This window comes from Burkholderia sp. BC1 (assembly GCF_052683555.1).
Map to the genome: position 1 here is coordinate 1 of NZ_JBQYLP010000030.1, position 56,926 is coordinate 56,926.

50 protein-coding genes (1 of these 50 cut by a window edge) are annotated in these 56,926 nt (G+C 66.6%); 26 read left to right on the plus strand and 24 right to left on the minus strand.

The window, feature by feature from the left end:
• On the minus strand, positions 1-1,373 hold a 1,373-nt coding region (locus ACSHSS_RS16455), incomplete at its 3' end, for an MFS transporter (RefSeq protein ID WP_445545240.1).
• Positions 1,370-2,107, minus strand: coding sequence for a flavin reductase family protein (locus tag ACSHSS_RS16460; RefSeq protein WP_261532407.1), 738 nt, complete (start codon positions 2,105-2,107; stop codon positions 1,370-1,372). The genes ACSHSS_RS16455 and ACSHSS_RS16460, both read right to left, overlap by 4 nt.
• 194 nt (positions 2,108-2,301) lie before the next feature.
• Here ACSHSS_RS16460 and ACSHSS_RS16465 point away from each other — a divergent pair, with 194 nt between their 5' ends.
• Positions 2,302-2,628, plus strand: coding sequence for a thioredoxin family protein (locus ACSHSS_RS16465; RefSeq protein ID WP_006397679.1), 327 nt, complete (start codon positions 2,302-2,304; stop codon positions 2,626-2,628).
• A 20-nt stretch (positions 2,629-2,648) separates the two neighbouring features.
• Positions 2,649-3,068, plus strand: a complete 420-nt coding sequence (locus ACSHSS_RS16470; RefSeq protein ID WP_006414922.1) for a secondary thiamine-phosphate synthase enzyme YjbQ — start codon at positions 2,649-2,651, stop codon at positions 3,066-3,068.
• Between the two features lie 24 nt (positions 3,069-3,092).
• On the opposite strand, the gene atsR is transcribed toward ACSHSS_RS16470, so the two are convergent.
• Genes atsR through ACSHSS_RS16485 form a run of 3 tightly spaced genes read right to left on the minus strand, consistent with a single transcriptional unit; the run spans position 3,093 to position 6,306 of the window.
• Complete coding sequence (atsR, locus tag ACSHSS_RS16475; protein WP_261532408.1) at positions 3,093-4,898, minus strand: hybrid sensor histidine kinase/response regulator AtsR; 1,806 nt, start codon at positions 4,896-4,898, stop codon at positions 3,093-3,095.
• Complete coding sequence (locus tag ACSHSS_RS16480; RefSeq protein WP_164676420.1) at positions 4,895-5,395, minus strand: molybdopterin-dependent oxidoreductase; 501 nt, start codon at positions 5,393-5,395, stop codon at positions 4,895-4,897. Before ACSHSS_RS16480 ends, atsR begins: the two co-directional genes overlap by 4 nt.
• 38 nt (positions 5,396-5,433) lie before the next feature.
• Positions 5,434-6,306 (minus strand): response regulator, encoded by an 873-nt coding sequence (locus ACSHSS_RS16485; RefSeq protein WP_261532409.1) that lies wholly within the window; start codon positions 6,304-6,306, stop codon positions 5,434-5,436.
• A gap of 695 nt (positions 6,307-7,001) precedes the next feature.
• On the opposite strand from ACSHSS_RS16485, the gene ACSHSS_RS16490 reads away from it, so the two are divergent.
• The 4 genes from ACSHSS_RS16490 to ACSHSS_RS16505 all read left to right on the plus strand — a co-directional run bounded on the left by ACSHSS_RS16490 (position 7,002) and on the right by ACSHSS_RS16505 (position 14,447).
• Positions 7,002-10,052, plus strand: a complete 3,051-nt coding sequence (locus ACSHSS_RS16490) for an ATP-binding protein (protein ID WP_261532410.1) — start codon at positions 7,002-7,004, stop codon at positions 10,050-10,052.
• 27 nt (positions 10,053-10,079) lie between these two features.
• Positions 10,080-10,361: a hypothetical protein gene (locus tag ACSHSS_RS16495; protein ID WP_372587681.1), complete on the plus strand. Its 282-nt coding sequence runs from the start codon at positions 10,080-10,082 to the stop codon at positions 10,359-10,361.
• A 302-nt stretch (positions 10,362-10,663) separates the two neighbouring features.
• Positions 10,664-11,338: a response regulator gene (locus ACSHSS_RS16500; protein WP_105843493.1), complete on the plus strand. Its 675-nt coding sequence runs from the start codon at positions 10,664-10,666 to the stop codon at positions 11,336-11,338.
• Positions 11,339-11,441: 103 nt separating this feature from the next.
• Positions 11,442-14,447: an ATP-binding protein gene (locus tag ACSHSS_RS16505; RefSeq protein ID WP_261532411.1), complete on the plus strand. Its 3,006-nt coding sequence runs from the start codon at positions 11,442-11,444 to the stop codon at positions 14,445-14,447.
• A 77-nt stretch (positions 14,448-14,524) separates the two neighbouring features.
• Here ACSHSS_RS16505 and ACSHSS_RS16510 read toward each other — a convergent pair whose 3' ends face one another.
• The gene (locus ACSHSS_RS16510) at positions 14,525-15,541 is read right to left on the minus strand and encodes a 1-aminocyclopropane-1-carboxylate deaminase (protein ID WP_261532412.1); all 1,017 of its coding nucleotides are present in this window, start codon (positions 15,539-15,541) and stop codon (positions 14,525-14,527) included.
• A 190-nt stretch (positions 15,542-15,731) separates the two neighbouring features.
• Here ACSHSS_RS16510 and ACSHSS_RS16515 point away from each other — a divergent pair, with 190 nt between their 5' ends.
• From ACSHSS_RS16515 to poxB, 9 genes are all read left to right on the plus strand, one after another.
• Positions 15,732-16,232, plus strand: coding sequence for an Lrp/AsnC family transcriptional regulator (locus tag ACSHSS_RS16515; RefSeq protein ID WP_088927382.1), 501 nt, complete (start codon positions 15,732-15,734; stop codon positions 16,230-16,232).
• A 307-nt stretch (positions 16,233-16,539) separates the two neighbouring features.
• Positions 16,540-17,100: a CS1 type fimbrial major subunit gene (locus tag ACSHSS_RS16520; RefSeq protein WP_445545241.1), complete on the plus strand. Its 561-nt coding sequence runs from the start codon at positions 16,540-16,542 to the stop codon at positions 17,098-17,100.
• Positions 17,101-17,331: 231 nt separating this feature from the next.
• Complete coding sequence (locus ACSHSS_RS16525) at positions 17,332-19,485, plus strand: TcfC E-set like domain-containing protein (RefSeq protein ID WP_445545242.1); 2,154 nt, start codon at positions 17,332-17,334, stop codon at positions 19,483-19,485.
• Between the two features lie 17 nt (positions 19,486-19,502).
• Positions 19,503-20,189, plus strand: a complete 687-nt coding sequence (locus ACSHSS_RS16530; protein WP_261532414.1) for a pilus assembly protein — start codon at positions 19,503-19,505, stop codon at positions 20,187-20,189.
• An 8-nt stretch (positions 20,190-20,197) separates the two neighbouring features.
• Positions 20,198-20,689 (plus strand): hypothetical protein, encoded by a 492-nt coding sequence (locus tag ACSHSS_RS16535; RefSeq protein WP_261532453.1) that lies wholly within the window; start codon positions 20,198-20,200, stop codon positions 20,687-20,689.
• Between the two features lie 68 nt (positions 20,690-20,757).
• Complete coding sequence (locus ACSHSS_RS16540) at positions 20,758-21,834, plus strand: hypothetical protein (protein ID WP_261532415.1); 1,077 nt, start codon at positions 20,758-20,760, stop codon at positions 21,832-21,834.
• 47 nt (positions 21,835-21,881) lie between these two features.
• Positions 21,882-22,430: a hypothetical protein gene (locus ACSHSS_RS16545; RefSeq protein WP_105843488.1), complete on the plus strand. Its 549-nt coding sequence runs from the start codon at positions 21,882-21,884 to the stop codon at positions 22,428-22,430.
• A 146-nt stretch (positions 22,431-22,576) separates the two neighbouring features.
• Positions 22,577-23,254: a hypothetical protein gene (locus ACSHSS_RS16550; protein WP_105846532.1), complete on the plus strand. Its 678-nt coding sequence runs from the start codon at positions 22,577-22,579 to the stop codon at positions 23,252-23,254.
• Between the two features lie 381 nt (positions 23,255-23,635).
• Complete coding sequence (poxB, locus tag ACSHSS_RS16555; RefSeq protein ID WP_261532416.1) at positions 23,636-25,357, plus strand: ubiquinone-dependent pyruvate dehydrogenase; 1,722 nt, start codon at positions 23,636-23,638, stop codon at positions 25,355-25,357.
• Positions 25,358-25,673: 316 nt separating this feature from the next.
• On the opposite strand, the gene ACSHSS_RS16560 is transcribed toward poxB, so the two are convergent.
• From ACSHSS_RS16560 to ACSHSS_RS16570, 3 genes are all read right to left on the minus strand, one after another.
• On the minus strand, positions 25,674-26,840 hold the full coding sequence (locus ACSHSS_RS16560; protein WP_261532417.1) for an acyltransferase family protein: 1,167 nt from the start codon (positions 26,838-26,840) through the stop codon (positions 25,674-25,676).
• Positions 26,837-27,646, minus strand: a complete 810-nt coding sequence (gene blaOXA, locus ACSHSS_RS16565; RefSeq protein ID WP_217116786.1) for an OXA-1043 family class D beta-lactamase — start codon at positions 27,644-27,646, stop codon at positions 26,837-26,839. Before blaOXA ends, ACSHSS_RS16560 begins: the two co-directional genes overlap by 4 nt.
• 352 nt (positions 27,647-27,998) lie before the next feature.
• A complete protein-coding gene (locus tag ACSHSS_RS16570) occupies positions 27,999-29,150 on the minus strand; it encodes a porin (protein ID WP_006397707.1) in 1,152 nt (383 codons plus the stop codon).
• A gap of 602 nt (positions 29,151-29,752) precedes the next feature.
• On the opposite strand from ACSHSS_RS16570, the gene ACSHSS_RS16575 reads away from it, so the two are divergent.
• The 3 genes from ACSHSS_RS16575 (at position 29,753) to ACSHSS_RS16585 (ending at position 32,671) form a co-directional block, all read left to right on the plus strand.
• Entirely contained in the window at positions 29,753-30,787 is a 1,035-nt protein-coding gene (locus ACSHSS_RS16575; protein WP_043279016.1) for an ABC transporter substrate-binding protein, read from the plus strand.
• Between the two features lie 82 nt (positions 30,788-30,869).
• Entirely contained in the window at positions 30,870-31,835 is a 966-nt protein-coding gene (locus ACSHSS_RS16580; protein ID WP_006397710.1) for an ABC transporter permease, read from the plus strand.
• Between the two features lie 14 nt (positions 31,836-31,849).
• Complete coding sequence (locus ACSHSS_RS16585; RefSeq protein ID WP_006397711.1) at positions 31,850-32,671, plus strand: quaternary amine ABC transporter ATP-binding protein; 822 nt, start codon at positions 31,850-31,852, stop codon at positions 32,669-32,671.
• A gap of 107 nt (positions 32,672-32,778) precedes the next feature.
• Here the strand turns inward: ACSHSS_RS16585 and ACSHSS_RS16590 are convergent, their stop codons facing one another.
• From ACSHSS_RS16590 to ACSHSS_RS16615, 6 genes are all read right to left on the minus strand, one after another.
• Complete coding sequence (locus tag ACSHSS_RS16590) at positions 32,779-33,366, minus strand: class I SAM-dependent methyltransferase (protein WP_105825116.1); 588 nt, start codon at positions 33,364-33,366, stop codon at positions 32,779-32,781.
• A gap of 188 nt (positions 33,367-33,554) precedes the next feature.
• Positions 33,555-35,222, minus strand: coding sequence for a GMC family oxidoreductase (locus ACSHSS_RS16595; RefSeq protein WP_111310163.1), 1,668 nt, complete (start codon positions 35,220-35,222; stop codon positions 33,555-33,557).
• 16 nt (positions 35,223-35,238) lie between these two features.
• The gene (locus ACSHSS_RS16600) at positions 35,239-36,456 is read right to left on the minus strand and encodes a mandelate racemase/muconate lactonizing enzyme family protein (protein ID WP_261532418.1); all 1,218 of its coding nucleotides are present in this window, start codon (positions 36,454-36,456) and stop codon (positions 35,239-35,241) included.
• Positions 36,453-37,775 (minus strand): MFS transporter, encoded by a 1,323-nt coding sequence (locus ACSHSS_RS16605; protein ID WP_261532419.1) that lies wholly within the window; start codon positions 37,773-37,775, stop codon positions 36,453-36,455. The genes ACSHSS_RS16600 and ACSHSS_RS16605 overlap by 4 nt, the downstream gene beginning before the upstream one ends.
• 104 nt (positions 37,776-37,879) lie before the next feature.
• Complete coding sequence (gene aldA / locus ACSHSS_RS16610) at positions 37,880-39,304, minus strand: aldehyde dehydrogenase (protein WP_177321996.1); 1,425 nt, start codon at positions 39,302-39,304, stop codon at positions 37,880-37,882.
• A gap of 301 nt (positions 39,305-39,605) precedes the next feature.
• Positions 39,606-40,544, minus strand: coding sequence for a LysR substrate-binding domain-containing protein (locus ACSHSS_RS16615; RefSeq protein ID WP_039222907.1), 939 nt, complete (start codon positions 40,542-40,544; stop codon positions 39,606-39,608).
• 226 nt (positions 40,545-40,770) lie between these two features.
• Here ACSHSS_RS16615 and ACSHSS_RS16620 point away from each other — a divergent pair, with 226 nt between their 5' ends.
• The 3 genes from ACSHSS_RS16620 to ACSHSS_RS16630 all read left to right on the plus strand — a co-directional run bounded on the left by ACSHSS_RS16620 (position 40,771) and on the right by ACSHSS_RS16630 (position 42,527).
• Positions 40,771-41,646 carry a LysR substrate-binding domain-containing protein gene (locus tag ACSHSS_RS16620; RefSeq protein ID WP_006397718.1) on the plus strand — a complete coding sequence of 292 codons (876 nt, stop codon included), beginning with the start codon at positions 40,771-40,773 and terminating at the stop codon, positions 41,644-41,646.
• A 327-nt stretch (positions 41,647-41,973) separates the two neighbouring features.
• Complete coding sequence (locus ACSHSS_RS16625; protein WP_006397719.1) at positions 41,974-42,231, plus strand: type II toxin-antitoxin system ParD family antitoxin; 258 nt, start codon at positions 41,974-41,976, stop codon at positions 42,229-42,231.
• A gap of 2 nt (positions 42,232-42,233) precedes the next feature.
• Entirely contained in the window at positions 42,234-42,527 is a 294-nt protein-coding gene (locus tag ACSHSS_RS16630; protein ID WP_310678121.1) for a type II toxin-antitoxin system RelE/ParE family toxin, read from the plus strand.
• Positions 42,528-42,803: 276 nt separating this feature from the next.
• Here the strand turns inward: ACSHSS_RS16630 and ACSHSS_RS16635 are convergent, their stop codons facing one another.
• The 7 genes from ACSHSS_RS16635 to fae all read right to left on the minus strand — a co-directional run bounded on the left by ACSHSS_RS16635 (position 42,804) and on the right by fae (position 49,035).
• Entirely contained in the window at positions 42,804-43,154 is a 351-nt protein-coding gene (locus tag ACSHSS_RS16635; protein ID WP_261532421.1) for a hypothetical protein, read from the minus strand.
• A gap of 47 nt (positions 43,155-43,201) precedes the next feature.
• Positions 43,202-43,558, minus strand: a complete 357-nt coding sequence (locus ACSHSS_RS16640) for a hypothetical protein (protein WP_006397722.1) — start codon at positions 43,556-43,558, stop codon at positions 43,202-43,204.
• A complete protein-coding gene (locus ACSHSS_RS16645) occupies positions 43,555-44,280 on the minus strand; it encodes a hypothetical protein (RefSeq protein WP_261532422.1) in 726 nt (241 codons plus the stop codon). The genes ACSHSS_RS16640 and ACSHSS_RS16645 overlap by 4 nt, the downstream gene beginning before the upstream one ends.
• Before the next feature lie 200 nt (positions 44,281-44,480).
• On the minus strand, positions 44,481-45,815 hold the full coding sequence (locus ACSHSS_RS16650) for an MFS transporter (RefSeq protein WP_261532423.1): 1,335 nt from the start codon (positions 45,813-45,815) through the stop codon (positions 44,481-44,483).
• 166 nt (positions 45,816-45,981) lie between these two features.
• Positions 45,982-47,433, minus strand: a complete 1,452-nt coding sequence (locus ACSHSS_RS16655; RefSeq protein ID WP_060040188.1) for an NAD-dependent succinate-semialdehyde dehydrogenase — start codon at positions 47,431-47,433, stop codon at positions 45,982-45,984.
• A 14-nt stretch (positions 47,434-47,447) separates the two neighbouring features.
• Positions 47,448-48,470 (minus strand): aldo/keto reductase, encoded by a 1,023-nt coding sequence (locus ACSHSS_RS16660; protein ID WP_035953704.1) that lies wholly within the window; start codon positions 48,468-48,470, stop codon positions 47,448-47,450.
• A gap of 40 nt (positions 48,471-48,510) precedes the next feature.
• Complete coding sequence (gene fae, locus ACSHSS_RS16665) at positions 48,511-49,035, minus strand: formaldehyde-activating enzyme (RefSeq protein WP_006397727.1); 525 nt, start codon at positions 49,033-49,035, stop codon at positions 48,511-48,513.
• A gap of 332 nt (positions 49,036-49,367) precedes the next feature.
• Here fae and ACSHSS_RS16670 point away from each other — a divergent pair, with 332 nt between their 5' ends.
• On the plus strand, positions 49,368-50,285 hold the full coding sequence (locus ACSHSS_RS16670) for a LysR family transcriptional regulator (protein WP_035953708.1): 918 nt from the start codon (positions 49,368-49,370) through the stop codon (positions 50,283-50,285).
• A gap of 496 nt (positions 50,286-50,781) precedes the next feature.
• The gene (locus ACSHSS_RS16675) at positions 50,782-51,342 is read left to right on the plus strand and encodes a hypothetical protein (RefSeq protein ID WP_059843801.1); all 561 of its coding nucleotides are present in this window, start codon (positions 50,782-50,784) and stop codon (positions 51,340-51,342) included.
• Positions 51,343-51,439: 97 nt separating this feature from the next.
• On the opposite strand, the gene ACSHSS_RS16680 is transcribed toward ACSHSS_RS16675, so the two are convergent.
• Positions 51,440-52,315 carry a LysR family transcriptional regulator gene (locus ACSHSS_RS16680; protein WP_006397730.1) on the minus strand — a complete coding sequence of 292 codons (876 nt, stop codon included), beginning with the start codon at positions 52,313-52,315 and terminating at the stop codon, positions 51,440-51,442.
• 141 nt (positions 52,316-52,456) lie between these two features.
• Between ACSHSS_RS16680 and ACSHSS_RS16685 the strand changes: the two genes are divergently transcribed.
• From ACSHSS_RS16685 to ACSHSS_RS16695, 3 genes are all read left to right on the plus strand, one after another.
• On the plus strand, positions 52,457-53,776 hold the full coding sequence (locus ACSHSS_RS16685; protein ID WP_261532424.1) for a DUF3422 family protein: 1,320 nt from the start codon (positions 52,457-52,459) through the stop codon (positions 53,774-53,776).
• Positions 53,777-53,806: 30 nt separating this feature from the next.
• Complete coding sequence (locus ACSHSS_RS16690) at positions 53,807-54,013, plus strand: hypothetical protein (protein WP_155817082.1); 207 nt, start codon at positions 53,807-53,809, stop codon at positions 54,011-54,013.
• A gap of 549 nt (positions 54,014-54,562) precedes the next feature.
• Positions 54,563-56,044, plus strand: coding sequence for a SulP family inorganic anion transporter (locus tag ACSHSS_RS16695; protein ID WP_261532425.1), 1,482 nt, complete (start codon positions 54,563-54,565; stop codon positions 56,042-56,044).
• A gap of 41 nt (positions 56,045-56,085) precedes the next feature.
• Here ACSHSS_RS16695 and ACSHSS_RS16700 read toward each other — a convergent pair whose 3' ends face one another.
• Positions 56,086-56,926, minus strand: partial view of an aldehyde dehydrogenase family protein gene (locus ACSHSS_RS16700; protein ID WP_261532426.1) — the 3' portion only. Its footprint extends 641 nt past the window's final position; only the last 841 of its 1,482 coding nucleotides appear in the window; the start codon falls outside the window, past its right edge — the gene reads right to left on this strand; the stop codon is at positions 56,086-56,088.

The window sequence follows — 56,926 nt, forward strand, 5'->3', positions numbered from 1 at the left end:
ACGCCACTGGGGCGTGGACTTGGCTGTTGGGTATTTCCGCAGCCTGTTAGGGCGGCTGCGCCGCCGCCGAACGCGTCGTACAGCGCGCCGAGCGCCGCGACGCCGAGCACGGCGCCGATCATCCGCGTGACATTCATCAGCGAGGCGGCCGTGCCGGCGCGCGCGGCATCGACCGCGCCGACGGCCGTCGCGGCGAGCGATCCGACCGCGAGCCCGAGCCCCGTGCCGGTCAGCACGAGCCCGCATGCCGCCCACGCGAGCATCGGTGCGCGTGCGTCGGTCGAGCCGGCCGCGCCGATGCCGATGACCGCGAGCCCGAGCCCCATCAGTGCGACGCCGCCGGCGCCGGCCGTGCGTGCACCGACACGCGCCGCGACGGCGCCGGAGCCGAACGAGACGAGCGCGAACGGCACCGACATCGGCAGCAGCGCGACGCCGGCGCCGGCCGCATCGAGCACGCGGTGGCTCTGCCATGCGAGCGGCAGCACGAACAGCATCCCGTAGCCGCCGAACGTCATCGCGCCGTTCGCGATCAGCATGCCGCAAAACGGGCGGTTCGCGAGCAGGTCGAGCGGCACGAGCGCGGCCGCGCCGAGCCGCCGCTCGACACGCACGAACAGCGCGACGGCGACGCCGCTCGCGGCGATCAATAGCGCGGCGTGCAGCGGAGCGTGACGCGCATCGATCGTCGCGAACACGATGCCGCCGATCGCGAGCGCGCCGAGCACCTGTGCGACGACGTCGAAGCGGCGGCCGTGCGGATCGGCCGACTCGCGCACCACGACTGCCGCGAGCACGATGGCCGCGACGCCGAACGGGATCACGATGCCGAAAATGCTTGGCCAGCCGAAGCTGCGGATCAGCACGCCGCCGAGCGTCGGCCCGACGATCATCGCGATGCCGCCGCAGGCGGCCCAGATACCGAGTGCCCGCGCGCGCTCGGCCGGATCGCGCCAGGTCACGCGCACGATCGCGAGCGACGCGGGAATCAGCAGCGCGGCACCGGCGCCCGCGAGCGCGCGGCCGGCGATCAGCACGCCGAGCGTCGGCGCGAGCGCGCAGACGACCGACGCGCCGCTCAGCAACGCCGCACCGGCGACGAAGGAGCGGCGCCGCCCGTAGAGGTCGCCGATCAGTCCGCCGGTGAGCAGCAGCACCGCATAGGCGAGGTTGTACGCATCGATCACCCATTGCAGCGCGCCGACGCGTGCGCCGAACGTCGCGCCGATCGCACCGGTCGCGAGATTGACGATCGCGGTGTCGATCTGCGCGATCAGCACCGCGATGCAGAGCGTCGGCAGCACGAGCCGGTGCCGCGCGGGCCGCGCCTCATCCGCAGCATCGCGCGACGCCGTGCGAGTCGGGCGCATCATCGCCGGTCTCCCGGCAGGCTGCCGTCGTTCACGGCGTGCACCGCGTTCGCGGCGTGTTGCGCATCGCGTGCGCGATCGATGTCGCGGCTGCGGTACGCGCGTTCCGGAATCTCGGCGAGCCGCGACGGATGGACCTGCTGCGCGTCGAGTCCGTAGAACTTCTGGAAGCTCATGATCAACGGCGACCATTTGTCGGGATCGATGCGGTCCGGTTCGCCGTCGACCAGCAGATCGGGATGCACGTGCACGCGCTGCACGCGCACTTCGAACAGGCCAATGCGGCCGCGCAGATCGGGCGCGTCGTCGCCGATCCCGTGTGTTGCGACGACGACCGCTTCCAGATGAACCGGACATTCGAGCGCACGCGGCGGCGCGACCGTATGCGATGCGATTTCTGTCAGTCCGGCCGTGCCGAACTTGTCGGCTTCGTACACGTAGCCCTTCGCGTGCTTCGATTCCGGCACGGGGTACGTGCCGGTCGTGCGCGCGATCCGGTCGACCGCATGCGCCTGCGCGGGCGACGGCAGATTCAGCACGCATTCGCGCGTGCGCAGCAGGTTGTGCGCGGTCTGCGAGCTGTTCGCGAGCCCGAGCACGCCGCGCCAGCCGAGCCAGAACGCGGATGACATCGGCGCGAGATTGGCGGTGCCGTCGGCGTTCAGCGTGCTGATTAGCACGACGGGCGTGCCGAAGTACAGGATGTTCGGTTCGGTGACGCGATGCGGCGCATGCATGGGCGGATTCCTCTCGACGATCAGCCTGCATGCTCCGCGCGCGGCGGCCGCGCGGCGCTCCGGATCTTGCCCTGTCATCCGGCCGGCCAGCGCCGACATCGGCGGGGCTTTTCCGCTACAGTAGGAAATCGCAGGTCGCGCAGGCCGGTATCCGGCGGCGCGACCAGGTTCGAGAATTGCTGACGAGGAACCCGATGCTCACTCCGCAACGCTATACCTCCAACGCGCCGACGCGCGCGGAAGTCGAAGCGCTGACCGGCGCGACCGTGATCGAATTCGGCGCCAACTGGTGCGGGATCTGCGCGGGCGCGCAGCCGTCGATCGTCGCGTCGCTCGCGGCGCATCCCGAAGTCCGCCATCTGAAGATCGAGGACGGCCCCGGCCGGCCGCTCGGCCGTTCGTTCGGCGTGAAGCTGTGGCCGACGCTCGTGTTTCTGCGCGACGGCGTCGAAGTCGCGCGCGTCGTGCGCCCGATCGACGCGCGGCAGATCGAAGCCGAAGGCTTCGCGGCGCTCGCCTGATCCGCACGGGACGACAAGCCATGCAACAGGCCATCCAGCACGTCGGCGTCGATACGCGAGGCCGCGGCCTCGTCGAGTTCACCGCGCGCGTGCGCGCGTTCGTCGATCAGCAGACGATCCGCACCGGGCTGCTGACCGTCTTCTGCCGGCACACGTCCGCGTCGCTGCTGATCCAGGAGAATGCCGATCCGTCGGTGCAGCGCGATCTCGAGCGCTACTTCGAGACGCTCGCGCCCGAGGACGCGACGCGCTACGAGCACGACACCGAAGGCGCGGACGACATGCCCGCGCATCTGCGCACGGCGCTCACGCAGGTGCAGCTGTCGATTCCGGTCGAGAACGGACGGATGGTGCTCGGCACCTGGCAGGGCATCTATCTGTTCGAGCATCGCCGCGCCGCGCATCGGCGCGACGTCGTGCTGCATCTGATCGGCGAGTGAGCCGCACGCGGGCGCGCGGCGACGTCAGCCGAGCAGCCGCTCGATCGCCGCGCCGAGTTCGCGCAGATGCACGGGCTTCGGGACGTATTCGTCGAACGCCTGCCGGTTCTCGCCGAGCGCCAGCGACTCGTACGCCGTGACGCCGAGGATCGCCGGGCGCCGCGCGCCGGGTGCACGCGCGGCGCGCAGCCGGCGCGCGATGTCCACGCCGCTGATGTCGGGCAGCTCCAGATCGAGTATCACGACGTCGTAGGCGATCTCGGCCGCGCGCGCGAGGCCTTCGCGGCCGGTGCCGCACAGATCGGCATCGATGCCGAGCGTCGCGAGCATCGCACCGAGCGTTTCGCGCGCGTTATCGTTGTCGTCGACGATCAGCGCGCGCGTGTCGCGCAGCGCGGCGGGCGCCGCACCGGCCGGCGCTTCGTGCGCGCTGTCGGCCGCGCCCGGCACGTCGACCGGCACCGTCACGACGAATTCGCTGCCCTGGCCGGCGACGCTGTGTACCTCGACGCGCCCGCGCAGCGTCGTGACGATTTCGCGCACGACTGCGAGCCCCATCCCGATGCCGTCGACGCTGAGCCCGACCGCATCGTTCGCGCGATAGAACGGCTCGAAGATCTTCGACAGATGCGCCTTCGCGATGCCGACGCCGGTGTCGCGCACGGCGATCCTCAGTTGCGGGCCGGCCGGCGCGTCGGTGCGCGTGATCGACACCGCGATCGAGCCGCGGTGCGTGTACTTGACCGCGTTCTCGACGAGATTCGCGAGCACCTGCCGCAGCAGCTTCCGGTCGGAGCGCACCGCGAGATCCGTAGGTGCGACGTGCGACGAGAGCGCGAGCCCTTTCGCGTCGATTTTCGGGCGTAGCGGATCCAGTACGTCGGCGAGCAGCGACGCGATGCGGACCGTTTCCGCATCGGCGAGCCGTTTCGTCGAGCGCAGCTTGATGTAGTCGGTCAGATCCTTGACGAGCGCTTCGAGCGACGCCGCCGAATTCTGCAGCCGCCGGATCGTCTTCAGGTTCGCGTCGGACTGCGGGCGCGCGAGGAGGATCTCGATCGACCCGCAGATCGCCTGCAACGGCGTGCGCAGTTCGTGGCTGACCATGCCGAGAAACGCGTTTTTCGCCTCGATCATCTCGAACGCGCGATCGGAGGCTTGCCGCTCGGCATCGAGTGCCGCGTTCTGCCGTTCTAGCAACGCATCGCGCGTGCGCATCGTGTAGAACAGCAGCGCGAACAACGCACACAGCAGCACGCCGAGCACACCGCCGAGCAGCAGGATCGTCCGCTGCTTCGCACGCAGCTGGTGGAACGTGAAGTCGCGCTGCGCCATTTCGATCGCGCGGAAGTCGTTCGCGAGACCGTTGACGCGCGGCCAGTATGCGTCGACGTCGGCCAGCACGCGCGGTGCTTGTTGCGGCGCCTCGCGCAGCTTCGGCACGTCGCGCTTCAGTTGCGCCATGAAGGCGCCGAGCGTCGCGATCTCGTCGCGCGCGCTCGGGATGCGCAGCCAGTATTCGGACACTTCGGACGGCCGCTCGAGAAAGCCGAACGACACGGAGAGGCTGTCGAGCTGCATCTGCAGCTTGTCGAAGTCGTCGTCCTGATGCGTTGCGTAGAGGATCAGCTGGCGGTTGAAGCGCGTATAGACGTTGCGGTATTGCGCGGCCGTCCAGAACACGCCCTCGCGCGGCCCTTCGAGCACGCCTTCGTTGACCGACGTCGCGAGCAGGTCCCACAGCAGGAACGCCCACGCGGCGAACCCGAGCAGCCAGACCGAGCCGAGAACGAGGATGACCTTCCGGTTACGCCATCGGCGGCGTGTCATTTCACCGTCAGCCCGACGACCTGCCATGCGAATTTCGCTTCGCCGAGCGGCGTCTTCAGCTCGTCCGGAAACCGGTCGCGCGGATACATGATCCACAGCGGCCCGTAGTTGTCGTTGCCGAGCACCTTGCCGTTCATCGTCCGCGCGAGGATCACGCCGTAACGATCGGCGTCGGATGCGGGAATCGTGAACGTGTATTCGTCGATGCAGCGGAATTCGATCTGCTTGCCGTGCGCGCCGACCGCCTTCAGCACGTCGGAGAGCCGCGGGCCCGTGAACGTCGAGACCGGCGTCCAGCTCGTCGAGGTGCGGATCGTGTGCTGCGGCAGCGCCATCAGCGCCGCCTCGGAAAACACGTACGCCTGCCGGCCGGACTGGTTGGTCTTCGCGATCTTGCCGTCGACGGTGAACGTAAACGGCGCGGCCCAGCATGCGGCGGCAAGGCCGAGCAGATACACGGCGAGCACGCGTTTGAGCCAGAGGGTCGTAGCTTGCATGTCGTTGGTCTCGTTGGGGTGGCGACGATGCGCGGCGCTCAGGTCCCGGCCGGCGCGACGGGCGGCACGATCTTCAGTTCGCGCGCCACCTCGGCGAACAGGATCGGCAGGCGCACCGGCTTTTCCTCGCAGCGCGCGTTGTAATGCGACACGATGTGCGCGATTTCGTCCTCGCTCGCTTCGCCGGTCGAAATCTTGCCGGTCAGCAGGAAGATCGGCGCATCGCCGTTCTCGCTCGCGCGGATCCCGCGCACCAGATCGGCGGCCGTTTCGTCGCCGAGCATCCAGTCGAGGATGTAGCCGTCGAAGTCCTCGACCGCGAGCGCTTCGCGGAACGCCTGGCCGTCATGATACGGAATCGCGTGCACGCCTTTTTCGATGAAATACTCGCATACCGTCTCGGCGACGTCCGGCGAATCGTCGACGACGGCGATCCGCGCGGCATACGCGTTCGGCCGGCTCGAGCGCAGCTCGATCAGTTCGACCGCATACGTACGGCCTTCGCGCGCGTGCCGGCGTTCGGTGACGATCCATTCGCCCTGCGACTGCACCGCGACGAATTCGGTGTCGATCTGGCTGCTCGCCTTCGTCGAGATCGCGGCCCGGCAGCGAAAGCGCCGCGATTCGATCACGAGCGTCGCGTCGATCATGTCGGCGCCGGCGGGCTGCGCGCCCTTGTCGTCGAGCAGCATCGCGGGCGGCACGCCGAAGTGCGTCGCGATGTCCTGCAATTGCGACAGGTTCCACGGGATCAGCCCCTTCATCTTGCGCGTGACGACCGAAAAGCTCAGGCCGAGCACGTTCGCGATCGTCGTGTTGTGGCTGCGCGGCGCGATGCCGTTCCGGTTCAGCAGATCGCGCACCTTGTTCGCGGTGATCAGATCGACGTTGGCCTGCTCGCTGTTGGGCATTGTGGTTGAGTTTTCCGGTAGTTGGCGACGGAGAGCATAGCAAAAGTGACGCGTCATGCAAGCTTGGGATGAGCGCTCGCCTTGACATGTGCTGTATCTCGATTATTATTGCGCATCACGTCACGATTGTATGTCGCGTCATGTTTGCGCACGACGGCGACGACGATCGACACCGCACCTACCGTGGCGCGGTGCCGTGACGGAACGTTTCCGGCAGAGAACCTGAGAGAGCCCTGGACTGCGTGCCGGCGCCGGCGGATTGCGATTCGCCGCGCCGCGCGCAAACCGGCCGGGCGGCCGGCCGCGGCCGGCATGCCGCGTGCGATTCGCGTTCCGTCTTCCCTATCCCGCCTTCCCCCGATCATCGCGAGACTACGCGAAGCACGCTCGATTACCGCTCCCCGAACCGCCGTGCGCTGCCGTTTGCATGCCATCTGCATCGACCTGCGTTCGACCGACTCCGCGATCGCGATCGGCGTGCGCGCCGTACGCCCTCCCTACGCGCGATACATCGTTCAAGTCCGAACTCGTCTGTCCAGCCAATCAGACGAGTACTAAACCGTTGATTCAGAACTGTTTTTCTCGTCGCCGTTTGGCATGATCGACCCGTTTTCGTTTTTGTACGGTTTCGTTCATGCGATGCACGGCGGCCCGGAATGCGCGCATTCCGGGCGGCGTGCCGCCCGCGCTGTGTCATGCCCGACAGTTCGCTCCAATCGATCCGACGCTATCAGAACATTTCGATGTTCGGCGGCGGCATCGTCGTCACGGTCCTGATCCTGATCGCCTGTGCGCTCGGGATGGCATCGATCGTCTACGGCTATCTCGACGGCGAGCGGCGCAACTTCCTCGCGGGCTTCGTGCAGACGCTCAACGAAATCAAGGTCAGCGAGACCTCGTTTCGCAATGGCGTATCGAACGCGCAACTGATCTGGCGGGACATCGACCGTGCGCCGGACGACGTCGTCGACGCCTTCTACGCGAGCGATCAGCAGATCGCGATCACGCCGTATCCGTCGGTCGTGTTCGGCGTGCCGGGGCAGACCGTCGACCGGCGCGAAGTCGCGCGCTACCTGTCGCTGTCGGTGCTGCTCGCGCGGATCTGCGCGGCGAGTTCGATCAATCGCGGCTATGCGCTGATCGGCTATCACTACAGCACGCGCACCGCGATGTTCGGGCTCGTGCCGAACTCGCGCGGCGACGGCGCCGGCCTCGCGACGCCCGACGAACGCGCGCGCACGCTGGACGCGCTGCGCATCGATTTCGGCGACGCACCGCCGAGCGCCGGCCACGGCCGTCCGCACGTGCGCTGGCTGCCGCCGTTCATCGATCCGGTGTCCGGCGAACGGCGCATCCGGATCGCCGCGCAGGCGCAGGTCGACGGCGAGCCGTTCGCCGTGCTCGTGACCGAATACGCGCCCGATTATCTGCTCTCGTGGGTGCCGTCGAATGCGGCCGACGGCACGTTCTTCGTGACCACGGCCGACAACCGGCTCGTCACGGCCGGCCCCGGCGTCGCGCAGGACGACGCACGTATCGCACGGCTGCTCGATCTCGACGTCGCGCGCGAGCCGGGCGATGCCGACGAGCCGGTGTTCCGCGGCGGCCATGTCGTGTTCCGCGGCACGCTCGACAAGACCGGATGGACGCTCGCGTATGCGCTGTCGTGGACGCACATCGTCGCCACCGTCGCGTTGCGCGCGGGCCTGCTGCTCGGCGCGTCGCTGCTGACGATCGCGATCATGTGGGTGCTGCTCGTGCGCTTCCATCATCGTGTGCTGACGGGCGTCTATGCACGCTCGCAGCGCGTGTTCGACAGCGAATCGCTGTGCCGCAGCGTGATCGAGATGTCGCCGATCGGCCTCGGCCTCATCTCGCGCGCGGACGGGCGTTTCATGCTCGTCAGTCCCGTGCTCGCCGAACGTGTCGCGCGACTCGGCTGCGATTGCGGCACGCTGTCCGCGCAGATCCTCGCGCAGTATCGCGCCGGCGCATCGAACGCGCCGTTTCAGATCGAACTCGTGCTGTCCGACGCGCAGGCGGCGGCCGGCGCCGATGCGCCGCCGCTGCATCTGGAAGTGATTGCACGCGATGCGCGCTATCAGGCGAGCGACGTGCTGATCGTCGCGGTCGTCGACGTGACAGCGAAGCGGCAGCTGGTGCAGAAGCTCGAGGAAGCGGTGCGCGCGGCCGACTCCGCGAATGCGGCGAAATCGTCGTTCCTCGCCGCGATGAGCCACGAGATCCGCACGCCGCTGAACGTGATCCTCGGCAATCTCGAACTGCTCGAGCGCTCGGTGCTCGACCTGCCGCAGCGCAGCCGCGTGCAGACGCTGCGCAATGCCGCGTCGGGGCTGCTCGAGCTCGTCAGCGGCATTCTCGATTTCACGAAGGTCGAGGCCGGCGCGATGCCGGTCGAGTCGATCGAATTCGATGCGATCGGCGTGATCGCGCGCGAGTTGGGCGCGTACGCACCCGTCGCGAAGGCGAAGGGCTTGCCGCTGTTCTGCGAGATCGCGGCGAGCGCGTCGCAGCGGATGCGCGGCGATCCGACGCGGCTTGCGCAGGTGTTCGGCAATCTGCTCAGCAACGCGATCAAGTTCACCGCGCACGGACACGTGACCGCGCGCGTGCGCGCCGTGCGCGGCGAATGCGGCACGGCGGAACTCGCGATCGCGATCGAGGATACGGGGATCGGCATCGGCAGCGCGGATCTGCACAAGCTGTTCCGTGCGTTCTCGCAGGTCGACGCGACGATCGCGCGCCGCTACGGCGGCACGGGCCTCGGGCTCGCGCTGTGCGATCGCCTCGTCACCGCGATGGGCGGCCGGATCGCCGTGACGAGCGCGCCGGGCGCCGGCAGCTGCTTCACGGTGCGGCTGCCGCTCGGCCTCGACGTCGAGCCGATCGCGGCGCCCGTCGCGTGCGACGCGGGCACGCTGCTGCTGGTCGCGCGTCAGGCGGAATGGCGGCAGTTCGCGCTGCCGCATCTGGCCGCGTGGGGATTCGACGTGCGCGTCTACGCGTGTCCGGCGCAGATACCGGCCGCGCGCTGCTCGAGCGCGAGCGCGATCGTGCTGTTCGGCGACGCCGACGAGTGGCCGCGCGACGCACTCGATCGGCTCGCCGGCAGCGCGCCGGTCGTGCTCGCGACGCCGGACGGCCCGCTCGAGCCGGGCCGCGTCGGCCGCATGATGCGCGTGTCGAGCTACGCGCTCGGCGCGCTGCGCGCGGCACTCATGCCGGCGCGCGACGGCACGGCGGCGATCGCGCCGTTCGATCGCACGGCCGAGCCGGCCGTCGACGGTCGCACGACGATGCGCGTCCTGCTCGCCGACGACGCATCGGTGAACGGCACGATATTGCGCGAGCAGCTCGACGTGCTCGGCTGTGCCGTGCACGTCGTCGGCCTCGCGGGTGCAGCGCTCGACCTGCTGTACCGCAGCGACTGGGATCTGCTGCTGATCGGCACCGATCTGCCCGACATGGCCGCATGCGCGCTCGCCGAAGCCGTGCACGCGCGCGGCATGCCGTGCAGCGTCGCGATCGTCACGACGCATCTCGCGCCGGACGACGCACGCCGCTGCGCGGCCGCGAACGTGCAGAGCGTATTGACGAAGCCGGTGACGCTCGTGCGTCTGCGCGGCGTGCTCGCAGGTGTGGCGCGACGTCGCGGCAAGCATGTCGACGACGTGGAACGACAAGAACAGGACATGGCGCAGCTATCGCATGACGGCATCGCATGACGTGCCGCCGCGTGCGCGCTGCCGCCAATGTCCGACGTATCGAAGGCAGACCGTCGCCGCCGTCCGGGCGCGGCGCGGATTATTTTGAGGCGGAGAGAGACCGTGCACCATATGGAGAAAGTCATCGCGCTGCTGCTCGACTTCGCGATGCTTCCGGAGAAGTCTCGGCGAGAATTTCTCGCGAGCATCAACGAGTTTCTGATCATGTCGCCGTTGCAGCGGCGGCATGCGATCAAGGCGTGGAAGCAGGCCGCCAAAAACGCGCGACGCGAGGCCGGGATGGCCGGCGAGGGCGCGAACGGCCGTTGAAGGTGCGTACGCAACGAATTGCACCGGCGCACCTGCGCGGCGCGGCACGCGGTCCGCCCGCGATGCCGCGCACGCGTACGCTGCGGGCGCACGGCGTTCGCATGATCGCGGCGATCTGCGCCGGTCGGCCCGTTGCGCGTGGCGCGCAAGCGGTTCACCGATGCTATTGTCTGGATATTTGATGCTGCTTGCCTGTCCGATCCGTCGAACCGGCGGAGCCGCCGAACGGGTCAGGCCGCACGGCGCGCGGCCGATGACGGCCATGAGCGAGCACATCGCCGAAGCCGGGGAGAACAGAGACCATGGATGAATTCTGCGTGCGGGTGATGGTGGCGGACGACCACCCGTCGTCCGCGATCGGCATGTCGAAGGTGTTGGCCGAAAGCAGCACGATCGAGCTCGTCGGGACCGTATCGAACTCGACCGATCTCGTCGCGGCGCTGGAAGAGAAGCCGAGCGACGTGCTGGTGCTCGACTACGTGATGCCGGGCGGCAAGTTCGGCGACGGGCTCGTGCTGCTCTCGTTCCTGCAACGCCGCTATCCGGCGCTGCGGATCGTGACGATCACGATGATCGACAACCCGAGCGTGCTGCACGCGATTCGCCGGCAAGGCGTCGGCTGCATTCTGAGCAAGTCCGACGCGATCTCGCATCTGGTCGGTGCCGTCCACGCCGCGTTCGTGTGTGCCGATTATCAGTCGCCGCACATCCGGCATCTGCTCGACAGTGCGGGCTCGTCGGTCACCGAGCGGCGGCTCACGACGCGCGAAATCGAAGTCGTACGCCTGTACGCCGCGGGCATGACCGTCGGCGAGATCGCCTCGCAGCTGCATCGCAGCAAGCAGACGATCAGTTCGCAGAAAGCGAGTGCGATGAAGAAGCTCGGCATCGTCCGCGACGCGGATCTGATCCGTTTCGCCGACGAGGGCATGCTGCCCGATCCGGCGGCCAATATGCGGCGGAAGGCCCGGCCGTGATCGCGCCGCACCGCCGCCTGGCGCACGCTGCGGCAGCAGGCGCGTGCGCGACGATCGTTTCCACCGCCCCGGCGCCTATGCGCCTTCCGCAGCAGCCGAGCGTATGCCCACGGAACTGAAAAAGCTCGCCGCGCGCAGCGCGTCCGCCACCGTCAAACGATTCGAGCCGGCCCGCGTGCGCCGTCAGCAGCGCGCGCTGCTGTACGGCGGCGGGGCCGCCGTCACCGTGTTCATTCTCGCGTGCGCGGTGCTGATCGTCTTGCTCGACGTGTCGGACTTCCTCGCGCGGGCGCGCTCGGCCTTTCTCGGGCGCGAAGCCGAACTGCATGCCGAGCTGCAGGTCGCGAACGCGCTGCTCACGCATCATGCGGACAGCATCGAGATGTTCGAGCGCACCGACCCGCGCGCGACGCCCGCGCAGCTGCGCCGGCTCGACGACGCGCACGGCCGGCTGATCGTCAGCGGCCGCGCGGGCTTGCCGTCGACGGCCGTGCTCGCGGACCTCACGCGCGATCGCGGCGCCGCCGCGTATTCGCGGTACGTCGCGCTGCTGTTTCAGCAGACCGACATGATCGCGGTGTCGATGCCGCACACGATCAACGCGGGGCTCAGCGCCTATCTGATCGGTACGCACGGCGACTTCATCGGCATCGTCGGCGTCCAGCCGGTCGGCCGGCTGGCGGGCCGGCTCGATGCGATCGACATGCATGCGCTGATTCGCAGCGTCGAGCCGCGCCGCGGTATCGGCGTGCCGCTGCGCACGATCGACGGCCGCGACGACGCGCTGCTCGACACGCGCGACGATACGCTGCTCGGCCGCCCCGTATGGCGACTGTCGCGGCCCGTGCGCGATGCGTCCGGGCAGCCGGTCGCGTGGCTCGTGATCAACACGCGCGCGCAGGTCGGCACCATCATGAAGCCCGACTATGCGGACGACGCGCATGCGCTCGTCGACGCACGCGGAATGGTCGCGGTCGGCGCGCCGGTCGAGGCGGCGCTCGTCGAGCGCGCGCTCGCATTCGCGCGTGCGCCGGGCGACGTGCGTGCGGCCGTGCACCGCGTCGGCACACGCTTCGTGATTGGCGATCGTCTGCCCGAATCCGATCTCGTGTTCGTCACGACGTTCTCGTGGCGCAGCATCGTCGAAGCGCTGGCGGTGTCGCTCGGCGTGACGGCCGGCGCGGCGCTGTTCGCGATCGCCGCGCTGTGGCTCGCGATCGTCGCGTTCGATCGGCGCGCGCTGCGTCCGGCATATCGTCGCGCGATCCGGCTGATCGAAAGCGACGCGCTGAACCGCGCGCTGATCCGCACCGCGCCGGCGGGGCTCGCGCTGCTGTCGCTCGCGGACGGCGACGCCATCGTCAGCAACGAAACGATGGCGCGCTACGAGCGGCTCGCGTCGGGTGTGCCGCTCGGCAAGCGGCTGTGGCGGGCCTATCGCGAGCAGCGCGACGCAGGCGGCTACGCGAAGGTCGTCACGTGCGAGCTGCCGATCGATCCGGACCGGGCCGATACGCCGCACATCGTCGCGAACATCATGCGCACGCGCTATCGCGGCGTCGACGCGCTGCTGTGCACGCTGACCGACATCACCGCGCGCAAGCAGATGGAGCAGAAGCTGCACGAGGCGCGCGTCGCCGCGGAGTCGGCGAACAAGGCGAAGTCGACGTTCCTCGCGACGATGAGCCACGAGATCCGCACGCCGCTGAACGCGATCGTCGGCAACCTCGAGCTGATGGCGCGCGCGCCGCTCGCGCCGACCGAACGGCGGCGGCTCGACACGATCGCGTCGTCGTCGGATGCGCTGCTGCGGATCATCGACGACGTGCTCGACTTGTCGAAGGCCGAGTCGAACCAGATGACGATCGAGCGCATCCCGTTCGACGTGCGCGACGTGCTGGACGACATCGCCGCGTTCTATCGCCCGCTCGCGAGCGCGAAAGGGCTCGAGCTGACGTGTCGCATGGCGCCGGAGCTGGCCGACGGGTATGTCGGCGACCCGGTGCGGCTGCGTCAGATCGTGTCGAATCTCGTCGACAACGCGATCAAGTTCACCGAGCGCGGCAGCGTGTCGATCGATGCGCAACGCGTGGTGCGCGGCGCGGGCGGCGCGCGCGTCGAGATCCGCGTTGCGGACACCGGGATCGGGATACCGGCCGACAGCCTGCCGACGCTGTTCGACGTGTACATCCAGGCCGACGCGTCGATTTATCGCCGCTTCGGCGGCACGGGGCTCGGGCTGCCGCTGTGCCGGCGCATCGCGATGCTGATGCACGGCGATCTGACCGTCGACAGCCGCGAAGGCGAAGGCACGACGATGTGCGTGACGCTGCCGCTACCGGAAGCGCCGCCGAACTGGCGCGCCGCGCAGCCGGGCACGACGACGCAAGACGCGCCGGGCAGCGCCGATGTCGCGCGCGACGCAGCGCCGATTCGCGTGCTGGTCGCCGAAGACCATCCCGCGAGCCGCGCGCTGCTGCGCGATCAACTGGAAGCGCTGCATCACAGCGCGACGATCGTCGAGAACGGCATCGAAGCGATGCGCGCGTTCTTCGAAGCGCCGTTCGACGTCGTACTGACCGATCTCGGAATGCCGGAACTCGACGGCTATGCGCTCGCGAATTTCCTGCGCGAGCAGCGTGCGGGCGTGCCCGTGATCGCGATGACCGCGCACGCGACGGAGGACGACTATCGTCGCTGCGAGCAGGTCGGTATCGCGGAGCTCGTGCTGAAGCCGCTGTCGATCGCGGTGCTCGATGCGGCGCTGACGCGACACGCAGGCCGGCGCGCCGCATCGGCGCGCGATACGGCGGAAACCGCGCACGACGCCCCGCCCGTGCTGTCGGACGACGTACGCGACACGCTGCGCGCGGCGACGCGCCGCTCGATGGCATTGCTCGACGACGCGGCGGCACGCGGCGATGTCGCGACGCTGCGGCTCGAACTGCATTCGATGCGCGGCGGTTTCGCGCTTGCCGGCGATGCCGACGCGTGTGATGCCTGCGCGGCGATGGAGCGCGCGGTCGAGGCGGGCACCGTCGACGCGAACTGGCCGGACTTCGAGCAAGCGATCGCGCGTGCGCTTGCCCGGCTCGACGCCGACGTGTAACGCGTCGCACATACCAGGCAGCGTGCGACGCGCGACACACGGCGCCCATCGCACATCGCGCCCGCGGCCGGATCGCATCAACCGTCCGCGACGATCGCGCTGTATGCGCTCAACGCGGGCACCCCGCCGAGATGCGCATACAGCACCTTCGATCCCGGCTCGAATTCCCCACGCCGCACCTTGTCGATCATCCCGTGCATCGATTTCCCTTCGTAGACGGGATCGGTCAGCACGCCTTCGAGCCGCGCGCAGAGCCGGATCGCTTCCAGCGTGCCTTCGTTCGGCAACCCGTACTCGGGGCCGGCATAACGCGTGTCGAGCACGACGTCGGCGTCCGTGATATTGCTGCCGAGGTCGACGAGCTCGGCCGTATGACGCGCGATGCGCGTGATCTGCTCGCGCGTGCGCGCGGGCGTCGCCGATGCGTCGATGCCGATCACGCGATCGGCGCGTCCGTCGGCCGCGAAGCCGACGATCATCCCGGCCTGCGTGCTGCCCGTGACCGAGCAGACGACGATGTAGTCGAAGCGTATGCCGAGCTGCGCCTCCTGCGCGCGCACTTCTTCCGCAAAGCCGACGAAGCCGAGGCCGCCGAGCGGATGCTCGGAGCAGCCGGCCGGGATCGGATACGGCCGCCCGCCCGCCTGTCGCACGCTTTCGAGCGCTTCCTCCCAGCTGCGGCGAATGCCGATGTCGAAGCCGTCGGGCACGAGCCGCACGTCGGCGCCCATCATCCGCGATAGCTGAATGTTGCCGACGCGGTCATAGACGGGATCGTCATAGTTGACCCAGTGCTCCTGCACGAGCACGCACTTCATGCCGAGATGGGCGGCGACCGCCGCGACTTGCCGCGTCTGATTCGACTGCACGCCGCCGATCGAGACGAGCGTGTCCGCATGCTGCTCGAGCGCGTCGGGAATCAGGTATTCGAGCTTGCGCGTCTTGTTGCCGCCGAACGCGAGACCGCTGTTGCAGTCCTCGCGTTTCGCGTAGAGCTCGACCTTGCCGCCGAGGTGGTCGCTCAGGCGCTTGAGCGGCTGGATCGGCGTCGGGCCGAACGTCAGCGGATAACGGGGGAAGCGTTGCAGGTTCATCGGCGTGCTCCGGAGACGGTGAGGGGAAGACGGTATCGCTCGCGCATGGCCGATGACCGCGCATCGCGTCAGAAAATGATAGGAATATCGACACGAAATGAGCTTGCGAAATAAATCGCGCCGGCCTACGTTGTCGAATGCAATCACGTCGATCCAGCAATTTCAGTTCGTTGAAACGGAGACAGACGCAATGAAATTAGAAAGGACAGCGGCTTCGCCTGGCGACGTCGCGCCGGCGCTCGATCGCATCGACCGCGCGATTCTTCGCCAGCTGCAGCGGGATGCGTCCATCTCGAACGTCAGCCTCGCCGCGAAGGTGAAGCTCAGCGCGCCCGCCTGCCTGCGGCGCGTCGAGCGGCTGAAGGAAATGGGGCTGATCCGCGGGATCGTCGCGCTGCTCGATCCGAAGCCGCTCGGGGCCGGCATGCTGGTCGTGATCGGCTTCGTGCTCGACCGCTCGACGCCCGAAGCGTTCGCCGCGTTCGAGACGGCCGCGCAGAAAGTGTCGGGCTGCGTCGAATGCCATGTCGTGACCGGCGAATTCGACTACTTCATGCTCGTGCGCACGCGCGACAACGAGAGCTTCAATCGGCTGCACGCGGAGCAACTGCTGTATCTGCCGGGCGTGCGGCAGGTGAGGTCGTTCATGGTGCTCAAGGAGATTCTTTCGACGCATGCGTTGCCGGTTTAGCAGGCGTCGTTCGGTGCGTCGGCTGCGTCCGCCCGTTCGTGACGAACGGTGCGGCTTCGCTGTATCGCAGTCGATCGGTCTGTGGTTGGAAATGTGAAAAAAGCGTGACGTTTCATTGTTGAGAACGAATCTGGCAAAAAAAGAAATAAAAATTCGTGCCAGACCTACCTTTTATCGACGAAGTTTCGAAATCATCCTATTCAGAATTATTTCTGGTTAATTGACTATTTCGTCCGTGGATATCCATTCCACATGTCGGGCGAAAATGCCTTGATTTCGGAAAACCATTTTTCTAGAGAATAACGATATGAAAATTAAGCAACTCATAGTAGCTCTGGGTCTGAGCGGTGCGCTGATCGGTCTCGCTCACGCTGCGCCGGCGAACGACAATCAAGTGTCGAAGAAGATCACGCTCACCGCGCAGATCAACGACGGCATTTTCGTCTCGAAGCCGGATGGTTCGTCGTGGTACTCGACGGAAGAGCTGGAAGCCGTGGACTACAAGCAGGCGAAGTTCCAGAAGACGCTGCCGATCCGCGTGTGGACCAAGGGCGCGGACTTCAACGTGTCGCTGGCGCAGGAACTGAAGCTGTCGTCGGGCAACGGCTATTCGATGGTGAACCCGGTCGTGACGCTGGCGAGCGCCGCCGGCAACAAGACCCTTGCTTTCGGCAAGCAGGAAAAGATCACGCAGGTCGTCGCGGGCAATGGCGGCTATGACGAGCTGCACGATCTGACGATCGCCGTCGACGCACCGACGGCCGTCGGCAACCGCAGCACGAACGGCAGCTACAGCGGCGATCTCGTGATGGTGTTCGAGCCGGTCGCAGCAGCAGGCGGCGGTGGCGCGGGCGGCGCGGGCGAGTAAGCCATCTTTCGGCCCCGGGCTCACCGGGGCCGTTTTCCCCTCATCGAATCATTCCGATTTCCATAGCCGATTCGAATTCAGATCCAATTCAATAAAAAAAGCGTGTCTGCCTTTCAAGCTCCGTTTCAACTCAATAAGCTGTGGCTGAGTGCATTCCTGTTCGTTTATTCGCACTCGTACGCAGAAGTCAAGGTATCGTATGGCGTACCTGAAGGGTTCAGTGCGGCTGAAATGGACGATAGCGCAAACTATGTCGCGACGTTCAAGGGCAGAACGCTTCCGGGATTCATTCGCTATTCGGCAACCGCCGCATCACTCGAATTCGATGCGCAGAAATATGCAGCGAACGGCATCTCGCCGGACGAGGTCGACACGATCCGCAGCGTCGTGTCGCAGCTCGACTACAAGCGCTGTCGCAACGGTTGCGACGTCGAAATCGCCGGCTACTACGTCACGATCGACAAGCTGAGGCGGTCGATCTCGATCCGCGATACGCGCGAAGACTATTACGTGCCGGAAACCGCGTTCGGGCTCGTCAACAACCAGTCGGTCGACGTGCGCGCAGCGACGGACAGCTATCGCGCGTTCAACGTGAACGGCACGACGTGGGTCGGCTTGCCCTCGCAGAGCTTCGGCTATCTGAGCTGGTATGTGAACCATACCGAGACGCGCGGCAACAGCATCGGCACGCAAGGCGTCTCGTCGTACTACCTGCAGAAGAATTTCGCCAGCACGTATGTGCGTGCAGGCAAGCAGAACAGCATCGACTATGCATCGGGGGCGGTCAGTACGCTGCTGTCGCCGGGCTTCGACCAGTTCGTGACGGTCGGCAGCCAGCGCAATCTCGAGGTCAATCGCAGCGTAGGCTCGCTGATCCTGTATGCGACGGGCGAAGGGAACTACGAGTTCTATCGCGGCGGGCGCCTGATCCTGAAGCGGCCCGCCGCGCTCGGCCGCAACGAGATCAGCTTCGCGGATCTGCCCGGCGGCTACTACGCGGTGGAGGTGCGCCTCGTCGATCGCAGCGGCCACGTGGTCAGCCAGGAAGTCCGCGAGATCAACAACGTCAACTTCGGCAGGGCCGCCGGCAATGCGTGGCGCTTCACGGTCGGCAAGGAGATGCGCGAGCAGGGTGGCTTCCTGATGGAAGCCGCGATGAGCCGCAATTTCCGCCAGTTCTACATGAACGCGTCGACGCTGGCCGGTCATGCCGGAGACTGGGCGGCCGAAATCAACGTCACGCGGCCGACGATGCTCGCCGGCATCGATCTTTCGCCGACGCTCGGCGTGCTGGGCGGCGAGCGCGGCGCGGGCGGCTACGTGACGCTGGCCGCGACCCACGAAGTGCTCGGCAACGTGATGGTCAGCCGGTATCTGAACAACGACGTGTCGCGGTTCTACACGGGCACGTCGAGCACGAGCGTGTCGTACAGCCGGAACATTCGGCGCGCGACGGCCAGCTACAACTATCAGCGCTCACCGTTCAACGAGACGCAGCAGGCCGAAGTGCGCTGGAACTATCGGCCGAACGGCCTGTGGGCGACCTTTGCGCTCGGCGTGCAGAAGGGCAGCTTCGTGCGCGGCTCCGGCAGTGGCGGCTACGGCGTCTATTTCAACATGACGATGCAGCTCGACAGGGCGCAGGCGAGCTTCAACGCGGCGCATTCGGGCGGCCAGACGCAGTTGAGCGGCGACTACCGGAAGGATTTCCGGGACGGTTTCGGCACGACCACGCTGGGCGTGACGGGCAGCCGGGTTGGCAGCGACTACGGGATGAACGTGTATGGCACCCGTTCGGGCACGCGCGGCGATGCATCGCTGAACCTCGGCTACAACGGCGACGCCGCGAACCTCGACTTCAACTATCGCGGCATGTTCGCAGCGAGCCGGGAAGGCATTGCGTTCGGTCGCTACAGCAGCAGCGGCAGTGCCATGCTGCTGCGCACGCCGAACATCGACGGGATGGAATACGGCTTCAACGTCGAAGGCAATCCGGTCGGCGGCAACAGCACCTATGCGGTGCCGCTCAACCCATACAGCGACGTGCCGTTCGCCCGCGTGCTGAGCAACAGCAACAAACTCGACATGAACATCGAGGTGCCGGCGAACATCCTGCGCGCACATCCGGGCCAGGTGTATTCGGCCAGCGCGAAGGTCGACATCAACATGATTTACAGCGGGTTCCTGATCGATCAGGAAGGCAAGCCGATCAGCGGGAAGATCGCCGAGACCGGCGACACCGTCTACCGCAACGGGTTGTTCTCGATCGTCAGCAAGAAGATGTTGTCGGACCTCACGGTCGCCGGCGACGGTTATCAGTACACGTGCAGCCTGAAGGATGCGAGCGGGTCGTACTACCGCTGCAGCGCGGGCGTCGCGCAGTAACACGAAGGATGAAAAATATGACGTTCAAACCGACAGGCATGTTGTCACTGGTGGCAGGACTGTTATCCGCCGTGGCGATTCCGGCGTTGGCAGCCGGCGAATTGATGGTGACGCCCGCGACGACGCGGGTCGTCAGCGAGCACGACCAGCGCGTGACGGTCAAGAACATGGGCGACGAGCCGATGTATCTGTCCATTTCGGTCCAGAAGGTGATGAACCCCGGCATCACGCCGGAACAGAAGGTCGATCTCGGCGAGCTCGAGCGGCCCGGCCTGATCGCAAGCCCCGACAAGCTGACGCTCGGCCCGAACCAGTCGCGGCAGATCACGCTGCAGTCGCTGACGGAAGTACCGCAGGAAGAGCTCTATCGGCTTTACATCATCCCGGTCAAGTCGCTGAAGGTCGACGAGGCACCGAAGGACAAGATCACCGCACCGCTGTCGGTGTCGATCGGTTATGGCGTGCTGGTTCGGCATTTGCCGAAGCCGTTGAAGCAGCATGCTGCATGGACGCATCGCTGCGAGAACGGCGGGATCACGCTGGAAAGCAGGGGCACCGTCCGCTCGGTATTCCACGACGTTAGCGTCGGCGATGGCCGGCCGGCGCAGACCGTCGCCGTATTCCCCGGCATGCCGCAGCACTTCGCGACGAAGCAGATCAAGCTGGATGCCGGCGAGAAGCCCGTGACGCTGATATGCGAGTGACGGTGCGCATGCCGGCAGCACGCGCGTTCGCCGCCGGTGCGCGGTGTTGTGCCACCGGCGTGCTGATCGCCGCGTACTGCACGAGCAGCGTCGCGGCCGGCATGCTGAAGCTGTCGCGCCCGGAGTTGACGCTCGAGGCTGGCAAGCCGCCGGGCGAATTGTGGGTCGAGAACGTTGGCGACACGCCGCTTTACCTGACGGTGTCGCAGGAGCTGGTGACGAATCCGGGGCGCATGCCGGAACAGCGTGCGCCGATCGACGAGGTGCCGCATCCCGGCCTGCTCGTTACGCCGAACCGGCTGTCGCTCGCGCCGGGGCAGAAATACCGGATGACGTTGAAAGTGTTCGCCGTACCGGAGGAGACGCAAGTGTGGCGCGTGACGTTCCGGCCAAACGAACTGATCAGAGTCGAGGGCCGCGATGCCGAGCGCGGTCCCGCACCGCTTTTTGTCAGTGTGGGATACGGTGCGGTGATTTATCACCTGGGCCGCGACAAGTGATAACGGTGTCGCGGCGGTGGCGACGTACGGGAACGCGAGGGCGCGTCGGCGAGAGAGGCGAGGAGCTTATGTTGAGCATTATTTCAGCGGTAATCAGGCGTGCGACGGAAAGCAAGCGGTGGATCGCGTTCACGGTTCCGATGCTTGCATGTTTCGTTGCCGATCACGCGTATGCCACCGGATTCTGGCTTGCGGAATTGGATATCAGCGACCGATATCACTCGTGCTCGTGGACCGATAACGGAGACGGAACCAGCTCGCTGCGCGTATCGATCGATTACAAGCCCAGTGAGGGCCGAACCTTGGGGCAGCCATTCCTTTCACGCGGGATACTGGTTTACGCATACGACAAGAATGGCAGGATGTTTCAAAGCAGCGACATTGCACGGGCGGTTTACATGGGTGGCAATCGGCAGACTATCGTAGCCCCCGGGCGCGGCTACGTCATGTACAACGGATACAAAATCGGCGACGGCCTGAATCCGCCGGCCTATACCTGGTGGGGGGTGACCAGGGCGTTTACGGCACAGGTCACGGTGATCGTCGACAATGCCAAAATAGAACACTGGCCCGCGTTGTCCATTCAAGCCGGAAACTACGCCAGCAAGCTCGCTGAGGGTGTCAACCCCGGTAGCTACTTCGGCTACGATATCGCTGAAATCAAAGGGGCGGCATATCTCGCGCGTTATGGTGGATCGGGCAGCTGCAAGCTCGTGAATCCGATCACGCCACCGGAACCGCCGCAGCCGGTCGCGATCGACGTCACCGCGCCGAACTGGGATCTTGGCGAATTGCCGCGCGGCGAGGGAAAGAAGTCCTTTCCCAATATCGACGACGCTCTCTGCTTCAAATATTCGGGTAGCGCGGTCAACGGCAAGCGCTTCGTGATCGATGCGACCAGCGCGGCAGGTACGATCAACGGACGCTATCGGCTCAAGAATGGAACGGACACCATTCCGTACACCGTGGAGTTGTCCAACGGCGCGGTGAATATACCGTTGCCGAATACGGGCGGCATGACCGTTCCGCTGGATTCGGGCGGGCGATCGTGCTGGATGCCGACATTCACGACGAACGTGCCGGCCGATGCGAAAGTCGGGCAATACCACGACGTTCTGACATTTACGGTCGTCACTAAAACCTGACGGCGGGCCAGTGTGCCGGTTCGGAACACCAGAGCATGGGAGTCGATATGACAAAACGCATCGCCGCATACGGGCTGGTTGCCGCGTGTATGCTGCCGGCTTTCGCGATGGCGCAGCAGGTCCCGCTGAGCGGCAAGACGAGCAGCACGATCACGGCCACCGTCGTGCCGCGGGACAACTTCGACGTCACCGACGAAAAGGGCGGCTGGTTCGACAGCGGCCTCGAAATGAAGCAGTTGGGTGGCTGGGATACGCCCTACGAAGTGGAAGCGCGGCTGCGCGTGCTGTCGACGAGCGGCACATTTCAGGTTCGCCTCGACACGCCGCTCGAGATCCGCAATCAGGCCGACCCGCAGAAGCTGTTCCAGCGGCCGTCCGTCACGCTGGCACCGGATGGCGGCCAGCCGAAGCCGATCGTGACGGGGCAGGGCACGACGTTCAGCAATCCCGTGCCGCCGGTCGCAGGCGAGGATTCGGTCGGTTACTACACGCTGGCGGTTGCCGCGTATCCGCCAGCTGGCGACTTCAAGGCGACCGCCGGCACATACAGCGGTGTGCTGTCGCTCACATTCGAGCCCACCATCAAGACGCGCTGACGCGCTCGTAGCGGCGGTCGTGTGCACGCCTCGGCCGCAGTCTTTTGACCTTCCTCTACGGCAGCGTGACGCGTTGCCGTCCGTGTGCCGTTTCGGGGCTGCGATGGCTGCCGCTTGCAGCGCGAACCTCCGTCGAATCGTTCACGATGAATCTATCCCTGCTTGCCCGCTTCTCCGCAACGTTCACCGCGTGCCTGATGATGCCGGCATCGGTGCCGGCCGCGATCGATCTGATACCGAAGGAGATTGTCATCGATGGTCAGGAAACTGCCGTTCAGGTCATCAACAACGGCGATCGCCCGGAATACGTCAGCATTTCGCTGTCGCGCCTGCTGAATCCCGGCGTGCCGCTGGCCGACGAAAAGGTCGAACCGGTTGGCGAGAGCGAGCAGCCGGCGCTGTACGCGTTCCCGTTCAAGATCAGCCTGGCGCCCGGGCAGAGCAAGACGATCACGCTGAAGCCGTTGCGCGCGGTGGAAACCGAGACGGTGTATCGCCTCGACGTGAAACCCGTGTTGAACGTCTCCTCCGGAGAAAAGGCGCGCGCGACCGGGACCGTGCTCGTCAGCCTGGCGTTCAGCGGGCTGGTGCGCCAGTTGCCGGACCGCACGCGCGAAGGGCTGTCGATGACCTGCGATGCGACGGGCGCACGCCTGACCGCGACCGGCAACGTTCGATATACGGTCAAGGGCGCGAAAGTGGACGGGCACGTGCTCGACGATTTCAACGTCTATCCGGGCGTGCCGTTGCCGTTGAAAGGGCGTGTCGTGTCGGTGCCGGGGCAGACGGCTTGCTCGGAGCAGGCCGGTGCCGGCACGTCGTGACATCGTCGCGTAGTGCATGTCGCGATTTCGGCGAAGGCCGGATCGACCCTTCACATGGAGAGCACTGGCGCGGAGGCGATTCGCGCATATCCGTCGCGTCATTGCCGATAGTCATGGCGCTCAAGAGATTCTTCCGACGCATGCGTTGCCGGTTTAGCATCGACGCGCCGGCCCGTTTCGTTTGCCTGTCGCGCGTCTGACGAACCGATGACGGCCGCCGCGCATTCACGCGCGGCGGAACGATGCGCATGGATGCGCGTTCAGAACGCCGATTCCCGCGTTTGTCTATCATGCGCAGAGGTGCCGCGCCGGCACGCGGGACGAACCGGCGCCCACGCACACTGGCATGTCGCGACAACCCAACCTGCGAGCGAGGGCATCATGGCAAGACAGACGATGGCGGAATATCTGGCAAAGACACTCGCGGCAGCGGGCGTCGAGCGTATCTGGGGCGTGACCGGCGACAGCCTGAACGGCCTGTCGTTCAGCCTGAGCCAGATCGGCTCGATCCGGTGGATGCATACGCGCCACGAGGAAAGCGCGGCGTTCGCGGCCGGCGCCGATGCCGCGTCGACCGGGCGGCTCGCCGTGTGTGCGGGCAGTTGCGGCCCCGGCAACCTGCACCTGATCAACGGGCTCTACGACTGCCATCGCAATCATCAGCCGGTGCTCGCGATTGCCGCGCACATCCCGTCGACCGAGATCGGCCTCGGCTATTTCCAGGAAACCCATCCGCAGGAACTGTTCCGCGAATGCAGCCACTTTGCGGAACTGGTAACCAACGCGTCGCAGTTCCCGCGCCTGCTTGCGCGCGCGATGCGCACCGCGATCGAAGAGCGCGGCGTCGCCGTGATCGTGCTGCCGGGCGACATCGCGCTCGGCGACGGTCCCGACGAAGCGCCGCGCTGGAACGACGCGGCGCCGCCGTCGATCGTGCCGGCCGACGCCGATCTCGATCGACTCGCGGCGCTGCTGAACGCGTCCGACGCGGTCACGCTGCTCTGCGGCAGCGGCACGCAAGGCGCGCACGACGAAGTCGTCGCGCTGGCCGACACGCTCGGCGCGCCCGTCGTGCATGCGTTGCGCGGCAAGCAGTTCGTCGAATGGGACAACCCGTTCGACGTCGGGATGACGGGGCTGATCGGTTTCAGTTCCGGCTATCACGCGATGGAATCGTGCGACACGCTGCTGATGCTCGGCACGGATTTTCCGTACCGGCCGTTCTATCCGTCGAATGCGAAGATCGCGCAGATCGACTGGAAGGGTTCGCAGCTCGGCCATCGCGCGCCGCTTGCGCTCGGGTTGGTCGGCACCGTGAAGGAAACGCTCGCGGCGCTGCTGCCGCGCCTGACGCGCAAGACGCAACGGCGCTTCCTCGAGAACGCGCTGAAGCACTATGCGGCCGCGCGCAAGGGGCTCGACGATCTCGCGGTGGCCGAGCCGCCCGGCCGCGCGATTCATCCGCAATACCTGACGAAGATCGTCGACGAAGTCGCGGCCGACGACGCGATCTTCACGGCCGATGTCGGCACGCCGACGCTATGGGCCGCGCGCTATCTGACGATGAACGGCAAGCGTCAACTGCACGGCTCGTTCAATCACGGCTCGATGGCGAACGCGATGCCGCAGGCGCTCGGCGCGCAGGGCGCGCATCCGGGGCGGCAGGTCGTGTCGCTGTCCGGCGACGGCGGGCTGTCGATGCTGCTCGGCGATCTGCTGAGCGCGCGCCAGCTCAATCTGCCGATCAAGATCGTCGTCTATAACAACAGCCTGCTCGGCTTCGTGTCGATGGAGCTGAAGGCGGCCGGGTATCTCGATACGAACGTCGATTTGAGCGCGACGGATTTTGCGGCGATCGCGAAGGGCGCGGGCATTTTCAGCGTACGCGTCGAACATTCGGAGAACGTCGAACACGCGCTGCGCACGGCGTTCGCGCACGACGGGCCGGCGCTCGTCGACGTCGTCACGTCGAAGTACGAGCTGGCCATGCCGCCGAAGATCGAACTCGCGCATGCGAAGGGGTTCAGCCTGTTCATGCTGCGGGCGATCCTGAGCGGACGGGGGGACGAGATCGTGGAATTGGCGAAGACCAATTTGCGGTGAAGTGCGGATTGCGCGGAGGGGGCGAGGCGCCGGCCCGTACGCGTATCGGCGCGATCGGGGCCGCACCGTGAAATCCGCGGATATCGTTCGCCGATGGGGCCATGTGCCGCCGCCTAATACCCGGCAATGGCGTAGTAGATCCCGAGGCCTGCATCGGCGATGAGCAGCAGCGCGCTCGCGATGAAGATGATGCGCGCGATGCCGCGCGCGCAGCACGCCGACATACAGCGAGAGGCCGCCGAAAAACAGCGTCAATGGCCAGTAGATGGCGCCAAACATCACCGGAATGCCCCAGGCTGGCAGTTCGATACCGATGTCAGTTATTGGGGGATTCCGATTTGGAGTTTAGAACCGCGCCGTCCGGCATACGAGCAGACGGATGTGGCCGGGCGCGCTTGATCGCGCGATCCAGCGGCGTCGCAATCCCGCGCGCGATCGCCGCACTCAGTGCCGCCGACAGTGCCAGATACGCGACCAGCAACAGCAGCTTGTCGTCGCCATGTGTGGCCGACGGCGGCCAGCAAGTGCGCAGCGCGCCGAGCACGATCAGGTGGAACAGATACAGCTCGTAGCTGAGCCGGCCGCCCCAGCGCAACGACGCGAGCAGGCGGCCGCGCGTCGGCGCGCTTGCCGCGTGCGAGCCGATCAGCAGCACGGACGTGCCGAGCGCCATCGCGGTCACGCCGAGGACATGGCTTTCCGCGATCGGCCACGCGAGGTAGAGCACGACCATCGCGATCGCGACGATCCACTGTACGGGCTTGGCAGCCAGCGCCTGCCAGCGCGCGCGTTCGGCCAGCAGCGCCGTGCAGCAGCCGATCGCGATGCCGTCGAAACACGCGAAATACGCGTAGAGAAAGCCGCCTTCGTCGTCGGCATGCGTGAGACGGTAGAGCGGGCCGATCGCGGCGATACATGTCCAGAACGCAAACAGGCACGCGTCGCGGCGCAGCGCGACGCACAGCAGCGGAAACGACAGGTAGAACACTTCTTCGACCGACAGCGACCACAGCACGCCCAGCGCGTAGTTGACCCACCCGTAAGCGCCGATCAGCACGTTCATCCAGAACGTCAGCGACGCGAGATTCACGAGCCACAGCGACACGGCGACACCCTGCGGCGCGTGATTCATGAAGACCGGCACGTCGGCCGCCGAGAGTCCGTCGACGATCGCGAGCAGCAGGAGCAGGCACGGCACGATGCGCGCGACGCGCGACACGTAGAACGTGCGCACGTCGATCGCGCCGAGATTGCCCCATCGGCGGCGCGCATTCGACGTGATCAGATAGCCGGAGATCACGAAGAACATCGTCACGCCGTAGTTGCCGTTGCGCACCACCGCATGCACGGCATCGCGGCCGAACGCGCGCGCGACGGTCGTGTCGCCCAACGCGTATGGAATATTGAAGTGATGCAGCAGGACGAGCAGGATCGATATGCCGCGCAGCAGGTCGATCCGTGCGTTGCGCGGGCCGGCGCTCATTGCGGGCGGCCCGGTTCCGCGAGCGCCGGCAGCGCGTCGAGAAACGTGTCGCGCGCGCGCAGGCCGGCATTCGGCGTCTGTCGCTGCTCGTCCTGGATCAGGTACGCGAACGCGAGCTTGCGCGGCCCTCTGGTCGCCCAGCCGACGAACCAGCCATACGCGTGCGACGCGTCGTACCGGGCTCCCGGCGATCCGGTGCCGGTCTTGCCGTGCACGATCCAGCCGTCCGGCTGCCTGTCGATCAGCGTGATCCGTTCGGTCATGTCGTACGCGTGCGCGCTGACGGGCAGCGTTCGGTTCGCGATCCTGCGCATGAAGCCGACCTGTTCGAGCGGCGAGATCTGCAGCGACGAATTGACCCACGCGCCCATCACGCCGCTCAATTCACCCTGCCGGCTGGTGACGTCCGCGTTGCCGTAGCCGAACGCGCTCGTGTACTGCTGGAAGCGCGCCTGTCCGAGCGCCTGCGTGACCTGTTCCGAATACCAGAAGATCGACAGCTTCATCCAGCGCGCCGGATCGGTCGGCTCGCGCCACCGCGCGCCGCCCCAGTCGGGATAGCCTGCGTGGAAGTCGAGCGTCGGCGTGTGCTCGTCCTTCAGGACGCCCGCGTCGAAGCCCATCAGGCTGATCGCAACCTTGAACGTCGACGCCGGCGTCACGCGGGTCGCGCAGTCGCCCTGTTGCACGAGTACGCGTCCGGTGGCGGCATCGGCGACGACGGTGCAGAGCGGGCGGGCGTGCGCGGCCGCCGTGGTCAGCAGGCCGGCGGTGACGACGAACAGCGCGTGGCGCCAATGTTTCAACGGAGACTCCTTCGGGGCAGGGATGGCACGCAGGCATCGTTCGACGGCGGCGATGGCGGGACGCGTGATGGCGGTCCGGCGCGGCCGGCCGCGATGGCGGAGACCGGGACGTCGAGACCGCTCACAGTGTATCGGCGGATCGTCGAATGTCGACCTGTCACGGTTGACGGATGACGGGGACGCGCGAGGCCGGCCGCGAACGCGCCGGACCGGCGCGAAGCCGCGCACGGCTTGCCGCAATTCGACGGCGAACCATGAAAAAACCCGCCGGCAGGCTTGCGCCTGCGGGCGGGCGAAGACACCGCTGCGGATCCGCGCGGACGTCGCGTGAAGTCGGGAGAACCGGGCCGCGTCAGAACTTGTGACGCAGCGCGAGGCGCACGGCCACTTGGTTCGAGGTCGACGACGGCGCGTCGGTGCCAGGGATGAACGCGCTGTCGAGGATCGAGTTCGTCTTGTCGCCGGCGATGTGCTGGTAGGCGGCCTGCACATACACGTCGGTGCGCTTCGACAGATTGTAGTCAGCCATCAGCCCGAGCGAATGAATCTTCGGCTTTGCGTCGCCGGTCGATGCGTCGTATTTCTCGAGCGACAGCACATACTGCGCGCCGACCATGAACGCCGGCGTGATCTGGTACGCGCCGTTCACTTCGAAGTTCTGGTACTTGATCGCGCTGACCGTTGCGCCCGGGGCGATGATTGCGCCCGGCGTGCCGAGGTAGCCGTTGCCGGTCGGATTCTTGTAGTTCGCGTTCGTGTACGCGAAGCCGACCGTCGCCGGGCCGAACGTGTAGTTGATGCCCGCGCCGAACACGCGCATGCGCTCGGCGATGTAGCTCGCGTCGTTCGCGGTGATCGCGCCGGCCGAGCCGTCGCCCGGGCGGTTCGCCTGCAGGTACGCGGCACCGATTAGCAGGCCGTTGTTCTGGTATTGCGCGCCGAAGCTGTACGCGCGGTTGTCCGAGAAGTTCGTGCTGTTGCTGAAGCTGTACGCACCGCCGAACTGGAACCCCGCGAAGTTCGGGCTCGCATACTTCACGGTGTTGTCGAGGCGGAACGAATTGTCGGTGTTGTCGTTGTCGAACGGGTGCGCGAGCAGGTAGCCGCCCCAGTTGCCGTTCGCGGTGGTCGGCGCGAGATAGTCGACGACGGAATCGTACTGGCGGCCGAACGTGACCGTACCGTATTGCGCGCTGCTCAGGCCGACGTACGCCTGGCGGCCGAACATGCGGCCGCCCTGATTGAGCCGGCCGGTGTTCACGTCGAAGCCGTTCTCGAGCTGGAAGACCGCCTTCAGCCCGCCGCCGAGATCCTCGTTGCCCTTCAGGCCCCAGCGGCTGCCCTGTGCGTAGCCGCTTGCCATCTCGTAGACGTGTCCGGTGCCGACGTTATTCGTGTAATTGAGACCCTCGTCGATCACGCCGTACAGCGTGACGCTGCTTTGCGCGAACGCGGGCGACGCAAAAGCGGCCATTACGGCGAGCGCCGTGAGTTTCTTGTTCATTGATGAGATCTCCGGGTATCCAGCTTGTATCGGTTGTCGTGAGCGCGTCGCAGCAGGCGCGTCCCGTCATCCGGGGCGAAGCGGCGCAGCGCGTGCGGCGCCGGCATGCGCGAAGCGCGGCGGCATGCGACGGGCGGCGTCCGATCCTGTCTCCTGCGATGACTCCGCGCATTCTTGACAAGTCGAAACAGAACCGAAAGCGAGTAATTTCAATCATTGCGATCGGTGTCGCCAATGGATGGGCGACGCGGTGTTTCGGCAGCCGAAACGATGGCCGGCGGTCGCGCGCGGCCAACATGCGCAACCGCGTCGCGAACACGGCGCAACGGACCGCGCGACACGTCCGTCGCAGCGTCCGGAAAACGGTCGGCAGGCGCGCCGGCCGGCGCTCGCAACCCGCGCCGGGAACGATTGGCGGCGCCGATTGCAGTCATCGGAAATACTCGTTTCCCTAAACAAATTGGACATTGAAAGATGCAGACTGGCCGGAGATGGATACCTTCGCCGGCCGCTACAACAATGCGGGCATGCCGCTGCCCCGGCTGGCCTGCCACGTATGCCGCAGCGCACAAACAACAGATTCGATTTGGAGACGCCCCATCATGCAGATTCGACGACTGAAGACAGTCCTTCTCGCCGCCGCGGCGATCCTGTCGGCGCCCGCGGCCCACGCGGCCGGCGCGTGCGCGGATGGCAAGACGGTTCATTTCGCCGGCGTCACATGGGAAAGCGGGTCGTTCTCGACCGAAGTGCTGCGGCAGATCCTGGAGAAAGGCTACGGCTGTAAGACGGACGTCGTACCGGGCAGCACGGCCGCGACCGAAACGGCGCTCGCGCGCAACGACCTGCAGGTCTGGTCCGAACAATGGACGGGCCGCAGCGAGATCGTCGCGAAGGCGGTCTCGGCCGGCACGGTGAAGCTCGTCGGCGATACGCTGCCGGGCGGCACGAAGGAGGGCTGGTTCGTGCCCGAATACGTGGTGAAGGGCGACGCGGCGCGCAAGATCAAGCCGGTCGCGCCGGGGCTCGCATCGGTCGACGATCTGCCGAAGTTCAAGCAGGTGTTCGCCGACGAGGAAGAGCCGGACAAGGGCCGCTTCCTGAACTGCCCGACCGGCTGGGATTGCGAGCGTGTGAACACGCGCCTGCTGCGCGTGCTGAAGCTCGACCAGTCGTACACGAATTTCCATCCGGGCACCGGCGCGGCGCTCGATGCGGCGATCGCATCCGCGTACCAGCGCGGTGCGCCGATCCTGTTCTATTACTGGGGGCCGGCCGCGCTGATGGCGAAGTACAAGTTCGTCGCGCTGAAGATGCCTGCCTACAATGAAACATGCTGGAAGACGCTGCGCGAAGAGAGCGCGACGAACCAGTGCGCGTCGTCATACATGGTGTCGCACCTGAAGATCGGCGTGTCGAAGGCGTTCTACGACGCGAATCCGGCGCTCGTCTCGGTGTTCGAGAAGGTCAGTTTCCCGATGGATTACCTGAACCAGACGATCCTCGACATGACAACCAAAAAGATCGACGGCGCCGCGATGGCCACGCAGTTCCTGAAGACGCGCGCGGACCTCTGGAAGCAATGGGTGCCGGCCGACGTCGCGCAGAAGATCGCCGGCAGCCTGAAGGGCGCGTAACGACTGCCACGCGAGCGGCGGCCGTTGTTGCGCGCTCGCCGCCGCCGTCATGCGCGCCAGGCTGGCGCGCCGGAGACACACGATGAACGGCTTCTTCCTGCATCTGTCGATCGCCGACTGGGTCAACAGCGTGATCGAGACCTTCGTCGCGCAGTACGGCGACAGTTTCCACCACTTCAGCGCGATGCTGCTGCGCTACCTGCTCGTGCCGCTCGAAGGCGCGCTGCGCGCGACGCCGCCGTGGCTCGTGCTGCTGGTGGTCGGCGCGATCGCGTGGAATGCGACGCGGCGCCTCGGCCTCGGCGTGCTGTTCATGCTGCTGCTCTACGCGATCGGCTGTTTCGGCCTGTGGGACAAGCTGATGCAGACGCTCGCGCTGATGCTCGTCGCGACGGTGCTGTCGGTCGCGATCGGCGTGCCGCTCGGAATTCTCGCGTCGCGCAGCGCGGCGCTGCGGCGCATGCTGCTGCCGGTGCTCGACGTGATGCAGACGCTGCCGAGCTTCGTCTACCTGATTCCGGTGCTGATGCTGTTCGGGCTCGGCAAGGTGCCGGCAATCCTCGCGACGATCATCTATGCGCTGCCGCCGCTGATCCGGCTGACCGATCTCGGCATCCGCCAGGTCGATCCGGACGTGACGGAGGCCGCGCGCGCGTTCGGCACGACGCGCTGGCAACTGCTGCTGAACGTGCAGTTGCCGCTCGCGCGGCCGAACATCATGGCCGGCATCAACCAGACGACGATGATGGCGCTGTCGATGGTCGTGATCGCATCGATGATCGGCTCGCGCGGGCTCGGCGAGGACGTGCTCGCGGGCATCCAGACGCTCGACGTCGGCAAGGGCACGCAGGCCGGCATCGCGATCGTGATTCTCGCAATCGTGATCGACCGGATCAGCCAGGGCTTCGGCCAGGAACGGCGCGCGCGACGGCGGCTGGCGCAGCAGCGCCGGCAGAAAGGCGTGTCGCGCGTGCCGTATCGCGCGCCGGGCGGCACGGCGTCGCCCGGCGTCGATTCGAATCAGCCCGCGCCGTCGTCGCGCGCATAGGAACGGAGACGGATATGGCCAACATCGAAGTCAAGCACGTCTACAAGCTGTTCGGACCCGAAGCGGCCCACCCGCGCGTGCTCGACCTGCTGCGCGCGGGCAAGCGCAAGGCCGACGTGCTGTCCGAGACAGGCTGCAACGTCGGGCTCAACGACGTGAGCCTCGGCATCGCGTCGGGCGAGATCTTCGTGATCATGGGGCTGTCGGGCTCGGGGAAATCGACGCTCGTGCGGCACTTCAACCGCCTGATCGAACCGACGGCCGGCGAGATCGTGATCGACGGCAGCGACGTGATCAAGCTCGATGCGCACGGGCTGCGCGAGCTGCGCCGCTATAAGGTCAGCATGGTGTTCCAGAATTTCGGGCTGCTGCCGCACCAGACCGTGCTGGACAACGCCGCGTATGCGCTGCGCACGCGCGGCGAGAAGCGGCACGACGCGGTCGAGGCCGCGCGCAGCTGGCTGACGAAGGTCGGGCTCGACGGGTACGGCGATCACTATCCGGACGAACTGTCGGGCGGGATGCGGCAGCGTGTCGGACTGGCACGCGCGCTGGCCGCCGATACCGACGTGCTGCTGATGGACGAGGCGTTTTCGGCGCTCGATCCGCTGATCCGCACCGAGATGCAGGACCAGCTGCTCGAATTGCAGGCGACGCTCGCCAAGACGATCGTGTTCATCACGCACGATCTCGACGAGGCGTTGCGCATCGGCGACCGGATCGCGATTCTGCGCGACGGCTCGCTCGTGCAGGTCGGCACGCCGGACGACATCCTGTCGCGCCCCGCGGACGACTACGTGCGGAGGTTCGTCGAGAAGCGGACGAGCGTGAACTGAACGGCGCGGTCGCGCGCCGACCGCATGAAAAACGGTACGCGACGCGGCGTGCCGTTTTTTATCCAATCGTCGTGGTCGGTGCTCGACGGATGGCCGCCGCCATCGCACTATTTCGTGCCGAGCACGCAAACGAGCGGATGCGAGGGCATGTCATTGCGATGCACGGCGACCGATGCAAAACCGGCGTCGGTCATCAGACGCGACAGCTTCTCGGGCCCGAATGCGTCGTAGGGCGCCCGTTGGTAGCCCCGGACGGTGATGGCGACGATCCCGCCGTGTCGGACGACGCGATGCAATTCGCGTAGGCCACGTACAGGCGCTTGCCAGAAGTAGATGCAGTTGATCGAGAAAGCCTTGTCGAAGGCGTCGTCCGCGAATGGCAGCGCGTGGACTGAACCCAAGGCAAGCTGGACCCGGCCGCGTTCGATCGACGCGCGATTCAATCGCTTCGCGGCGTTCAGCATGGTCGGGGAATGGTCGATGCCGGCGATGCTGCAGGATGGCGTCGATTCGAGGGCGAGCCGGATGGCATCACCGGGTCCGAACCCGACTTCGAGTGCCTGCTCGCCGTCGCGAATCGCGAGCAGCGAGAGCGTCCATGCGTTGTCCGGCCGATTGTGCCGGCGCATGATGCGCCCGAGGATTTGCCCGATCAGGCCGCGCGGCAGGCCCGGTTGCCGAAGACGTACAGTCATGGTGTTGTCCCTCCGGTCCCGAGCGCCAGCAAACCGCGTGCCGCCGTCGGGATGTTCGGGAAACCCAATGAACCGGTGCGCTCGGCGCTGCGGGTGCCGACGCGCAGCCGTCGGCCCGGCAGCGCCGCGATCGGCCGTATGGTGCGTGCCACGGCCGCCGTTCGCTCAGGCGCTGCGCATCGGCACAGTCAATGAGCGATCGCTTCCAACGGGCGGGATTGCACGTCCGCCGTCTCGCTCCGCAATGCATCAGCAAGGATCAAGTCCGCGCCTTTCTCCGCGACCATCATCGTCGGCGCGTTGATGTTGCCCGACGTGATGTTCGGGAACACCGACGCATCGACGACACGCAGCCCTTGCAGACCGTGCACGCGCAGCGACGCATCGACGACCGAGGTCGCCGCGTCGGGCCCCATCGCGCACGAACCGCACAGGTGATAGATCGAACCCGACTGCTCGCGGAAGTATTGCAGCATCGCTTCGTCGGAGTCGACCTGCGGCCCCGGCGAGATTTCCTCCAAGGTCATCGACTTCAGCGCCGGTGCTTTCATCAGCGCGCGGATCACCTTGCTGCCCTGCACGGCTTCATCGAGATCCTTCGGCGTGGTCAGCGCGTTGATGTGGATCTTCGCGGGCTCTTCCGCGCGGTTCGACGCGATCTCGATCGTGCCGCGGCTGGTCGGCCGGCACGGGTTGAACGCGATCAGGAAGCCTGAGTACGGCTCGGGCTTGATGCTCGCGCGATCGCTCTTCGGGATCCGGTACGACAGCGGGTTGAAGTAGAGCTGCAGGTTCGGCTCCCGCGCGTTCTCAGTGCCGCGGAAGAAGCCGCCCGCCTGGTTCACGCTCATCGCGAGCGGGCCGCGCTTCGTGAGCAGGTAGCGCAGCCCGATCTTCATCTTGCCGAGCAGCGTGCCCATCTCGTCGTTCAGCGTCGGCCGGTTCGCCCTGAAGTAGAAGCTCACGCACAGGTGATCCTGCAGGTTGCGGCCGACCGCCGGCAGCGCGTGCACGAGCGGCACGCGATGGCGCGCGAGCAGCGCCGGATCGCCGACGCCCGACAGTTGCATCAGCTTCGGCGTATCGACCGCGCCGGCCGCGAGGATCACCTCGCGCGCGGCGACGAGCGTCTCGTCGCCGTGTTCGCCCGCGACGACCACGCCCGTTGCGCGCGTACCGTCGAACGTCACGCGTCGCACCAGCACGCCGGCGCGCAGCGTGAGGTTCGCGCGGCCCAGTGCGGGGCGCAGGTATGCGAAGCTGCTCGAACAGCGCTCGCCATGCTTCGTGTTCAGGTCGTAGATGCCTGCGCCTTCGAACTGCGCGCCGTTGAAATCGTCGGTGCGCGGCAGGTTCAGCTGCGCGCAGCCCTTCAGGAACTCGTGGACGATCGGATGCACGTCGTCCTTCATCGACGTGATATGGATCGGGCCGGTCGAGCCGTGATGCTGCGGATCGGTCGTGCCGGCGGCGTGCGTCTCGAGCTTGCGGAAATACGGCAGCACGTCGTCGTACGCCCAGCCCGGATTACCGGCGGCCGCCCAGTCGTCGTAGTCGCTGCGCTGGCCGCGCACGTAGACCATCGCGTTGATCGAACCCGACCCGCCGACCACCTTGCCGCGCGGACAGTACAGCTTGCGACCGGCGAGCTGCGCCTCGGGCTCGCTGTAGTACATCCAGTTGTAGCGGCGGTTGTAGTAGGTCTTCGTGAAGCCGACCGGCACCTTGAACCAGAACGACGCGTCGCGTTCGCCCGCCTCGAGCAGCAGCACCGAGTGCCGGCCCGATTCGCTCAGGCGGTTCGCGAGAATGCAGCCGGCCGAACCTGCGCCGACGATGATGTAGTCGTAGCTCATGTCGCTTCCTTGGTGCTCAGCCTTTCGCCGGCGCAAGATCCTTCACGTCGACGGGCTTCTCGCCCATCTGCAGGTGCAGTCGTTCGCCGGTGTAGGGCGTGTGGCGCTTCACGACCTCCATGTCGAGCTCGATGCCGAGGCCCGGCTCGGTCGACGGGATGATGTAGCCGTCTTCCCAACGAATCGGCGTCTTCACGACTTCCGCGTGGAACCCGCCCCAGGTCATGATGCTTTCCTGGATCAGGAAGTTCGGCGTGCAGGTCGCGAGCTGGATGCTCGCGGCCGCGCCGACCGGCCCGTTGTACAGGTGCGGTGCGATCTGCGCGTAGTGCACTTCGGCGAGCGTCGCGATCTTCTTCGCTTCGAGCAGGCCGCCCACGCGCGCGACGTTCAATTGCAGGATCGATGCGCCGCCGGCCTGCAGCAGCTTGTGGAACTCGTACTTGGTGGTCAGGCGCTCGCCGGTCGCGATCGGAATCGACGTATGCTGCGCGACCTGCGCGATCGCTTCTTCCTGGCCCGGCGGCACGGGTTCCTCGAACCACAGCGGGTCGTATTTCTCGAGCCGCTTCGCGAGCCGGATCGCCGACGACGGCACCATCTGCCCGTGCGTACCGAACAGCAGGTCGGCCTTGCTGCCGACGGCTTCGCGCACGCGCCGGCAGAACAGCTCGCAGCGGTCGAGCACTTCGAGCGAGAGCTGGTGGCCCGAGTAGGCCGTGTACGGGCCGGCCGGATCGAACTTGACGGCCGTAAAGCCGAGCTTCACGTTCTCGGCCGCGCATTCGGCCGCGAGATCGGGATCGTCGTAATCGTATTCGCCCCGCGCGTTCTTCGGGTACAGGTACGTGTACGAACGCAGGCGCTCGTGAATCCTGCCGCCGAGCAGTTCATACACGGGCTTGCCGGCCGCCTTGCCGATGATGTCCCAGCACGCCATCTCGAGGCCGCTGACGACGCCCATCATCGTCAGGTCGGGCCGCTGCGTGAAGCCGCTCGAATACGCCTGGCGGAACAGCCGCTCGACGTGGTGCGGATCATGATTCAGCAGGTAGCGTTCGAACACGTCGTCGATGATCGGCCCCATGGCGCCGGGGCCGAACGTCGCCGAGTAGATCTCGCCCACGCCTTCGATGCCGTCGTCGGTCTTCAGCTTCACGAAGATCCAGTACATCCCGCCGACATGCGGCGGCGGCACGGCGACGATATGGGTTTCGAGCGAAACGATCTTCATGCGGACTCCTGGATGCGGTTGAGGCGGTATCTGAGGAACGCGGCGGCGCCCGCGCCGCACAGCGCGATGGCCGCGATATAGCCGAAATAGAGCTGGTAGCCGTGCGCGCCCGGATAGGCCTGCGTCACGTAGCCGTTGATCAGCGGCACGAACACGTCGGGCGAATAGCCGAGCACCGAGATCAGGCCGATCGCGAGGCCGGCGCAATGGCCAGGCACCCGGCAATCGTCGAGCAGCGACCAGTACAGGCCGCGAATCGCGTAGGTGAGGATGCCGATGAACAGCACGAGCACGACGAGCATCGCCTGCGGGCTGTGCGCGGGCGCGACGATCAGCCCGATCAGCGACAGCGCGGCAAGCACGAGCGCCCAGAACAGGACCGACACCTTCGACATGCGATCGCCGAGGAAGCCGCCGCCGATCCCGCCGATCGGGCGCATCCAGAGCTTCAGCGTCGTGATGAAGCCGGCCGCCGTCGCGCTGAGCCCGAAGTTGCCTTCGTGCAGATAGGCGGAGAAGCTGTAGGTCGCCCAGAACACCTGGTAGCCGCAGAACACGATCGCGGCGACGAGCCACAGCTCGGGAATTGCCGCGAGCGTCTTGAGGTCGGCCAGCACATTGCCGCGGCGCGGCTTCGCGGCGGTCGTCCGGTCGCCGGCGCGCGCCGGTTCGCGGATCAATGCGAGCAGCACGCCGAGCGCGATGCAGAAGAACGCGTACAGATGCACGACGAGCGTGAAGCCGGCTGCGTCGGTGCCGCCGCGCGTTTGCGTCACATAGGCGAACAGCGTGATCGCGACGGTCGCGAGCAGCGCCTCGACGAGGCCGCGGCCGCCGTCGAGCAGGCCGAAGAAGCGACCCTGTTCGTCGGCGCCCGCGATCATGTTCACGCGCTTGATGACGGCGGCCCAGAACGTGAGGCCGGTGGTCAGCCCCCAGCCGCCGAAGATCAGCACGAGCGTGTGGAACGACGGTCCGGTCGCATAGACGAGCCCGAGCGCGCCGGTCGCGAGCAGCGAGAAGCAGATCAGCCAGCGCGGCGACAGGCGGTCGGCGAGCCAGCCGCTCGGCAGATAGCTGATCAGGAAGATTGTGCCGAGCGACGAATACAGATAGCCGAGCTGCACGTCGTCGATGCGGAAGAAGTGCAGCATCGTCGGCTGGTACACCTGGCGCAGGTACAGCATCGGATAGATCGCGCCCGCGGCGATCACGAGCAGCAGCAGTTGCAGATAGCGCTGCGTGCGCGAGTCGCGCGACGCACGGGCGTCGGCGGCCGACGCGAACGACGGGGCGGGTGTCGACGGTTGGGTCGGCATGGTGTCTTCCTCCATCAGACGTCCGTTCATGCGGAGGCCTGCAGATTTTTTATGGTCGGGTTGGTCAGGGGCGGCGCACGCGCCGGCAACGGCGCGGCGGCCGGTCAGTACTTCATGACGACGAGGCGCGTCTGCGTGAATTCGAGCATGCCGTGCTTGCCGTCGTCGCCGCCGAGGCCCGAGCGTTTCCAGCCGGCATGGAAGCCCTGGTACGGATCGGCCGGCGTGCGGTTGACGTACAGCTCGCCCGCTTCGATGGCGTTCGCCACCTTCATCGCGGTGCGGTAGTTCTCGGTGTAGAGCACCGACGACAGACCGAACTGATGGTCGTTCGCCAATGCGATCGCTTCGTCGATCGTCGTGTAGCGCAGCACCGGCATGATCGGGCCGAAGGTTTCCTCCTGCACGATCTCCATGTCCTGCCGCACGCCGGTGAGCAGCGTGGCCGGGTAGAAGAAGCCGGGGCCGGCCGGAATCGTGCCGCCGGTTTCGAGCGTCGCGCCAGCCGCGATCGCGCGTTCGACCATCCCGTGGATGTGCGCGCGCGCCGCTGCGCTGACGAGCGGGCCCATCCGCTTGGCGTCGGCGGCGCGGTCGCCGATGCGAACCGCCGTCATCTTGTCCTTGAGCAGCGCGACGAAACGATCGTGCACGCTGTCGTGCACGTACACGCGCTCGATCGCCGTGCAAAGCTGCCCGCAGTGCGTCGTCTTCGACGCGACGAGCGCGGCTGCCGCGCGTTCGAGATCGGCGTCGGGCTCGATGATCGCCGGCGTCTTGCCGCCGAGTTCGAGCGAGGGCTTCGCGATGTTCGCCTTGCAGTAGTCGAGTACCTTGCGGCCCGCGTTCACGCTGCCGGTCAGCGTGATCATCCCGACCGCCGGATGCGTGCACAGCGTCTCGGCCGTCGCATGGTCCATCGTCAGGATGTTGACGACGCCCGGCGGGAAGCCTGCTGCATCGACCGCCTTCGCGATCTCGAACGCCGATACCGGCGTGTGGTTGCTCGGCCGCACGACCACCGTGTTGCCGGCGATCAGCGCGGGCGCGATCTTGCGCAGCAGCGTGTAGACCGGGAAGTTGAACGGGATCAGGCACGCGACGACGCCGATCGGCTCGCGCTGCAGGAACAGGTTCTCGTCGGGCGTGTCGCTCGGAATGATCTCGCCCTCGATCCGGCGCGCCCATTCCGCGTGATAGCGCGTGATCTGGCCCGCGTAGACGGCTTCGTTCGACGCATCCTCGACGCTCTTGCCCGATTCCTGCGCGAGCGCCGCGCCGATTGCGGGCGCCTGGTCGGTCAGCGCATCGGCGAGGCGGTGCAGAAAGGTCGCGCGCTCGGCGCTCGGCAGCTTGCGCCACGCCTTCTGCGCGACGGCCGCGGCGTCGACGGCGGCGAGCGCGTCGGCCGGCGTGGCGGCGGGCACGCGCGCGAACGGCGCTTCGGTGGCGGGATTGTGGACGACGATGAACACGTCGCTTTCCGGGGCGACGAAACGGCCGTTCACGTAATTGCGTTCGGTGCGCATGAAGAGGCTCCTCCGATGGATGCGGGCGGATCGCTTCGGGTGGCGACCGCTGCACGGGACAGGAGCCATTCTGATCATGCGTTTATCGCACGACAAACGACTTATTTTCGCGTCGAACGTGAGAAAAACGCACGTTACTCGGGCGGCAGCCCGGAATCGCCCGCCGGACAGGGCGAGTGCGGCGGCGCGCGGCCGGTGCGGCCGGCGGCTCGGCGCATTTTCCAAGTGGTCCTAATGCGGACGGGCGCTGAAGCCGATAAGGTGTTGCGATGCGGCGGCGTGTGGGATGCCGCGGAAGCCCCTAACGCAGCGGCATCTGCGGCAGCGGCGACGACGGTTCGAATTGACGCTTCGCGAGCCACACTTCCTGTTGCAGCCAGTCGCGGAACTGCACGATGTGCGGCAGATTGGTCTGCTCCGGGCGCGTGACGAACCAGTACGACTGGTGGCCGTCGACGTGCACGTTGAGCACCTGCATCAGCTGCCCGGTCGCGAGTTCGCGCGCGACCATGTGACGGTCGGCGATCGTGATGCCGAGCCCATCGATCGCGGCGCGGATCGCGTGATCGAGCAGGTCGAATTCGTAGCCGCCGCGCGTGTCGACGTCCGTGATGCCGGCCGCCTTCAGCCAGTGCTGCCAGGTCAGGTAGCGCTGGTCGTTGGTCGCGAGCACGTGCAGCAGCGTGAAGCGGTTCAGGTCGATCGGCGCATCGTCCTGCCGCAGCCGCGCGTAGAGTGCGGGCGCGCAGACGGCGATGTGCTGCTCCTGCATCAGCAGCGCGTTGTCAAAGCCGTCCCATTCGCCGTCGCCGAAGCGGATCGCGCAGTCGAGCACGCGCGATTCGCCGAGGCTGTCGTGGATGCGCGTCGTCAGGCTGAGCTCGAACTCCGGATGCGCGTCGCGCAGCCGGCCGAGGCGCGGCATCAGCCAGCGCGCGGCGAAGGTCGGCGGCACGTTCGCGCGCAGGCGGTTCAGATGGGTCTTTTCCTGCAGGCTGCGCACGGTCAGCTCGATCTTGTCGAATGATTGCTGCAGCGCGCGCAGCAGCACGCGGCCGGCCGCCGTCAGTTCGAGCTGGTGATGGCGGCGCTCGAGCAGCGTCTCGCCGAGCTGCCCTTCGAGCTGACGGACCTGGCGGCTCACCGCGCTCTGTGTCACGTTCAGCAGTTCGGCGGCTCGCGTGAAGCTGCCGGTGCGGCCGGCCATCTCGAAGGCTTTCAGCGCGTTCAGCGCCGGCATCTTGCGTCTCACGGGGCGGGGCGTCGTTCGGTGCGGGATGCTTATTGTATGCAGCCGCCCGGCCCGATGCGAGAGGGCGCGACGGCGGCGCGCCATGACCGAATCGTCGGCGCCGGACATCGGGGTTTTCACCGCCTGCCGCGCGCGGCGCTTTTCTGCGATAAAGCTGCCCGCAAGTGTGCCGGCGGGCCGACCGGCAGCGAGACGGAAACAAGGAACACACATCATGCGACGCCTGCCATCGTTGATCGCGCTGCGATTTTTCGAGGAAACCGCGCGTCATCTGAGCTTCAATCGCGCGGCCGTGTCGCTGTGCGTGACGCAGGGTGCCGTGAGCCGCCAGATCCGGTTGCTCGAGGATGCGCTCGGTGTGCGGCTGTTCGAGCGCGACCACAAAGGCGTGCGCCTGACGGAAGCGGGGCAGCGTCTGCTGCCGTTCGTCGGGCAGGCGTTCGACACCATCGAGCGCGGCATCGGCGAGGTCGCCGCCGGGCGCCCGGGCGCGAAGCGGCGCCTGACGGTGTCGCTGCCACCGACCTTCGCGACGCAATGGTTCTCGCCACGACTCGGTACGCTCGCAGAAGCGCTGCCGGACGTCGAACTGTCGATCCGCACGGAACCGGCCGACGATTGCCATTGCCACATCCGCTTCGGCCGCACGGTGCGGCCCGGGATGCAGTCGGAACTGCTGATGATGGAGCGGCACGCGCTGGTCGGTGCGCCGCGCTATCGCGGCGACACGCTCGATGCGCTGTTCGGCCGGTTGCCGTCGCTGCACGTGCTGCACGAGGGCAAGCGGCTGACGCTGTGGGCCGACTGGTGCGAGCAGGCAGGTGTCGATGCCGCACGGATCGGCGACGGCATCGAATTCTCGACGCTCGAACAGGCGATTCGCGCCGCGCGCAAGGGCGCGGGGCTCGCGGTGGTCGACCTGAACATGATCGAGGAGGAGATCGCCGAGGGCAGCCTCGTGCGGTTGTCGCCGGTGCAGCCGATCGGGCCGTTCGGGTATTGGCTCGATATCGAGCCGGAGAGCGTCGCGCTCGAGCATGTGACGGCGTTTGCTGCCTGGTTGAGAGGGCAGGCTGCGAGGAAGGGGTAGGCGTGCGGGGATCGTTGCGGGCCGCGGCTCGCCGCGTGTGGCGGCTGGCCGGTTCCAGAGGGTGACTGACGTTATCCATCGGGGCGACTTGTGACGTGGCGATGTCGTCGATCATGATCGGGGTGCGGACGGCGAAATCGGGAATGGCTGCGCCGACGAAGGCAAAGCGGCGCCGCATGTCGGCGAACATATCCGATACGCGTGCCGCACCATCCGCCCGGTCGAAAAGGGGCGAAGTCGAGACTCATCAGGAGGGCCCGTTCTTGATAATAGTTGATAATCCGGCTAACCTGCCCGCATCGGAATCCATGCCGCACGGAGGGCAACATGATCAGTGCCGACCTTGGCCCGCAGCTGGAAAGCTACGTCGCGAAGCTGGTCGAGTCGGGCCGTTACGGGTCCAAAAGCGAAGTGCTTCGCGAAGGGGTGCGATTGATCCAGGATCGCGAAGCACAGCTGAGCGCACTCGATGCCGTGATCGCGCGCAGCCTCGCCGATGCGGACGCGGGACGCGGCGCAGAAGCGGCGGACGTGTTCGATCGTCTGGAAGCGAAGTATCGAGCGCAGGCGGATCGTCAGGCGTGACCGTGTGCCTGTCCGGTTTTGCGATAACCGAACTCGAGCTGATCGCCGATTACATCGCGCGCGACAATCCGCAACGCGCGATCACGTTCGTGCGGGAGCTTCGCGAAAAATGCCTGAGCCTTGCCGAGATGCCGTTCGCGTTTCCACTGGTGCCGCGCTTCGAAGCTTACGGCGTGCGGCATCGCGGATACGGCAATTTCCAGATTTTCTATCGGGTCAAAGGCGATCCTCCCGTGCAGATCGACGTGCTGCATGTGCTGCACGGCGCACGGGACTACGCAAGCATTCTGTTCTGAGCTTGGCGGCGGATTTTCCGCCTTCTTTCGTTCGAGAAAAGGCGCTGGGTGCGTGGCGGATGCAGCGCGTCCCGCCTTCTGCATCCGGCCCATCGATGATCGGGGAGGGGGTAAGGGCGCGGATTTCGGACGCGGCTGAACGGTTGGAGGAAAGGATCGGTTCGGTCCGCGTTTGCCGTGCCGGGCTTCCCGTTTCTGGATCTGTCAACGATCGTTTCGGAAGCAGGCGCGGCGAAATCGTTACCGGCCTGAGCCGCTTCTTTTCCGCGTGGCGGGTTACCGGTCGGGATCGAGGCCGAAGTGCGCGAGTGTTTGCCGGCGCGCCATGGCTTCCGCTTCCGCGTCCGAGAAGATGGGCAACTGGCACTTCGAGAGATCGATGCGTCCCACGTTGAAGACGGCTCGTCGTTGCGGAACGGCCGGGGCGGTAGCCGCCCGTACGTTGTGCTCGATGGCGGAGTTGCGCATGACCCGCGCGAGGCTGTGATGGAGTTCGCGTGTGACGAGTGCGTCAAGGAGACGGCGCGCCTCCGAGAGGCGAACGGGACGATGTTGGTTCATCGGTCGGCCGCGCTTCGCGGGACGCGCGATCCGGAACCTGGTGATCGGCATGTGCCTTTCGGTCATTCGTCAATCCTCTTTTCGATCAGCTGTTTCTGCAGCGCCCGCACCGGCTACAGGTCGGGATCGAGTCCGAAGTGCGCGAGCGTTTCCCGGCGGCCTCTCGCCTTCGCTTCGGCGAGTGTGATGACACGCAGCGTGCTCTTCGAGCGATCGATGCGCGCTACGTCGAAGACTTTCCTTTGCGGGAGCACCGGCGGCGTGTCAGGGCGCGAGACGCCGTGCCCGGCGGCAGGCATGAGCGCGGCCGGCATCCCGCCGTCGTCGCGGCGTCCGCTCGCGACGAGCTCGCCAATGAGCTGCCGTATCTCCGAGAGGCGAATCGGCCGATTCTCGTTCATCGCGCGATTGCGCCTCGCGACCGGCTTCGCGATCCGGAAGCCGGCAATCGGACAGTGCTTCTTCGTCATGCGTAAATCCCCTTCTCGATCAGGTAGCGTTGGAGCGTCAGCACCGAATCGCCATGCGGTGCAACGTCGAACGTCATCCAGCGATGAGACCCGGCGACTCGCCAGAAGTCGCGCCCGAATCGCGTGCCGTAGAGCGCGCGCAGCGATCGAAGCGAACCGTCGGCCAACCTGGCCGGATAGCCGCGGAAATACTGAAACAGCGTGGCCTCATCACCGTGCCGATCCGGAATCGGCGCATCGAAGCCGAACCGTGGCCATGCGTAGTACCCGTAAAGCCGCGGGCCACCGGGTTCCGGCGCGGCTTTGCGCCCCCCTACCGCGAAGGCGATGATCCAGGCGATCCCCAACTTAGCGCATGCGCGGACGATCCGCCAGAGCATTACCGCGCCGAGTCCGGCGACAGCGTTGTCGACGAGATCGATCGCTCCCAGTTCGAGTACGGACGTGTCTGAAGTCTGAAGCACGGAGACACGATTCTCCGACTCAATCAATGTCGGGTGGGTGACGGCTAGAGTCAACCTGTCCGCACTGTCGAGATAGGCCTGAATCTCCGCCCCGGCCGGCGCACCGCACAACGAAACGAGCAGCTCGTCGGAGACGTCGCCGTCCACGCCGAGCAATGCGGGTATGTCGAGATCGCTTCGATCGACCGCGAGCCGATCGTCGAAGTACGTGGTCTCGTACGGCAGAACATGACTGAGATCGACACGCTGGGTGGACATGGCCGGGGACGAAGGGGCAGAGTCCCCAGCATATCGTCGAGCATCCGGGCCGCCGAGTCAGCCGAACGGCCAGGCAGCAGGCCGAACGGCGTGCGGGCGCGCCGCATTCATAGCGGCCCGGCGCCGCTACGCCGCGCTTCGGCCGCCGTTTTCGCCCGTGCGTCGCGCACGCAGCCGAAGCGGCCCGCCTCACGTGTCCCTCAATGCCCCGACGCCTGCTCCAGCGTCAGATGCTTCGTCTCCGGCGCCCACGCGATCGACACGATCATCCCGACCAGCAGCACGCCGGCGAGGGCGAACATCGTCGCGTGGAAGCCGAGCGTCGCGATGCCGACCGGCAGCAGGAACGTGCCGACGGCCGAGCCGAGCCGGCTGCATGCGATCGCGAGCCCGACGCCGCACGCGCGCACTTCGGTCGGGAAGCATTCGGGCGGAAACACGCCGACGAGATTGCTGAACGCCGACATCGTCAGCGTGAAGATTGCGAATGCGACGATCATCGCGACGGCCGCCGACGCCGGCAGCACCGCGAGCGCAACGAGCGATGCGCACGTCACCGCGAACGAACCGATCAGGAAGCCGCGCCGCGACATCCGGATCGTGAGCCAGATCCCGATCAGCGCGCCGAGCACCAGAAAGCCGTTCAGCAGCAGATCTGCGCCGAAGCCTTCGGCGAGACCGATCGTTTTCAGAATCGTCGGCAGGAACGTGTAGATCGCGAAATACGGAATCACGAGGCACACGAAGAACGCGCAGTTGAAGAGCGTGCGGCGGATCAGGTCGCGATGGAACAGCCGCGCGAAGCCACCGTGCGCATGCGGCTCGATCGTGCCGTCGAGCATCACGTGCGGCCCGAAATGTTTCGCGACGATCGCGCGTGCCTCGCGCTCACGGCCCTTCCCGAGCAGCCAGCGCGGCGACTCGGGCGTGCCGATTCGCAGCACGAGCACGACGAGCGCCGGCAGCGCCGCCGACGCGAGCAGCCAGCGCCATGCGTCGGGTGCGACGTCGCTGTATGCGAGGCCGAGCACGTTCGCGGCGACATAGCCGATCGTCCAGATCACGCTGAACGAGCCGAGCAGCGCGCCGCGCTGCTTGCGCGGCGAGAATTCGGCGAGGATCGCGTGGCCGACCGTGAAGTCGCCGCCCATCCCGAAGCCGATCAGTACGCGCAGCACGCAGAGTTCGAGCGGCGAGCTGACGAAGAACTGCGCGAACGCGGCTGCCGTGATGATCACGAAGCTCGTCAGGAAGATCTTCTGCCGGCCCATCCGGTCGGACAGCCAACCGAACACGAGGCTGCCGAAGAAGATGCCGATCAACGCGGAACTGCCGATCATCCCCATCCAGAACGCATCGAGCGGCATCTGCTTGCCGAGCGCGGCCAGCGCGTAGCCGATCGTGCCGAGCGTATAGCCCTCGGTGAAGTGCGCGCCGAACGTGAGCCCGGCGATCTTCACGTGAAAACGATTGAGCGGCACGTCGTCGAGCGCGACGGCGCGATGCGGCGCATCGGCGCCGCGCGAAAGCGGCATGGCGCGTGCCGTGCCGGATGAAACGTTGGCTTGAGTCAAGCTGCCTCCTGAATTGTTGTGTGTATGCATGCGGCGCGCGGAGGCGAAACGCCGCTGCGAAGCCGTGCAGGGCGTCGCGCGTCCGGACGGCGCGCGGCGCGGATCGACCGCCGGGAGCGGTCGGTGATCAGCGGCCGAGACCGGCCATCAGCGTGTACTTCAGTTCCACATATTCGTCGAGACCGTACTTCGACCCTTCGCGGCCGAGCCCCGATTGCTTGACGCCCCCGAACGGCGCAACTTCGGTCGAGATGATCCCGTCGTTGACGCCGACCATCCCGCTTTCCAGTGCGCCGGACACGCGCCACGCGCGGCCGAGGTCGCGCGTGTAGAAATACGCGGACAGTCCGAACGGCGTGTCGTTGGCCGCGGCGATCGCCTCTTCTTCCGTGGCGAAGCGAAAGCATGCGGCGACCGGGCCGAAAGTTTCCTCTTCGGCGATCAGCATGTCCGGCGTCATGTCGATCAGCACGGTCGGCTCGTAGAACGTGCCGCCCAGCGCATGGCGCTTGCCGCCGGTGACGACGGTCGCGCCCTTGGCGGCGGCATCGGCGACGTGCCGCTCGACCTTGTCGAGTGCGGCATCGTTGATCAGCGGGCCCTGATCGACGTCGCCCGCCAGCGCGTTGCCGACGCGCAGCGTGCTCACGGTGTCGGCGAGCTTGCGCGTGAATGCGTCGTACACGCCATCCTGCACGAGGAAGCGGTTCACGCACACGCAGGTCTGGCCCGTATTGCGGAACTTCGATGCGATCGCGCCCGCGACGGCCGCATCGAGATCGGCGTCGTCGAACACGATGAACGGTGCATTGCCGCCGAGTTCGAGCGACAGCTTCTTCAGCGTGTCGGCCGACTGCTTCGCGAGCAGCTTGCCGACGCGCGTCGAGCCCGTGAACGACAGCTTGCGCACGACGGGCGAATGCGTGAGCGCTTCGCCGATCGCGACCGCATCGCCGGACACCACGTTGAACACGCCGGCCGGCACGCCAGCGCGCTCGGCCAGCATCGCGAGCGCAAACGCGGACAGCGGCGTTTCCTCGGACGGCTTCAGCACCATCGTGCAGCCGGCCGCGAGCGCGGGGCCGGCTTTGCGCGTGATCATCGCGAGCGGGAAATTCCACGGCGTGATGGCCGCGACGACGCCCACCGGCTCGCGCGTGACGACGATCTGCGCATTCGGCTTCGGGCTCGGGATCACGTCGCCGTACATGCGCTTCGCTTCTTCCGCGAACCATTCGAGAAAACTGGCTGCGTACGCCACTTCGCCGCGCGCTTCGGCCAGCGGCTTGCCCTGCTCGCGCGTCAGCAGCTCGGCGAGCGCGTCGCGATGCTCGAGCATCAGCTCGCCCCAGCGCTTCACGCGTGCGCCGCGCTCCTTTGCGGTCAGCGCACGCCACGCGGGGAACGCATGTGCGGCCGCGTCGATCGCGCGCTGCGCATCGTCGGCGCCGCCTTTCGCGACCATCGTGATGGTTTCGCCGGTCGCCGGATTCAGCACCGCGTAAGTGGCGTCGCTTGCCGCATGCGGCTCGTACCATTCGCCGCCGATGTAATGGCCGCTCCTCAGAAATTCGCTCATCGTGATGGGTTCCTTCAGTCAACCGCGAAACTGCCCTGCGCCGGACGCGGCGTGCGCGCGATGCGCTTGCCGGCCGTGTAGTCGTTGATCAGATCGCACGGCGTGTAATTGCGTTCGAGTTCGTACAGCTCGTCTTCGGTGAGCTGCGTTTCGAGCGCGCCGAGCGCGCTGTCGAACTGCTCGACGGAATCGGCGCCGACCAGCATGCTCGCAACGCCCGGACGGCTCAGCACCCACGCCTGCGCGATCTGCGCGGGCGGGACGTCGCGCCGCTTCGCGACCTTCGCGACCGATTCGGCGATCGCGAGCGACGACGCATCGCCATACATTTGCGCGGTGAAGAAGTCGGTCTGATTGCGCGTCGATTGCGGCTCGCAGGTGAGCAGGCCGCGTGCTAGCGGGCTGAACACCGACACGCCGACGCCCTGGTCGATGCAGTACGGGATCATTTCGCGCTCTTCCTCGCGATAGGCGAGGTTCAGCTGCAGCTGCATGTTGATCGGCTTGTCCCAGCCGTTGCGCTCACAGGCCTGCATGATTTTCGCGAACTGCCACGTGTACATCGTCGATACGCCGATATAGCGCGCCTTGCCGGCACGCACGATGTCGTGCATCGCGCTCATCGTTTCCTCGACGGGCGTGTTCACGTCGAAGAAGTGCAGCATGAAGATGTCGACGTAATCCATCCCGAGGCGCTTCAGCGAGCCGTCGATGCCGTCGAGCACATGCTTGCGCGAGTGACCGCCGGCGTTCGGATCGCTGCCCATGTCGTAGCCGACCTTGGTCGTCACGACCAGCTCCTCGCGGCGCGCGTTGCGCTTCAGGATGCGGCCGACCACTTCTTCGCCGACGCCGGTCGAATAGAAATCCGCGAGATCGATAAAGTTGACGCCGGCGTCGAGCGCGCGGCGCACGATCGGCTCGCTCTGCGCTTCATCGAAGATCCAGGGCTTCCATTGCGGCGTGCCCATGTTCATCGTGCCGAGACACAGGCGGGACACCTTCAGGCCGGACTGGCCAAGGCGGACGTATTCCATGTTTCCTCCAGATGCGGCCTGTGTCGGCCGCTTGTCGTCGTCAGTTTTTCTTCGGCGTGTAGAACGGGTTCGATACGTCGCGCGCGGCGGCGAACACGGCGTCGCGATGCGGCAGCCCTTCCATCGCGGCGACGATCGCGTTGCGGCACGCACGGTAGTTGTTCTCGAACACGGCGTCGAGATCGTCGGTCTTCGGGTTCACCCAGTTCGCCGACACGACGACCCAGTCGTTCTCCGCCTCGGGCGGCAGCGTGCCGTTCTCGAGCGCTTCGGCCACCGCCTTCGCGATGCCGGCCTGCGATGCGCCCCACGTCGCATTGCCGTGGAAGTCGCCGTCGATCTGCGCCTTGTTCACGTACAGCGTGAGCGGCTTGGTCGGCACGCCCGGTTGCGCGATCACGACGAACGGCGCATGGCCGGCCGACGGCGTGGCGAGCGCGGTGGCGAACGCCTGTCCGGCCGGGCCGTTGCGCGGGCCGATCAGCACGTTGATGTGCGCGAGGTTGACGCCGGGGCCTTCGAAGCCTTCGCCGATGTAGAGCTGTCTGGGTTGCTGTGCGGTCATTGCGATGTCTCGTCGATGAGGTTGGGTGTGCAGCGATTGTGGTGGGCCGCGGCGCGGCCGGTGAATCGATGTTTTCTGATCGGGGTATGAGTTTTCGTCGTCTCCGGGAAAGCCCTGAATCCCGCCCGGAATCGCCCGCTGGACGGACGCGCGCAGCCGCCGCGCGGATGCGCGGGACGGTGCGGGCGGGCAGACGGACGGGTGCCGGCTCCGGGTTTGTCATACCCGGGCAGGGGTGGAGGGTCGGCGGCGTTTGGACAACAATCGGCCTACCTCGAATCCCGAGCCCCATCTTTCGTCCTCCCTTCCATTTTCGAAAGCGAGTAATTCCGATGGCTGCCATTCAGAAGCCCGATTGGTCGAAGCTCAGTTCGCTCGATCCCGAGCTGATCCGGGCATTCGTCGCGGTTGTCGAGAGCGGCGGCTTTACCTCGGCGGCGCGGCAACTGCATCGCACGCAGTCGACGATCAGTCTGCGGATCCGCACGCTCGAGGAACGGCTCGACACGCATCTGTTCATGCGCAACAGCCGGCGGCTGGAACTGTCGCGCGATGGCGAGAACTTCCTGATCCATGCGCGGCGGATCATCCAGGTGCAGAACGACGCGATCATCGCGCTGAAGCAGAGCAGCAGCGACCGCGGCATCGTGCGCTTCGGGCTGCCCGAGGATTACGCGGAGCTGTGGCTGCCCGACCTGCTGAAGTCGTTCTATGCGCTGCGACCGGGCGCACGCCTGCATGTGCATTGCCGGATGTCGCTCGAACTGCTCGAACGGCTGCACGCCGGCGAGCTCGACGTCGCGCTGATCGTGCGGCATGGGGCGGCGCCGGGCGGGCGATTGCTCGGCAGGCACGACGTAGTATGGGCCGCGCATCGCGATTTCGCGCTCGACCGCCATGCGTCGGTGCCGCTCGCGCTGTTCCCGGAAACGTGTTGCTACCGGCAGCGTGGCCTGCAGGCGCTCGCGACGATCGACCGGCCGTTTCATGTCGTCTACACGAGCCAGAGCCCGACCGGCATCAAGATCGCGGTGAACCACGGCGCGGCCGTGACGATGATCGATCGCTGCACGCTGCCGGAGAACTGGCGCGTGCTCGACGAGGCGGACGGGTTTCCGTCGCTGCCGGCGGCCGATCTGGAACTGCATCGCTCGCCGGGGATCTGCGATCCGCTGACCAACGATCTCGTGTCGCTGATCGAGGCGATGGTCGACGAGCGGCGGCGGGTATCGGTCGAGGCATTTGCCTAGTCGCCGTCGAGGCCGCTTGGCGGGGGCCGTGCGGCGGTTCCGCTCGGGGCGCATGACGTTTTTGCACGAGCAGGCCGCTTTTTTGCACGGCCTTTATGTCGGCTGTCGCAAGCTTGCTACATCTTCAACAGCCGACCTGCTGCGTCGGTCGACCGCCGCCATATGTCCCTTTCCTGCCGACCGAATCGCCATCGCGGTTTTTGCCACGTGGTGCAGTTGCACTACCCGCGCGGGGCCCCGCCGGGCGCGCCCCGCGAGGCCGGCCGCCGCGCGCGAGGGCTTTCGCCGAAAAGCCCGTACCCGACCCGAAAAACGCTTTTCGGCCGCCGGCGAGCCGCACACACTGTCCTCCGCCGCGCCGCACCGGCCGCGGCCGGGGAGGAACGGCAATTGCTGTCTATCCATTCGCCGCCCGCGCGTCGCATGTCGCGTCAGCCGGCGGCTCACGTCGGTGCGCCGCGGCGTGCGCGGCGCTGGCCCAAATAACGGAGGGTTCATGTACCTCACGGAAGAAGTGCATATTGCGCGCCCGGTCAGCCGCCGCGCGCGTGTCGAGGCGCTGCCGTCGGGCAGGCAGCTTGCCCGGCAGATCATGATGACGGTTCGCGCGGCGGACGTGCTGCTACGCCAGGCGATCCAGGTGCCCGACCGACACCAGTGGTCGGTGGATACCGAACGCGTCGACGCAGCGGGTGGCCCGCTTGCCGCATGGGACTCGCACGTCACGTTCCGCGTCGCGAAGGCATTCGAGCCCGGCGTCGACGCGAACGCGCGTGCGGCGGACCCGCATCAGGTGGCCGTCGAGATCCGGCTGTTTCTTCCCGAGCAGGCCTATGTGGCCGAGCGACGTATCGGCGTGTTCGGCCGACGTCACGGCAACCACTTCGGCGCGACGCTGTCGGTCACGGCCGGCTCGCAATGGGGCGGCCGCCGCGTCGAGTTCGTGCCGCCGCCCGGACGGCACGTGCGCGGCGACACGCTCGAAGCGCTCGTCGACGCGGTCGCGCCGATCGTCAACGCGGCGCTCGCGATGACCGGCTTCGGCGTGCCGAAGTGACGGCGCACCAGGCGCCACGGCGTCGCACGGCAGGCTGCGTTGCCGCCGTGCCGCGCATCGCGGGGCCGCGCCGCATGCGATACGGCGTGCGGCCTCGCTACGCGTCGCCGGCCTGCCCGGTCTGACGCTGCAGATCCTCCATCAACTGTTCGGCGAGAAAGTCGCACGGCGGACGTTTCGATTTCGTGCTGCGCGCGAGAATCAGTTCGAGCGGCGGCAGGTCCGGCAATCCATGCGACCGGCCGAGCATCGACAGCTGCGCGGGAATCGCGCAGCGCGCAAGCGGCGCGACCGCGAGACCCGCCTCCACCATGCTGAGCAGGCCGAGCAGGCTCGGGCTTTCATACGACGTCCGGTACGGCACCTTCGCGCGTTCGAGGCTGCGGATCGCGTTCTCGCGCGCGACGCTGCCGGGCATGAACACCGCGATCGGCAGCGGCCGTTCTTCCCACACGCGCGGGCCGTTCGTCATCGCGGCCCACGCCATCGGCTCGTGGCGCACGAAATCGCCCGATAGCCCCTTCACACGCGTGCCGCACACGAGATCGACGGTGCCGTCCTTCAGCAGCGGCGCGAGCGCGCTGCTCGGCAGCCCGATCACCTGGATCTCGACCTTCGGATAAGTCGCCGAGAATTTCTTCAAGACCGACGGCAACAGCGACGACGCATAGTCGTCCGGCACGCCGATCACGACCTTGCCGGTCACCTCCGGCCGCACGACGGCCGCCCACGCCTCGTCGCGCAGCGCGAGCATTCGTCTGGCGAAACCGAGCAGCACCTCGCCTTCGCGCGTGAGCACGATGCTGCGCGGCTTGCGCACGAACAGCGGGCGGCCGATCGCGTCCTCGAGGCTCTTGATCTGCATGCTGACGGCGGACTGCGAACGGTTCACGGCTTCGGCCGCACGCGTCATGTTGCCGGTCTCCGCGACGGCGACGACGGTGGCCAGCACGTCGTGATCGAGCATCTTCATCGGTATCAGGAAAATTGAAGGTAACGATCAACATTATGCGTTTTTATTGTTGCTATGTGTCTGCCATAGTGGAATCAAGCCGGCCGTATCGTCCCGATGCCGCACGGCGTGCAGCACTGAACAGGAAAGCGTGGTGTATCGATGATCGACCATCCGTTGCGCGCCGCACTGGCCGCCGAATTGCATGCCCGGCCGTTTCTGCGGATCGCCGAAGCCGTGTCGCTCACCCATTACGCGGTCTACGCGGACGGGCAGCCCGATCTGCACGAAACGCTGCTGCACGCGCTGTGTCGCGACACCGGCATGGCCGCGCCGCATGAAGGCGCGACGCACCATGCGGCGCAATCGCGCTGCGGCTGGTATCTGAAGTGGGAGCGCCACACCGAGTTCTCGACGTTCACGTTCGTCGCGCCGCGCCGCGACACCGGCTATTTCGACGATGTTGCGATCGAAGGCATTCCGGCCGCGTGGTTTGCGCGGCTCGCGGGCATCCGCTTCGTCGCGGTGCGCATGGAGCTGCTGTCCGGCGACGCCGCGCGGCTCGTGTGCGCCGATCTGCGGCGCTGGATCGACGGGCCCGTGCTCGTCGGCAGCAACGTGCTCGGCGGCGGCAAGGTGTTCTGCGACTGGCACGTGCGCGACGACGGCTTCATGCGCTTTCTCGTCGTCGACGACGATTTCCGCGAGGAGCAGGGCGGCCGGCTGCTGCAGCGGCTATACGAGATCGAGACGTACCGGATGATGGCGCTGCTCGCGCTGCCGGTCGCGCGCCGGATGAGCGGCGAGCTCGACGAGATCCACGCGTCGCTGCACGCGCTGATGCAGCAGATGGATGCGGGCGGCGCCGGCGACGACGATGCGTCGCTGCTCGTGAAGCTCACGCATCTCGCGGTGCGCGTCGAAGCGCTGTCGGGCGCGGGCGGCCGGTTCAGCGCGTCGCGCGCTTACGAGAAGCTCGTGCTCGCGCGCATTCAGGAACTGCGCGAGGAGCGCATCGAAGGCATGCCGACGATCGCCGAATTCATGGAACGGCGCTTCGCGCCCGCGATGGAGACGTGCCGCAGCGTGTGGGCGCGTCACGAACAGATCGCCGCGCGCATCGCGCGTGCGGTCGATCTGTTGCGCACGCGTGTGAATCTCGCGCAGGAGAAGGACGTCACGCGGCTGCTCGCCGGCATGGAGCGCACCACACGCAATCAGCTGCATTTGCAGCATGCGGTGGAAGGGCTCTCGGTCGCCGCGATCTCGTACTACGTGCTGTCGCTCGCCACCGCCGCCTTCAAGGCGCTGCACGTGATGAAGCTGCCGGTCGATCCCGAGCTCGCCGAAGGCTTGCTGATCGCACCGGTGGTGTTCGCGGTGATCCACATCACGCGGCGCACGCGCGCGCAGCTCGCGCACGCGGAAGCCGCACACGACGGCGGCGCCGTGCGAGTCGCCGCATTGAAGCAGGCAAGCTAAAACAAACGACTACGTATCAAAGGAACGGAGATGACTTTTTCGCTGAACCCATCCGAATTGCTCGACGGCTTCGACGGTTTCGACGGTTTCGACGAGCCGATGCACGATCACGCCGGCGCGCCGGAAGAGGCGCACGTGACCTCGTATCAGGCCGTGCTGCAGGAGCCGATGGTGTCGCTCGTCGGTAGCGTCGATCGGCCCGACGTCGCATCGGTCGCGATTCTCGGATACAACTGACGCGCGGCGTATAGCACGCATCGCGCGCACCGCGACGGCGACGCTGCGCGGGCGTCCGCAGGACGGACGTCCGCGTGGCGATGCTTTGCTTTTCGCAGTCGCATATCGTGCGGGCCCGCATCCGCGCGCGCTTCCTTTCCGCCTCCTGAACGAAGGCACGCCCGTCAGGCGTGCACATGCCGACCGCCGGTGGTGCAGCACATCGGCGTAAAGCCGGGCTCCGTCTGGACGCCGCGTACCGCTTTGCGTATCATGTTGCGCCGCAGCGCAATGCTGCGGTCTTCCGTTCATCGCCTTCCCGAGACACCTATGTAGCGCATCGCGAACTGCCCATCGTCACATTCAGCCTGACCGACAGGGGGTTCGCGGATCCACTGCGCGCAGCGGCCCGGTATCGTTCGCCGCGCGTGCGCCCATCCGACTTTCGACGTGCATCGGCCACGCGCTTGCGCGCCCGGTCGATATGGCGACTTGTGCGTCGCCGTGGGCGTCGAACGTGCGAACCGCTCCGCGGTCGCCCCGTCCTTTTCATTTGCGCTTTCAGTCATCATGCAGACTCGTTCCTTGCGCGACGAATGGTTTTCGAACGTACGTGCCGACATTCTGGCCGGCGCCGTCGTCGCTCTCGCACTCATCCCCGAAGCGCTCGCGTTCTCGATCATCGCGGGCGTCGATCCACAGGTCGGCCTTTATGCTGCATTCAGCATTGCGGTGGTTACCGCGATCGCGGGCGGGCGCCCCGGCATGATTTCCGCCGCGACGGGCGCCGTCGCACTCGTCATCGCTTCGCTCGTCAAGTCGCACGGCGTTCAGTACGTGCTCGCGACCGGCATCCTCGCCGGCGCGCTGCAGATCGGCGCCGGCCTGCTCGGGCTCGGCGCGCTGATGCGCTTCGTGTCGCGTTCCGTCATGACCGGCTTCGTCAACGCGCTCGCGATCCTGATCTTTCTCGCGCAACTGCCGCAACTGCACCACGTGCCGCCTTACGTGTATGCGATGGTGGCGGGCGGCCTTGCCATCATTTATCTGTTTCCGCGCATCACGCGCGCGGTACCGTCGCCGCTGGTCTGCATCGTCGTGCTGACGGCGACGTCGATCGCGCTGCATCTGCAGGTGCCGACCGTCGGCGACATGGGCGCGTTTCCGGACCGCCTGCCCGCATTCGCGCTACCGCAGGTGCCGTTCACGCTCGATACGCTGCGAATCGTCTTTCCGTACGCGGCCGCGGTCGCGGTGGTCGGACTGCTCGAGTCGCTGATGACGGCCGCGATCGTCGACGAGTTCACCGACACCTCGAGCAACAAGAACCGCGAGTGCCGCGGTCAGGGAATCGCGAACATCGTCGCGGGCCTGCTCGGCGGGATGCCGGGCTGTGCGATGATCGGGCAGACAGTGATCAACATCAAATCCGGCGGGCGCGGGCGTCTGTCGACCTTCGTCGCCGGCGCGTTCCTGCTTGTGCTGGTCGTGTTCCTCGGCCCGTGGGTCAGGCAGATTCCGATGGCCGCGCTCGTCGCGGTGATGATCATGGTATCGATCAGCACGTTCGACTGGCGCTCGATCGCGAATCTGCGCACGCATCCGAAAAGTTCGTCCTGCGTGATGCTCGCCACGGTCGCAGTCGTCGTCGCGACGACCAATCTCGCGATCGGCGTGTTCGTCGGCGTGCTGCTGAGCGCACTGTTCTTCGCATCGAAAGTGACGCGCGTGTTGTCCGTCGACTCGTCACTCGACGATGCGACCGGCGAGCGACGCTACGTGGTGCGCGGGCAAGTGTTCTTCGCGTCGTCGGAGGCGTTCGTGTCGGCATTCGATTTCCACGAGCAGGTGCGTGCGGTGCGGCTCGATCTGTCGCATGCGCACTTCTGGGACATCACCGCGATCGACGCGCTCGACCGCATCGTCCACAAGTTCCGTCGGCATGGCGTCGATGTGGCGGTCACGGGCCTCAATCGTGCGAGCGCAACGATGATCGACAAGTATGCGACGCACGACAAGTCGCCCGCGCGGGCCAGCGTACCGTCGCACTGACAGCTGGCACGAAGCCGGTGCGCGGCCGCGCGGCGACACCGTCAATCGACCGCGCGCATCACGTGCCGCAGTTCCTGATAGCTGCGCAGGCCATCGACGCCGAGCTCGCGTCCGATGCCGCTCAGCCCGAAGCCGCCCCAGCAGACGTGCGGATAGATGAGCTGCGGCGCGTTGATCCACACGAGCCCTGCGCGCACGCGTGCCTGAAACTGCCGCGCGGCCGCCGCGTCGCGCGTCACGACGGTCGCGACGAGCCCATAGCGCGTGTCGTTCGCGAGCGCGATGGCCTCGTCGTCGGTGCGGAACGATTTCACGCACGCGACCGGGCCGAACACTTCGTCGGTCCACAGGACGTTGTCCGCAGCCGGCTCGGCCATCACGACGGGCGCCATGAAATAGCCGTCGCGGCCCGTATCGGCCACGCGTCCGCTGAAGGCGACGCGTGCGCCGGTGTCGATGCCCTGTTGCAGCATCGCTTCCACACGGGCGCGCTGCGCGGCCGAAATCAGCGGCCCCATCGCGACATCGGCGACATCCGGCGGCGCGACGACGAGCGCGCGCACGGCCGTCTCGAACGCGGCCATGAAGCGGCGATACACGCTGTCGTGCACGAGGATGCGCGCGGTGGCCGAACACATCTGCCCGGCGTTCGTGAACGCACCGGCGACGGCGAGCGACACCGCGAGTTCGAGATCGGCATCGTCGCGCACGATCAGGGCGGACTTGCCGCCGAGCTCGAGCGTCACGCGTTTCATATCGGCGGCCGCGGCGCGCATGACATGACGGCCGGCCGCGGTGCTGCCCGTAAACGAAATCTTGTCGATCTGCGGATGCGCGGTCAGCGCCGCGCCGACGTCGGCGCCGCCGTTCACGACGTTGACG

Bases quoted from the DNA above. Each gene is read 5' to 3' on its own strand.
- ACSHSS_RS16680 (WP_006397730.1), bottom strand. From the start codon at position 52,315: ATGAAGATGCTCGATCACGACGTGCTGGCCACCGTCGTCGCCGTCGCG.
- aldA (WP_177321996.1), bottom strand. From the start codon at position 39,304: ATGCGCACCGAACGCAATTACGTGAACGGCCGTTTCGTCGCCCCGGAA.
- ACSHSS_RS16520 (WP_445545241.1), top strand. From the start codon at position 16,540: ATGAAAATTAAGCAACTCATAGTAGCTCTGGGTCTGAGCGGTGCGCTG.
- ACSHSS_RS16590 (WP_105825116.1), bottom strand. From the start codon at position 33,366: ATGACTGTACGTCTTCGGCAACCGGGCCTGCCGCGCGGCCTGATCGGG.
- ACSHSS_RS16550 (WP_105846532.1), top strand. From the start codon at position 22,577: ATGAATCTATCCCTGCTTGCCCGCTTCTCCGCAACGTTCACCGCGTGC.
- ACSHSS_RS16535 (WP_261532453.1), top strand. From the start codon at position 20,198: ATGCCGGCAGCACGCGCGTTCGCCGCCGGTGCGCGGTGTTGTGCCACC.
- ACSHSS_RS16615 (WP_039222907.1), bottom strand. From the start codon at position 40,544: ATGCCGGCGCTGAACGCGCTGAAAGCCTTCGAGATGGCCGGCCGCACC.
- ACSHSS_RS16670 (WP_035953708.1), top strand. From the start codon at position 49,368: ATGGCTGCCATTCAGAAGCCCGATTGGTCGAAGCTCAGTTCGCTCGAT.
- ACSHSS_RS16525 (WP_445545242.1), top strand. From the start codon at position 17,332: ATGGACGATAGCGCAAACTATGTCGCGACGTTCAAGGGCAGAACGCTT.
- ACSHSS_RS16625 (WP_006397719.1), top strand. From the start codon at position 41,974: ATGATCAGTGCCGACCTTGGCCCGCAGCTGGAAAGCTACGTCGCGAAG.
- ACSHSS_RS16530 (WP_261532414.1), top strand. From the start codon at position 19,503: ATGACGTTCAAACCGACAGGCATGTTGTCACTGGTGGCAGGACTGTTA.
- ACSHSS_RS16635 (WP_261532421.1), bottom strand. From the start codon at position 43,154: ATGACCGAAAGGCACATGCCGATCACCAGGTTCCGGATCGCGCGTCCC.
- ACSHSS_RS16575 (WP_043279016.1), top strand. From the start codon at position 29,753: ATGCAGATTCGACGACTGAAGACAGTCCTTCTCGCCGCCGCGGCGATC.
- ACSHSS_RS16570 (WP_006397707.1), bottom strand. From the start codon at position 29,150: ATGAACAAGAAACTCACGGCGCTCGCCGTAATGGCCGCTTTTGCGTCG.
- ACSHSS_RS16595 (WP_111310163.1), bottom strand. From the start codon at position 35,222: ATGAGCTACGACTACATCATCGTCGGCGCAGGTTCGGCCGGCTGCATT.
- ACSHSS_RS16620 (WP_006397718.1), top strand. From the start codon at position 40,771: ATGCGACGCCTGCCATCGTTGATCGCGCTGCGATTTTTCGAGGAAACC.
- ACSHSS_RS16490 (WP_261532410.1), top strand. From the start codon at position 7,002: ATGCCCGACAGTTCGCTCCAATCGATCCGACGCTATCAGAACATTTCG.
- ACSHSS_RS16500 (WP_105843493.1), top strand. From the start codon at position 10,664: ATGGATGAATTCTGCGTGCGGGTGATGGTGGCGGACGACCACCCGTCG.
- ACSHSS_RS16645 (WP_261532422.1), bottom strand. From the start codon at position 44,280: ATGTCCACCCAGCGTGTCGATCTCAGTCATGTTCTGCCGTACGAGACC.
- ACSHSS_RS16585 (WP_006397711.1), top strand. From the start codon at position 31,850: ATGGCCAACATCGAAGTCAAGCACGTCTACAAGCTGTTCGGACCCGAA.
- poxB (WP_261532416.1), top strand. From the start codon at position 23,636: ATGGCAAGACAGACGATGGCGGAATATCTGGCAAAGACACTCGCGGCA.
- ACSHSS_RS16465 (WP_006397679.1), top strand. From the start codon at position 2,302: ATGCTCACTCCGCAACGCTATACCTCCAACGCGCCGACGCGCGCGGAA.
- ACSHSS_RS16545 (WP_105843488.1), top strand. From the start codon at position 21,882: ATGACAAAACGCATCGCCGCATACGGGCTGGTTGCCGCGTGTATGCTG.
- ACSHSS_RS16695 (WP_261532425.1), top strand. From the start codon at position 54,563: ATGCAGACTCGTTCCTTGCGCGACGAATGGTTTTCGAACGTACGTGCC.
- ACSHSS_RS16480 (WP_164676420.1), bottom strand. From the start codon at position 5,395: ATGCAAGCTACGACCCTCTGGCTCAAACGCGTGCTCGCCGTGTATCTG.
- ACSHSS_RS16470 (WP_006414922.1), top strand. From the start codon at position 2,649: ATGCAACAGGCCATCCAGCACGTCGGCGTCGATACGCGAGGCCGCGGC.
- ACSHSS_RS16650 (WP_261532423.1), bottom strand. From the start codon at position 45,815: ATGCCGCTTTCGCGCGGCGCCGATGCGCCGCATCGCGCCGTCGCGCTC.
- ACSHSS_RS16505 (WP_261532411.1), top strand. From the start codon at position 11,442: ATGCCCACGGAACTGAAAAAGCTCGCCGCGCGCAGCGCGTCCGCCACC.
- ACSHSS_RS16685 (WP_261532424.1), top strand. From the start codon at position 52,457: ATGATCGACCATCCGTTGCGCGCCGCACTGGCCGCCGAATTGCATGCC.
- ACSHSS_RS16495 (WP_372587681.1), top strand. From the start codon at position 10,080: ATGTCCGACGTATCGAAGGCAGACCGTCGCCGCCGTCCGGGCGCGGCG.
- ACSHSS_RS16460 (WP_261532407.1), bottom strand. From the start codon at position 2,107: ATGCATGCGCCGCATCGCGTCACCGAACCGAACATCCTGTACTTCGGC.
- ACSHSS_RS16560 (WP_261532417.1), bottom strand. From the start codon at position 26,840: ATGAGCGCCGGCCCGCGCAACGCACGGATCGACCTGCTGCGCGGCATA.
- atsR (WP_261532408.1), bottom strand. From the start codon at position 4,898: ATGACACGCCGCCGATGGCGTAACCGGAAGGTCATCCTCGTTCTCGGC.
- ACSHSS_RS16540 (WP_261532415.1), top strand. From the start codon at position 20,758: ATGTTGAGCATTATTTCAGCGGTAATCAGGCGTGCGACGGAAAGCAAG.
- ACSHSS_RS16600 (WP_261532418.1), bottom strand. From the start codon at position 36,456: ATGAAGATCGTTTCGCTCGAAACCCATATCGTCGCCGTGCCGCCGCCG.
- ACSHSS_RS16510 (WP_261532412.1), bottom strand. From the start codon at position 15,541: ATGAACCTGCAACGCTTCCCCCGTTATCCGCTGACGTTCGGCCCGACG.
- fae (WP_006397727.1), bottom strand. From the start codon at position 49,035: ATGACCGCACAGCAACCCAGACAGCTCTACATCGGCGAAGGCTTCGAA.
- ACSHSS_RS16605 (WP_261532419.1), bottom strand. From the start codon at position 37,775: ATGCCGACCCAACCGTCGACACCCGCCCCGTCGTTCGCGTCGGCCGCC.
- ACSHSS_RS16515 (WP_088927382.1), top strand. From the start codon at position 15,732: ATGAAATTAGAAAGGACAGCGGCTTCGCCTGGCGACGTCGCGCCGGCG.
- ACSHSS_RS16485 (WP_261532409.1), bottom strand. From the start codon at position 6,306: ATGCCCAACAGCGAGCAGGCCAACGTCGATCTGATCACCGCGAACAAG.
- ACSHSS_RS16655 (WP_060040188.1), bottom strand. From the start codon at position 47,433: ATGAGCGAATTTCTGAGGAGCGGCCATTACATCGGCGGCGAATGGTAC.
- ACSHSS_RS16690 (WP_155817082.1), top strand. From the start codon at position 53,807: ATGACTTTTTCGCTGAACCCATCCGAATTGCTCGACGGCTTCGACGGT.
- ACSHSS_RS16660 (WP_035953704.1), bottom strand. From the start codon at position 48,470: ATGGAATACGTCCGCCTTGGCCAGTCCGGCCTGAAGGTGTCCCGCCTG.
- ACSHSS_RS16675 (WP_059843801.1), top strand. From the start codon at position 50,782: ATGTACCTCACGGAAGAAGTGCATATTGCGCGCCCGGTCAGCCGCCGC.
- ACSHSS_RS16640 (WP_006397722.1), bottom strand. From the start codon at position 43,558: ATGACGAAGAAGCACTGTCCGATTGCCGGCTTCCGGATCGCGAAGCCG.
- ACSHSS_RS16580 (WP_006397710.1), top strand. From the start codon at position 30,870: ATGAACGGCTTCTTCCTGCATCTGTCGATCGCCGACTGGGTCAACAGC.